Annotated in this window: 49 protein-coding genes (2 of these 49 only partly in view); 26 read left to right on the forward strand and 23 right to left on the reverse strand. The window is 59.6% G+C overall.

The features are described 5' to 3' along the window. The 4 genes from AC3IUA_RS05530 to dacB form a co-directional block, all read left to right on the forward strand. Nucleotides 1-569, forward strand: the 3' portion of a protein-coding gene (locus tag AC3IUA_RS05530; protein WP_489359502.1) for an RNA polymerase sigma factor. It extends 22 nt beyond the left edge of the window; only the last 569 of its 591 coding nucleotides appear in the window; its start codon lies beyond the left edge, outside the window; it ends in the stop codon at nt 567-569. Further along, the gene (locus AC3IUA_RS05535) at nt 566-1,555 is read left to right on the forward strand and encodes a FecR family protein (RefSeq protein WP_489359503.1); all 990 of its coding nucleotides are present in this window, start codon (nt 566-568) and stop codon (nt 1,553-1,555) included. Before AC3IUA_RS05530 ends, AC3IUA_RS05535 begins: the two co-directional genes overlap by 4 nt. A gap of 169 nt (nt 1,556-1,724) precedes the next feature. Beyond that, nucleotides 1,725-4,163: a TonB-dependent siderophore receptor gene (locus AC3IUA_RS05540; RefSeq protein ID WP_489359504.1), complete on the forward strand. Its 2,439-nt coding sequence runs from the start codon at nt 1,725-1,727 to the stop codon at nt 4,161-4,163. A 228-nt stretch (nt 4,164-4,391) separates the two neighbouring features. After that, nucleotides 4,392-5,849 carry a D-alanyl-D-alanine carboxypeptidase/D-alanyl-D-alanine endopeptidase gene (gene dacB, locus AC3IUA_RS05545; RefSeq protein ID WP_489359505.1) on the forward strand — a complete coding sequence of 486 codons (1,458 nt, stop codon included), beginning with the start codon at nt 4,392-4,394 and terminating at the stop codon, nt 5,847-5,849. Nucleotides 5,850-5,887: 38 nt separating this feature from the next. Here the strand turns inward: dacB and AC3IUA_RS05550 are convergent, their stop codons facing one another. Continuing rightward, nucleotides 5,888-6,763 carry a helix-turn-helix domain-containing protein gene (locus tag AC3IUA_RS05550; protein WP_489359506.1) on the reverse strand — a complete coding sequence of 292 codons (876 nt, stop codon included), beginning with the start codon at nt 6,761-6,763 and terminating at the stop codon, nt 5,888-5,890. 139 nt (nt 6,764-6,902) lie between these two features. On the opposite strand from AC3IUA_RS05550, the gene AC3IUA_RS05555 reads away from it, so the two are divergent. Continuing rightward, nucleotides 6,903-7,805 carry a DMT family transporter gene (locus AC3IUA_RS05555; RefSeq protein ID WP_489359507.1) on the forward strand — a complete coding sequence of 301 codons (903 nt, stop codon included), beginning with the start codon at nt 6,903-6,905 and terminating at the stop codon, nt 7,803-7,805. A gap of 53 nt (nt 7,806-7,858) precedes the next feature. On the opposite strand, the gene AC3IUA_RS05560 is transcribed toward AC3IUA_RS05555, so the two are convergent. Both AC3IUA_RS05560 and AC3IUA_RS05565 read right to left on the reverse strand, forming a co-directional pair. Then, a complete protein-coding gene (locus tag AC3IUA_RS05560) occupies nt 7,859-8,836 on the reverse strand; it encodes a 2-hydroxyacid dehydrogenase (protein ID WP_489359508.1) in 978 nt (325 codons plus the stop codon). A gap of 143 nt (nt 8,837-8,979) precedes the next feature. After that, nucleotides 8,980-9,948 (reverse strand): LysR family transcriptional regulator, encoded by a 969-nt coding sequence (locus tag AC3IUA_RS05565; RefSeq protein WP_489359509.1) that lies wholly within the window; start codon nt 9,946-9,948, stop codon nt 8,980-8,982. Nucleotides 9,949-10,211: 263 nt separating this feature from the next. On the opposite strand from AC3IUA_RS05565, the gene AC3IUA_RS05570 reads away from it, so the two are divergent. The 4 genes from AC3IUA_RS05570 to AC3IUA_RS05585 all read left to right on the forward strand — a co-directional run bounded on the left by AC3IUA_RS05570 (nt 10,212) and on the right by AC3IUA_RS05585 (nt 15,164). After that, complete coding sequence (locus AC3IUA_RS05570; RefSeq protein WP_489359510.1) at nt 10,212-11,723, forward strand: efflux transporter outer membrane subunit; 1,512 nt, start codon at nt 10,212-10,214, stop codon at nt 11,721-11,723. Nucleotides 11,724-11,907: 184 nt separating this feature from the next. Further along, nucleotides 11,908-14,103, forward strand: a complete 2,196-nt coding sequence (locus AC3IUA_RS05575) for an FUSC family protein (RefSeq protein WP_489359511.1) — start codon at nt 11,908-11,910, stop codon at nt 14,101-14,103. Continuing rightward, a complete protein-coding gene (locus tag AC3IUA_RS05580) occupies nt 14,093-14,293 on the forward strand; it encodes a DUF1656 domain-containing protein (RefSeq protein WP_489359512.1) in 201 nt (66 codons plus the stop codon). The genes AC3IUA_RS05575 and AC3IUA_RS05580 overlap by 11 nt, the downstream gene beginning before the upstream one ends. Nucleotides 14,294-14,303: 10 nt before the next feature. Then, the gene (locus AC3IUA_RS05585) at nt 14,304-15,164 is read left to right on the forward strand and encodes an efflux RND transporter periplasmic adaptor subunit (protein ID WP_489359513.1); all 861 of its coding nucleotides are present in this window, start codon (nt 14,304-14,306) and stop codon (nt 15,162-15,164) included. A 49-nt stretch (nt 15,165-15,213) separates the two neighbouring features. Here AC3IUA_RS05585 and AC3IUA_RS05590 read toward each other — a convergent pair whose 3' ends face one another. Together AC3IUA_RS05590 and AC3IUA_RS05595 are read right to left on the reverse strand one after the other, a co-directional pair. Then, nucleotides 15,214-16,038, reverse strand: coding sequence for an SDR family oxidoreductase (locus AC3IUA_RS05590; protein WP_489359514.1), 825 nt, complete (start codon nt 16,036-16,038; stop codon nt 15,214-15,216). Between the two features lie 36 nt (nt 16,039-16,074). Then, the gene (locus AC3IUA_RS05595) at nt 16,075-16,539 is read right to left on the reverse strand and encodes a multidrug transporter (protein ID WP_489359515.1); all 465 of its coding nucleotides are present in this window, start codon (nt 16,537-16,539) and stop codon (nt 16,075-16,077) included. Nucleotides 16,540-16,707: 168 nt separating this feature from the next. Here AC3IUA_RS05595 and AC3IUA_RS05600 point away from each other — a divergent pair, with 168 nt between their 5' ends. Beyond that, nucleotides 16,708-19,524 (forward strand): RHS repeat domain-containing protein, encoded by a 2,817-nt coding sequence (locus AC3IUA_RS05600; RefSeq protein ID WP_489359516.1) that lies wholly within the window; start codon nt 16,708-16,710, stop codon nt 19,522-19,524. Between the two features lie 246 nt (nt 19,525-19,770). Here AC3IUA_RS05600 and AC3IUA_RS05605 read toward each other — a convergent pair whose 3' ends face one another. The 13 genes from AC3IUA_RS05605 to yaaA form a co-directional block, all read right to left on the reverse strand. Further along, nucleotides 19,771-21,219, reverse strand: a complete 1,449-nt coding sequence (locus tag AC3IUA_RS05605) for a mannose-1-phosphate guanylyltransferase/mannose-6-phosphate isomerase (RefSeq protein ID WP_489359517.1) — start codon at nt 21,217-21,219, stop codon at nt 19,771-19,773. A gap of 209 nt (nt 21,220-21,428) precedes the next feature. Beyond that, entirely contained in the window at nt 21,429-22,082 is a 654-nt protein-coding gene (locus AC3IUA_RS05610; RefSeq protein ID WP_489359518.1) for an alginate O-acetyltransferase AlgF, read from the reverse strand. 14 nt (nt 22,083-22,096) lie between these two features. Further along, nucleotides 22,097-23,272 carry an alginate O-acetyltransferase gene (locus AC3IUA_RS05615; RefSeq protein ID WP_489359519.1) on the reverse strand — a complete coding sequence of 392 codons (1,176 nt, stop codon included), beginning with the start codon at nt 23,270-23,272 and terminating at the stop codon, nt 22,097-22,099. Nucleotides 23,273-23,283: 11 nt separating this feature from the next. Beyond that, on the reverse strand, nt 23,284-24,843 hold the full coding sequence (locus AC3IUA_RS05620; protein WP_489359520.1) for an MBOAT family O-acyltransferase: 1,560 nt from the start codon (nt 24,841-24,843) through the stop codon (nt 23,284-23,286). A 107-nt stretch (nt 24,844-24,950) separates the two neighbouring features. After that, nucleotides 24,951-26,060, reverse strand: coding sequence for a mannuronate-specific alginate lyase (locus tag AC3IUA_RS05625; RefSeq protein ID WP_489359521.1), 1,110 nt, complete (start codon nt 26,058-26,060; stop codon nt 24,951-24,953). A gap of 35 nt (nt 26,061-26,095) precedes the next feature. Further along, complete coding sequence (locus AC3IUA_RS05630; RefSeq protein ID WP_489359522.1) at nt 26,096-27,544, reverse strand: alginate O-acetyltransferase; 1,449 nt, start codon at nt 27,542-27,544, stop codon at nt 26,096-26,098. Between the two features lie 11 nt (nt 27,545-27,555). Continuing rightward, nucleotides 27,556-29,133, reverse strand: coding sequence for a mannuronan 5-epimerase AlgG (algG, locus tag AC3IUA_RS05635; protein ID WP_489359523.1), 1,578 nt, complete (start codon nt 29,131-29,133; stop codon nt 27,556-27,558). A gap of 26 nt (nt 29,134-29,159) precedes the next feature. Next, nucleotides 29,160-30,635: an alginate export family protein gene (locus tag AC3IUA_RS05640; RefSeq protein WP_489359524.1), complete on the reverse strand. Its 1,476-nt coding sequence runs from the start codon at nt 30,633-30,635 to the stop codon at nt 29,160-29,162. Next, entirely contained in the window at nt 30,632-32,122 is a 1,491-nt protein-coding gene (gene algK / locus AC3IUA_RS05645; protein WP_489359525.1) for an alginate biosynthesis TPR repeat lipoprotein AlgK, read from the reverse strand. The genes AC3IUA_RS05640 and algK overlap by 4 nt, the downstream gene beginning before the upstream one ends. A gap of 18 nt (nt 32,123-32,140) precedes the next feature. Continuing rightward, nucleotides 32,141-33,313 (reverse strand): PilZ domain-containing protein, encoded by a 1,173-nt coding sequence (locus tag AC3IUA_RS05650; protein WP_489359526.1) that lies wholly within the window; start codon nt 33,311-33,313, stop codon nt 32,141-32,143. Nucleotides 33,314-33,360: 47 nt separating this feature from the next. Then, nucleotides 33,361-34,842: a mannuronan synthase gene (gene alg8 / locus AC3IUA_RS05655; RefSeq protein ID WP_489359527.1), complete on the reverse strand. Its 1,482-nt coding sequence runs from the start codon at nt 34,840-34,842 to the stop codon at nt 33,361-33,363. A gap of 206 nt (nt 34,843-35,048) precedes the next feature. Then, nucleotides 35,049-36,365: a nucleotide sugar dehydrogenase gene (locus AC3IUA_RS05660; RefSeq protein ID WP_489359528.1), complete on the reverse strand. Its 1,317-nt coding sequence runs from the start codon at nt 36,363-36,365 to the stop codon at nt 35,049-35,051. Nucleotides 36,366-37,175: 810 nt separating this feature from the next. Next, nucleotides 37,176-37,955 carry a peroxide stress protein YaaA gene (gene yaaA, locus AC3IUA_RS05665; RefSeq protein ID WP_489359529.1) on the reverse strand — a complete coding sequence of 260 codons (780 nt, stop codon included), beginning with the start codon at nt 37,953-37,955 and terminating at the stop codon, nt 37,176-37,178. 268 nt (nt 37,956-38,223) lie between these two features. Here yaaA and AC3IUA_RS05670 point away from each other — a divergent pair, with 268 nt between their 5' ends. From AC3IUA_RS05670 to AC3IUA_RS05695, 6 genes are all read left to right on the forward strand, one after another. Next, nucleotides 38,224-39,348, forward strand: coding sequence for a polysaccharide deacetylase family protein (locus AC3IUA_RS05670; protein ID WP_489359530.1), 1,125 nt, complete (start codon nt 38,224-38,226; stop codon nt 39,346-39,348). Between the two features lie 363 nt (nt 39,349-39,711). Continuing rightward, nucleotides 39,712-41,106 (forward strand): PhoH family protein, encoded by a 1,395-nt coding sequence (locus AC3IUA_RS05675; protein WP_489359531.1) that lies wholly within the window; start codon nt 39,712-39,714, stop codon nt 41,104-41,106. Nucleotides 41,107-41,239: 133 nt separating this feature from the next. Continuing rightward, nucleotides 41,240-41,710: a cyclic pyranopterin monophosphate synthase MoaC gene (gene moaC, locus AC3IUA_RS05680; protein WP_150804055.1), complete on the forward strand. Its 471-nt coding sequence runs from the start codon at nt 41,240-41,242 to the stop codon at nt 41,708-41,710. After that, the gene (locus AC3IUA_RS05685; protein WP_150640544.1) at nt 41,710-41,952 is read left to right on the forward strand and encodes a MoaD/ThiS family protein; all 243 of its coding nucleotides are present in this window, start codon (nt 41,710-41,712) and stop codon (nt 41,950-41,952) included. The genes moaC and AC3IUA_RS05685 overlap by 1 nt, the downstream gene beginning before the upstream one ends. Nucleotides 41,953-41,954: 2 nt before the next feature. Beyond that, nucleotides 41,955-42,407, forward strand: a complete 453-nt coding sequence (gene moaE, locus AC3IUA_RS05690) for a molybdopterin synthase catalytic subunit MoaE (protein WP_489359532.1) — start codon at nt 41,955-41,957, stop codon at nt 42,405-42,407. 256 nt (nt 42,408-42,663) lie between these two features. After that, nucleotides 42,664-43,440: an ABC transporter substrate-binding protein gene (locus AC3IUA_RS05695; RefSeq protein ID WP_489359533.1), complete on the forward strand. Its 777-nt coding sequence runs from the start codon at nt 42,664-42,666 to the stop codon at nt 43,438-43,440. Between the two features lie 78 nt (nt 43,441-43,518). On the opposite strand, the gene AC3IUA_RS05700 is transcribed toward AC3IUA_RS05695, so the two are convergent. The 5 genes from AC3IUA_RS05700 to AC3IUA_RS05720 all read right to left on the reverse strand — a co-directional run bounded on the left by AC3IUA_RS05700 (nt 43,519) and on the right by AC3IUA_RS05720 (nt 48,889). After that, nucleotides 43,519-44,154: a helix-turn-helix transcriptional regulator gene (locus AC3IUA_RS05700; protein ID WP_489359534.1), complete on the reverse strand. Its 636-nt coding sequence runs from the start codon at nt 44,152-44,154 to the stop codon at nt 43,519-43,521. A gap of 90 nt (nt 44,155-44,244) precedes the next feature. Then, complete coding sequence (locus tag AC3IUA_RS05705; protein ID WP_489359535.1) at nt 44,245-45,372, reverse strand: NAD(P)/FAD-dependent oxidoreductase; 1,128 nt, start codon at nt 45,370-45,372, stop codon at nt 44,245-44,247. A gap of 198 nt (nt 45,373-45,570) precedes the next feature. Further along, nucleotides 45,571-46,524 carry an ornithine cyclodeaminase family protein gene (locus AC3IUA_RS05710; RefSeq protein WP_489359536.1) on the reverse strand — a complete coding sequence of 318 codons (954 nt, stop codon included), beginning with the start codon at nt 46,522-46,524 and terminating at the stop codon, nt 45,571-45,573. Between the two features lie 129 nt (nt 46,525-46,653). Next, the gene (gene rhlB, locus AC3IUA_RS05715; protein ID WP_489359537.1) at nt 46,654-48,141 is read right to left on the reverse strand and encodes an ATP-dependent RNA helicase RhlB; all 1,488 of its coding nucleotides are present in this window, start codon (nt 48,139-48,141) and stop codon (nt 46,654-46,656) included. A 91-nt stretch (nt 48,142-48,232) separates the two neighbouring features. Next, on the reverse strand, nt 48,233-48,889 hold the full coding sequence (locus tag AC3IUA_RS05720) for an alpha/beta hydrolase (RefSeq protein ID WP_489359538.1): 657 nt from the start codon (nt 48,887-48,889) through the stop codon (nt 48,233-48,235). A gap of 469 nt (nt 48,890-49,358) precedes the next feature. Here AC3IUA_RS05720 and AC3IUA_RS05725 point away from each other — a divergent pair, with 469 nt between their 5' ends. The 10 genes from AC3IUA_RS05725 to AC3IUA_RS05770 all read left to right on the forward strand — a co-directional run. Next, nucleotides 49,359-50,387, forward strand: a complete 1,029-nt coding sequence (locus tag AC3IUA_RS05725) for an amino acid ABC transporter substrate-binding protein (RefSeq protein WP_489359539.1) — start codon at nt 49,359-49,361, stop codon at nt 50,385-50,387. A 65-nt stretch (nt 50,388-50,452) separates the two neighbouring features. Continuing rightward, nucleotides 50,453-51,634 carry an amino acid ABC transporter permease gene (locus tag AC3IUA_RS05730; protein WP_489359540.1) on the forward strand — a complete coding sequence of 394 codons (1,182 nt, stop codon included), beginning with the start codon at nt 50,453-50,455 and terminating at the stop codon, nt 51,632-51,634. A 10-nt stretch (nt 51,635-51,644) separates the two neighbouring features. Further along, entirely contained in the window at nt 51,645-52,742 is a 1,098-nt protein-coding gene (locus AC3IUA_RS05735; protein WP_489359541.1) for an amino acid ABC transporter permease, read from the forward strand. Between the two features lie 10 nt (nt 52,743-52,752). Further along, nucleotides 52,753-53,517 carry an amino acid ABC transporter ATP-binding protein gene (locus AC3IUA_RS05740; protein WP_489359542.1) on the forward strand — a complete coding sequence of 255 codons (765 nt, stop codon included), beginning with the start codon at nt 52,753-52,755 and terminating at the stop codon, nt 53,515-53,517. Nucleotides 53,518-53,782: 265 nt separating this feature from the next. Next, nucleotides 53,783-54,442, forward strand: a complete 660-nt coding sequence (locus AC3IUA_RS05745) for a FadR/GntR family transcriptional regulator (RefSeq protein ID WP_489359543.1) — start codon at nt 53,783-53,785, stop codon at nt 54,440-54,442. Beyond that, nucleotides 54,432-55,754, forward strand: coding sequence for a CynX/NimT family MFS transporter (locus AC3IUA_RS05750; RefSeq protein ID WP_489359544.1), 1,323 nt, complete (start codon nt 54,432-54,434; stop codon nt 55,752-55,754). Before AC3IUA_RS05745 ends, AC3IUA_RS05750 begins: the two co-directional genes overlap by 11 nt. Nucleotides 55,755-55,855: 101 nt before the next feature. Beyond that, nucleotides 55,856-56,326, forward strand: a complete 471-nt coding sequence (locus AC3IUA_RS05755; protein WP_489359545.1) for a nuclear transport factor 2 family protein — start codon at nt 55,856-55,858, stop codon at nt 56,324-56,326. A 53-nt stretch (nt 56,327-56,379) separates the two neighbouring features. Further along, a complete protein-coding gene (locus AC3IUA_RS05760) occupies nt 56,380-56,700 on the forward strand; it encodes a GIY-YIG nuclease family protein (protein WP_489359546.1) in 321 nt (106 codons plus the stop codon). Nucleotides 56,701-56,812: 112 nt separating this feature from the next. Next, a complete protein-coding gene (locus AC3IUA_RS05765) occupies nt 56,813-57,217 on the forward strand; it encodes an MbcA/ParS/Xre antitoxin family protein (RefSeq protein ID WP_489359547.1) in 405 nt (134 codons plus the stop codon). Beyond that, nucleotides 57,217-57,671, forward strand: partial view of an RES family NAD+ phosphorylase gene (locus AC3IUA_RS05770; protein ID WP_489359548.1) — the 5' portion only. Its footprint extends 223 nt past the window's final position; the window shows 455 of its 678 coding nt (coding positions 1-455); the start codon lies at nt 57,217-57,219; its stop codon lies beyond the right edge, outside the window. The genes AC3IUA_RS05765 and AC3IUA_RS05770 overlap by 1 nt, the downstream gene beginning before the upstream one ends.

Consider the following 57,671-nt stretch of genomic DNA (forward strand, 5'->3'; position numbering starts at 1 on the left):
CTGAGCCCCCCGAATCCGAGAATGCCATTAGCGCTGAAGCCGTGGGTGGGCGTGCACATTTCCTGCAGGTGTTTTTATCCCAGCGTCCGCAGATGGAAGCGCTGGTCAGTCGCCGGGTGGGCTGTCGGGCGACGGCGGCGGATCTGGTGCAGGATTTGTTTCTGCGCTTCTGGCGCCGGCCTCTGGTGCAGGTCGAAGAACTCAGTACCTATTTGCTGCGTTGCGCGGGCAACATCGCCATTGACCATTTGCGCAGCGAAGGCGCGCGGGTGCGGGTCAACGAAGGCTGGCTGCCGGAGCAGCAGGACAACCAGGGCAGCGAACCGCAAGCGGCGCTCGAGGCCGGCAATGACCTGCGCCATGTCGAAGCGGCGTTGCGCAGTTTGCCGGAGCGCACGCGGCAGATCTTCTTGCTCAATCGCATTCATGGCCGCAAGTACGCCGAGATCGCCAAGGCCATGGGGCTGTCCCAAAGCGCCGTGGAAAAACATATGATGCGCGCCCTCGAGGCCTGCAAGGCGAGCTTGCGAGAACCGTCGAAACCACGCACGCCAGGGAAAGCACCGTGATCAATACCTCCCGCGTCACCCCGACGCCCGCCCAGGAACAGGCCGCGCTGGCCTGGCTGAGCTTATTGCATGATCAGCCGAGCAGCGGCGATCAGGCCTCGTTCAGCCATTGGTTGCAGGCCGATCCAGCCCACGTCGAGGCTTATGCCCAGGCCCAGGTGCTCTGGGAGTTGAGCGAAGTCCCGGCGAGCAGACTGGCACAGGAAGAGGCCTTCGCCTTGCAGGGTTATCTCAACGCCATGAACCGTTCCCGGCGCACCTCGCTGCGACGCTGGTCCGGTGCCCTGGCCATGGCCGCCTGTTTGCTGCTGATGATTTCCCTGGGCAGCGGCTGGCAGCCATCGCGCTGGATCGATGATTTGGGCGCGGACTATGTCTCGGCGCCGGGTGAAGTGCGCACCGTCACCCTGGCCGATCAATCGCGGATCACCCTGGATGCCGACAGCGCGATTGCCGTGGATTTCAGCCAGGGAGAACGGCATGTCCAACTGCGTCGCGGTGCCGGATTTTTCAGCGTGACCCACACCGGCGAACCGTTCGTGGTCGCCGCCGAAAGGGGCGAGGCGCGAGTGCTCGGCACTCAGTTCGAGGTACGGCTGCAGCCGGCGGGCGCCCAGGTGACAGTGCTTTCGGGTCGGGTCGGGGTGAGCGCTGACAAGGGCGCAGCGCAACAAATCCTCACGGCCGGCCAGCAAGTGGCCTATGCCGCGGGTTCGGCGCAACCACTGCATGCGGTCGACAGCGAAGCGCAGTTGGCCTGGCGTCAGGGCTGGCTGAATTACTACAAGGCGCCACTGGCCGATGTGGTGAAAGATCTGGGGCGTTACTACCCGGGGCGGATTGTGCTGCTCAATGAGGAACTGGCTGGCCGTCGGGTCAGTGGCAGTTTTCCGAGCAAGGATCCGCAGACGGTGTTGAATTCGTTGCAGGGGGTGTTGGGGTTTGAACAGCATAGTGTGTTGGGGCGTTTGATTATTTTGCGTTGATTGGATGGTGCCAAAGATCAAAAGATCGCAGCCTGCGGCAGCTTCTACGCCGACCGATCCAAAGAAATATTTTCACCTATCTGGTGAGGTAAACCCGCTCGACATCCGTGTAGTGCTTGAAAGTGCGATTCATTCGCATCCGTAGTATTTCTACACACAGGTCATGAGCATGAAGTCCAGGGCAAAGTCGGCGGCAAGCGGTTCGGTTAAACAATGGTTCGGTGCCGGGGCATTGGCCGTTTCGGCTTTGGCCTTGTTACCACTGAGCGTGGCCCTGGCCGCGGATGCAGGCAGCATGCAGCAGCGCGCGCAGTTCAACTTTGCCATCGCGGCCAAGCCGCTGCCCCAGGCATTGAGCGACTTCAGCCGGGTCACAGGCATCAGCGTGGTCTACACCGATGAAGCGCCTTACGGCATCACGGCGCCTGCGGTCAGCGGCCCGATGAGTGCCGAGCAGGCCATGCAGCGTTTACTGAGCAACTCGGGTTTCACCTTTCGCCAGACCGACGCCCACACCCTGGCCCTTGAACCGCAGCCTGGCGAAGGCGCGTTGAACCTGGGGGCGACCACCATCACTTCGTTCGTCCAGCAACCGATGAGCTATCAGCCGCCGCCCACCAGTTCGGTGATGCGCTCGCAGGCGTTGCTGCTGGAAATCCCCCAGACCGTCAACGTGATCCCGGCCCAGGTCATCCGTGACCAGGCGCCGCGCAATCTCGATGACGCGCTGGCGAATGTCAGCGGCATCACCCAGGGCAACACCTTGGGCGGCACTCAGGATTCGGTGATGACCCGGGGTTTTGGCGACAATCGCAACGGTTCGATCATGCGCGACGGCATGCCGGTGGTGCAGGGCCGTGGTCTGAACGCCTCGGTGGATCGGGTCGAAGTGCTCAAGGGGCCGGCTTCCTTGCTCTATGGCATTCAAGACCCGGGCGGGGTGGTGAACATGGTCAGCAAGAAGCCTGAACTGGCGCAATACAACGCCTTGACGGTGCGCGGTTCGACTTATGGCGACGGCAAGAATGGCAGCGGCGGCAGCCTCGACAGCACCGGCGCGCTGGGGGATTCGGGGCTGGCTTATCGAATGGTCCTGGACCATGAAGACGAAGACTACTGGCGCAATTTCGGCACCCACCGCGAGAGCCTGATCGCGCCGTCCCTGGCCTGGTTTGGTGAAAGCACCACGCTGTTGTTTGCTTACGAACATCGCGAATTTCTCTCGCCGTTCGACCGTGGCACGGCGATTGACCCCGATACCAATCATCCGCTGGACATTCCCCGGGAGCGGCGTCTGGATGAGCCGTTCAACAACATGGAAGGGCGTTCGGACCTGTATCACTTCGAAGCCGACCACCAGCTCAATGACAACTGGAACGCCCACTTCGGCTACAGCTGGAACCGTGAAACCTACGACGCCAGTCAGGTCCGGGTCACGGCCATCAATACCCGGGCAGGGACCCTGACCCGCAGCATGGACGGCACCCAGGACGCCATCACTACAGACCGTTTCACCACGGCCAGCCTTGAAGGCAAGGTCGATGTCGCCGGTATGCAACATGACCTGGTATTGGGTATCGATGACGAATACCGCAAGATCTACCGCGCCGACCTGATCCGCCAGAAAAGCCAGACCACCTTCAGCTACACAAACCCGGTCTACGGTCGCGAAGTCGCGGGCAGCAGCGTCAGCCCGGCCGACAGTGCCCAGACCGATTTGCTGCGCAGCGATTCAGTGTTCCTGCAGGACTCGATCCACCTCACCGATCAGTGGATCCTGGTGGGCGGTGCGCGCTTCCAGGAGTACGACCAGTACGCTGGCAAGGGCCGGCCGTTCAAGGCCAACACCGACAGTAACGGGCAGAAATGGGTGCCGCGCGCCGGCCTGGTGTATCGCTACACCGATGAGCTGTCGTTCTACGGCAGCTACACCGAGTCGTTCAAACCCAACTCGACCATCGCCCCGCTGAGCGGCAGCACCGTTGTACTCGACGGCGCCGTCGCACCGGAAGAAGCCAAGTCCTGGGAACTGGGTGCCAAACTCGACATGCCAGGCCGCATCACTGGCAACATCGCGCTGTTCGACATCAAGAAACGCAACGTGCTGGTGGCCAATTCCGAAGGCCCGACGACGATCTACAGCGCCGCCGGCGAGGTGCGCTCCCGGGGGCTGGAAGTGGACTTGAGCGGGCAGTTGAGTGATCGCTGGAGCCTGATCGGCAGCTACGCCTACACCGATGCCGAAGTTACCGAAGACCCGACCTACAAAGGCAAACGCCTGCAAAACGTGGCAAAGAACAGTGGCTCGCTGTCGGCGGTCTACGACTTCGGCCGCATACTCGGCGGCGACCAGCTACGAGTGGGGGCCGGTGCGCGGTATGTTGGCGAACGGGCCGGTAACGCGGTGAATGACTTCGACCTGCCAAGCTATACCGTGGCCGATGCCTTCGCTACCTACGACACTCAGGTCGAAGGGCAAAGGGTCAAGTTCCAGCTCAATGTGAAGAACCTGTTCGACCGTACTTACTACACCTCGGCGGCCAGTCGGTTCTTTGTCTCCATGGGCGATTCGCGGCAGGTGACGTTGTCGAGTACGTTGGAGTTTTGAGGTCAGGAACCTGTTTCAGACAGTTACTTCTTCAGGCCCCCGCGTTGAGCTGTTTGCGTGGAAATGATTTCAAGGAAAGTCCTTCGTTGACACCGGGAATGCGTTGATTGTTATCTGGCCAGGCGCTGGTTCATGAAGAACCACGCCAGTCGCTGCGGTCGTTGGCCGTGGGCGATCGTCAGTCGGTATTTTCTGGTTATCAGGATCAGCAAGGAAAAAGGACTTTTAATGAATACAGGACAACGTATCAGCACCAGGGGGCTTGTGCTTGCGGCGAGTTTATTGCTCAGTGCGTGCGCCCTTGTCCCCAAGGCCGAGTCGACCCGGGTCCTCGAAAACGTGTTGGCTGATCCGGCCCTGGATGGCGCGATCAGCTCTTTGACCGTTCGCGATGCGAACAGCGGTGCGACGCTTTTTCAGCACAATGGCAATACACGCCTGTTGCCGGCCTCGGGCCTTAAATTGTTGACCGCGGCTGCGGCAATGGATGTGCTGGGCGCCGATTACCGATTTACCACGCAGCTGCTGAGCAATGGCCAGCAGCTGGGCGATCAGCTGAACGGCAACCTCTACCTTCGAGGTTCTGGTGACCCGAGCATTCAGGCACAGGACTATCGCGATCTGGCCATGGCGTTGGCGCGCAAGGGCATCAAAAGCGTCAACGGCGATCTGGTGTTCGATGACACTGCATTCGATGCCACCAGACTCGGCGTCGACTGGGCCCATGACGATGAGGAGAAGTACTACGGTGCACAAATTTCGGCGCTCAGCCTTTCGCCTGATGAGGATTTCGATGCGGGTACGGTGATTGTCACGGTCAATGCGCCAGCGATTGATGGTGAGCCGGCGCTGGTCAGCATCAGTCCGCCAAACCGCACACTGACGCTGCTCAATCGGGCGACGGTCGGGCCGAGCAACAGCATTGCCGTGAACCGCCAACATGGGACAAATCGATTAACCGTCAGTGGCACCTTGGCGCCGGGAAAACAAAGTCGTAAATGGGTCAGCGTCTGGGAACCGACCCGGTTGGTCGCGGATGTTTTCCAGCAGGCGCTGACTGAGCAGGAGATCGAGATTCGCGGCCAGACCTTGATCGGAGGGGTCACCGCGCCAGGCGCTATTGCGTTAGTGAGTCATGAATCACCGGCGCTTGCTCAGTTGCTATTGCCCTTGTTCAAACTGTCGAATAACAGCATCGCCGAAGTGTTGCTCAAAGCCATGGGCCGCAAGACCGCCAATGCCGGTACGGCAAGCGCCGGTGTGGCGGCCGTCAACGACTTCCTGCAGCGTCAGGGGCTTTACAATGAGCGGCTGATCCAGGTCGACGGATCAGGTTTGTCGCGGCGTAACCTGATCTCCACGCAAAGCCTGACTGACGTGTTGCTGGTTGTGCGCAAACAGCCCAGGTTCGACAGTTGGTACGCCGCACTGCCGATTGCCGGCAATCCGCAGCGGATGCTCGGTGGCACCTTGCGCAATCGCCTGCGCGACACGCCGGCCGAAAATAACCTGCACGCCAAGACAGGCACGATGGAGTCTGTCTCATCGTTGTCCGGTTATGCCAGTAGCGCCAATGGCCGATCCTTGGTGTTCGCCATGGTCTCGAATAATTACCTGGTCGATGGCGACCGGATCAAAGCGCTGGAAGACAAAGTGGCCGTTGCCCTGGCGCAATGGGGGAATTGAACCTGCGTAGGAGCTGCCGCAGGCTGCGATCTTTTGACTTACCGCAAAAACGCCTGCCGATACTCCCCGGGCGTCCCACCCACCGCCTGCCGGAAGCGATTGGTGAAATGGCTGGCGCTGGCAAAACCGCAGGCCAGGGCAATCTCGCCCAGCGGTTGTGAAGTGCTGCGCAGCAACTGCCGCGCATGGGCCAGGCGCCGCGCCAACAGGTACTGATGGGGTGGCAAACCAAAGCTTTCACGGAACATTCGGGCGAAGTGGTATTCCGACAGCGCGCACAACCCCGCCAGCTGCCCGAGGCTGATCGGCTCGGCCAATTGGCTGTCGATATGTTCCACCAGGTGCCGCCGTTGATGCGCGGCCAGGCCACCTTTGAGACGCAAACCCTGGCGCAGGCCGACCTGGCTGAGCAAGGTATGGCTGAGCAACTCGTGGGCCAGGCTGCTGGTCATAAGGCGCTCGCCGGGTTCGTCCCAGTTGAGCTGGATCAACTGCCGAAACCGCCGGGCCTGGGTCGGGTCTTCGAGGAAAGTACTTTCCTGCAGTTGCAGTTCACGGGGTTCACGGTCCAGCAGGGTGACGCAGCCGAGGGCAAATTGTTCCGGGCTGAAGTACAGGTGAGCCAGGCGGATTTCGCCATTGATCACCCAGGCGGACTGATGTTCGGCCGGCAGAATGCACAGCTTGTCCGGGCCACCCTTGATGTCGGGATGCTCACGGCGAAAGGTCCCGGTGCCCCCGGCGATGTAACAGGACAAGGTGTGATGGCTCGGCGCCTGATAGTCCTGGGCGTCGTGATGGTTGCTCCACAGAGCTGCAGCCATGCCGTCACCGAGCTCGGCGCTGTGCTCCAGGCGAGCATGGGGCGAGCGGTTCAGGGCTTGAAAGACTTGCAGGTTTTCCAGTGTGGGCATGATCGTTTTCTCCAACGCCTTGCATCCTACTCCGTCGCTCTGGCGCTGTGAGCTGGTGCTCCGACAAAAGCGCAAGTTTATGCAAGCGCGCCAGGGCGCCATGGCCTGAGACTGATCGCCATATTCAGGAGCCCTCGTCATGAACATCTCGTTATACCTGCTCACCGTGCTGATCTGGGGCACCACCTGGATCGCCCTCAAGCTGCAACTGGGCGTGGTGGCGATTCCCGTGTCGATCGTCTATCGCTTCGGCCTGGCGGCGCTGGTACTGTTCGTCATGCTGCTGCTCAGCCGTCGCTTGCAGGTGATGAATCGGCGTGGCCACCTGATCTGCCTCGCCCAGGGTGTGTGCCTGTTCTGTGTGAACTTCATGTGTTTCCTCTACGCCAGCCAATGGATTCCCAGCGGCCTGGTCGCCGTGGTGTTTTCCACCGCGACGCTGTGGAATGCCTTGAATGCCCGGGTGTTCTTCAAGCAGAAAATCGCTCGCAACGTGCTGATGGGCGGCGCCCTTGGCTTGTTCGGTCTGGGCTTGCTGTTCTGGCCGGAGTTGGTCGGCCATACCGCTAGCCCGCAAACCTTGCTCGGGTTGGGGTTGGCGCTGCTCGGGACGATGTGCTTCTCTGCCGGCAACATGCTGTCGAGCCTGCAACAGAAGGCGGGTCTTAAACCCCTGACCACCAATGCCTGGGGCATGGCCTACGGGGCAGCGATGCTGTCGGTGTACTGTCTGGTGAAAGGCATTCCCTTCGAGATGGAATGGAACACTCGCTACGTCGGCTCGCTGTTGTATCTGGTCATCCCCGGCTCAGTGATCGGCTTTACCGCCTACCTGACCCTGGTCGGGCGCATGGGGCCGGAACGGGCGGCGTATTGCACCGTGCTGTTTCCGGTGGTGGCGCTGAATGTCTCGGCATTCGTTGAGGGGTATCAGTGGACTGCGCCGGCGTTGGTCGGACTGGTGCTGGTGATGCTCGGGAATGTGCTGGTGTTTCGCAAGCCCCGGTCACGGAGCATGACGGGTAGCGCAAAGCTGGCCTGATCAGCCATGAGGCGTCATTGATAAGGCACGCCCGCAAAGGCGTGCCTTTATCATTACTCAGCTTTCCACACCTGTGGATTGACCAGATCCTGCGGCCGCTCACCGAGCAAGGCGCTGCGCAGGTTGGCCAGGGCGCGATTGGCCATGGCTTCGCGGGTCTCATGGGTGGCCGAGCCGATGTGCGGCAAGGTCACGGCGTTTTTCAGCTGGAACAGCGGCGATTCGGCCAGCGGCTCTTTCTCGTAGACATCCAGCCCGGCGCCGCGAATCCGGTTGTTTTGCAGGGCTTCGATCAGTGCCGGTTCGTCGACCACCGGGCCCCGGGAGATATTCACGAGGATGGCGCCCGGCTTCATCAACGCCAGTTCGCGATGGCTGATCAGGTGTCGGGTTTTTTCGCTGAGGGGCACCACCAGGCAGACGAAATCGGCTTCGGCCAGCAATTGATCGAGGCTGCGCAACTGCGCGCCGAGCTCTTGTTCCAGATCTACCTTGCGGCTATTGCCACTGTAGATCACCGGCATGTTGAAGCCCAGTCGCCCACGGCGGGCGATAGCCGCGCCGATGTTGCCCATGCCAACAATGCCCAGGGTCTTGCCATGCACATCGCAGCCGAACAGCGGCGTGCCGACGGTGGCCTGCCATTGCCCGGCCTTGGTCCAGGCGTCCAGTTCGGCGACGCGTCGGGCGCTGCTCATCAATAGCGCGAAAGCCAGATCGGCGGTGCTTTCGGTGAGCACATCGGGGGTGTTGGTGAGCATGATCCCGCGTTCATTGAAGTACGCCAGATCGTAGTTGTCGTAACCGACCGAGACGCTGGAGACCACTTCCAGTTTCGCAGCCTTCTCCAGTTGAGCCCGGCCCAGTTTGCGGCCGACGCCGATCAGGCCGTGGGCATCAGGCAGGGCTTCGTTGAATTGCGCGCTGATGTCTCCCAGTTTTGGGTTGGGCACGATCACGTTGAAGTCCTGGCGCAGGCGTTCGACCATTTCGGGGGTGACGCGGCTGAAGGCTAGTACAGTCTTTTTCATGGAGAAGGGCTCGTCGGGCGGAGGAGAATGCCAAGCAAGCTATCATTCTTGGTGGGGGTTGCGCGAGGACAGAAAAGGTCTCCAGCGAACCCAAATCCCGTAGGAGCTGCCGCAGGCTGCGATCTTTTGGCGGCGACACAATTCTAATTAGCCAACCGCGCCCCACTCAAACTGCCGCTCAATTCATAGGCCGTCAGCTCCGTCTGATGCGCCGCCAGAATCTCCGGCAGCGAACCGCGCAGGTACTCGACCCAGGTCTTGATCTTCGCATCCAGGTACTGGCGTGAGGGGTAGATGGCGTACAGGTTCAGCTCTTGCGAGCGGTAGTTGGGCATTACCCGCACCAGGGTGCCATTGCGCAGACCCTCGATGGCCGCATAGACCGGCAGCACACCCACGCCCATGCCGCTGGTGATCGCGGTTTTCATGGCATCGGCGGAATTCACCAGGAACGGCGAGCTGTTAATGGTGACCATTTCCTGGCCTTCGGGGCCGTCGAATGTCCATTTTTCCAGCGGAATCACCGGGCTCACCAGACGCAGGCAGGCGTGGTTCAGCAGATCGCTGGGTTTGTGCGCGCAGCCATGGGCGTTGACATAGGCCGGGGAGGCGCAAACGATGCTGTAAGTGATACCCAGGCGCTGGGACACAAAGCCTGAATCCGGCAGTTCGCTGGCCAGCACGATGGAGACGTCATAGCCCTCGTCCAATAGATCCGGTACGCGGTTGGCCATGGTCAGGTCGAAGGTCACGTCCGGGTGGGTCTTGCGATAGCGGGCAATAGCGTCGATCACGAAATGCTGACCGATGCCGGTCATGGTATGCACCTTCAGCTGTCCCGCCGGTCGCGCATGGGCGTCACTGGCCTCGGCTTCGGCTTCCTCGACATAGGCAAGGATCTGCTCGCAGCGCAGCAGATAGCGTTTGCCGGCTTCGGTCAGCGCAATACGCCGGGTGGTGCGGTTGAGCAAGCGGGTTTGCAGATGGGCCTCAAGGGTGGAGACCGCGCGCGAGACGTTGGCGGTGGTGGTGTCCAGCTGCACGGCGGCGGCAGTGAAGCTGCCAGCTTCGGCCACACAACTGAAGGCGCGCATGTTTTGCAAAGTGTCCATGGGGTGCTCTCGAGGCAGATGGCAAATTGTGACACGAAGTAACAGGCGGTTGGCATTCAACCAACGGATTATCGCGTTAACGGTAACAAAGATTCGCAAAATTCCCGGCTTATCGCGATCCCGGCCGCCCCCTAGAATTGCTCCACCGTAGGAGCTGCCGCAGGCTGCGATCTTTTGATCTTCAGCGCCCTCGATGGCGCCAAAAAGATCGCAGCCTGCGGCAGCTCCTACCGGAGTCCCCCCCATTCCAGGAAATTGCAGCAGTGCCGCGTCGTATCAACAGAGAGCTGAAGACTCTCAGTGTTTGGGCTTTATCGTTAGCAATCAGCGGCTGCATCGGAACCGGAGGAATTGCCCCACAGGGCAAGACACTCGCCGCCAATACCCTGGCCACCGACGAGGCGATCCAGAGCGCCGCGCGGGATGCCCACTGGCCGACCGCCCCGTGGTGGCAGGCTTACGGCGATCCGCAACTGAATCGCTGGATCGACCTCGCTGTGCAAGGCAGCCCGAGCATGGCCATGGCCGCTGCCCGGGTGCGTCAGGCCCGGGCCATGGCCGGGATTACCGAATCGGCCGAGTCGTTGCAGATCAATGGCGACTCGACACTCAAGCGCCATAACTGGCCCACCGACCAATTCTATGGCCCCGGTGAACTGGCCAATACCACCACCTGGGACAACAATGCCGCGCTGGGCTTCAGTTATGCCCTCGACCTCTGGGGCCGTGAAAGCAACGCCACCGAACGTGCCGTGGACATGGCCCACATGAGCGTCGCCGAAGCGCGCATGGCCCAGCTGGAGCTGCAGAACAACCTGGTCCGCGCCTATATCCAGCTGTCGCTGCATTACGCCCAGCGCGATATTGTCGACGCCACTCTGAAGCAGCAACATCAGATTCTCGACCTGGCGCAAAAGCGCCTGGACGGCGGCATCGGTACCCACTTCGAAGTCAGTCAGGCGCAAACGCCGTTGCCGGAAACCCATCGGCAATTGGACGCACTGGACGAAGAAATCGCCCTCAGTCGCAACCAGCTCGCCGCGCTCGCCGGTAAAGGTCCGGGGGAGGGCGCGCAGTTGCAACGGCCAACGTTGTCGCTGGGCGCAGCACTGAAGCTGCCTTCAGCCTTGCCCGCCGAACTGCTGGGTCAACGTCCCGATGTGGTCGCCAGTCGCTGGCAGGTCGCGGCTCAGGCGCGGGGCATCGATGTCGCGCACGCCGGTTTTTACCCCAACGTCGATCTGGTCGGCAGCCTTGGTTTCATGGCCACCGGTGGTGGCGCCCTGGAGTTCCTGACCGGCAAGAAGCTCAACTACAGCGTCGGCCCGGCGATCTCTCTGCCGATTTTTGACGGCGGCCGTCTGCGCTCGGAACTGGGTGAAGCCTCGGCCGGTTACGACATAGCCGTCGCCCGTTACAACCAGACCCTGGTCAACGCGCTGAAAAGCATTTCCGACCAGTTGATCCGCCGTGAGTCGATGGACAAGCAACAAGATTTTGCCGCCGAGTCGGTGGCCTCGGCACAGAAGACTTACGACATCGCCATGATCGCTTTCCAGCGCGGGCTCACCGACTACCTCAATGTGCTCAATGCCCAGACCTTGTTGTTCAAGCAGCAGCAAGTCCAGCAGCAAGTTCAGGCTGCGCGCCTCAGTGCCCACGCCGAACTGGTGACGGCGCTCGGCGGTGGACTCGGTGCGGGCAACGATGTGCCGCAAGACAGCCAGACAGTTGTACCGAAAACCCCGGCTCTTCTTAAGAGCATTTCGAATTGAGCGCGATGTTTCAGGTACACCCGCATTTGTGGCGAGGGAGCTGGCTCGCGCTTGAGTGCGCAGCACTCACAACATTGGCGGTGGCTGCCCGCATTTTGGGGCCGCTACGCAGCCCAGCGCGAGCAAGCTCGCTCGCCACAGTTTTCTCGCTTGTCTCAAGTCTTTCCTCACTGAGCAGGATTTCATGACTTCCTTGCCCGCACCACTGCGCTGGCTGTATTCCCTTGAATGGCGCCGTGGCTTTTACGACTGGGCACGCAGCGACGGCGTGACCTGGGTCTATATCTTCAAGGTATTGATCGCCGCATTCCTGACCCTGTGGCTGGCCATGCGCCTGGAACTGCCGCAACCGCGCACGGCGATGATCACGGTGTTTATCGTGATGCAACCGCAGAGCGGTCAGGTATTCGCCAAGAGCTTCTACCGTTTCCTCGGCACTCTGGCCGGGTCGGCGGTCATGGTTGCGCTGATTGCCCTGTTCGCCCAGAACACCGAACTGTTCCTCGGCACGTTGGCGATCTGGGTCGGCATCTGCTCGACTGGCGCGGCGCGTTATCGCAACTTTCGCGCCTATGGTTTTGTGCTGGCCGGTTATACCGCGGCGATGATCGGCTTGCCCGCGCTGGCCCATCCCGAGGGCGCCTTTATGGCCGCCGTGTGGCGGGTGCTGGAAATCTCCCTGGGGATTCTCTGCGCCACCCTGGTCAGCGCCGCGATCCTCCCGCAAACCGCCAGCGCGGCGATGCGCAATGCGCTGTATCAACGCTTCGGGGTGTTCGCGTTGTTCGTCACCGATGGCCTGCGCGGCCGTAGCCAGCGCGAGGCGTTCGAAAGCAGTAACGTGCGCTTTATCGCCGAGGCGGTCGGCCTCGAAGGGCTGCGCAGCGTCATTGTGTTCGAGGACCCGCACATGCGGCGGCGCAATGGCCGGCTCAGTCGGTTGAACAGCGAATTCATGGGCATCACCACCCGCTTCAATGCCTTGCACCAGTTGCTCGAACGTTTGCGCAGCAGTGGCACCGAGCAGGCAGTGGCGGCGATCAAGCCCGGTTTGCAGGACCTGGCCGAAGTGCTCGACGGTTTTTCCGCTCGGGCGCTGACCAGTGCCGATGCGGCACGCCTGGCCACGCAACTGGCGATCTATAAAGACGGTTTGCCCGCTCGGGTGCGCAGCCTGCGCACGCTCTTTCAAGAGAGTGAGCCGAGTGACGCCGAGCAGCTGGATTTTCACACGGCCTATGAGTTGCTCTACCGCTTCGTCGACGATCTGCACAGTTATGCACAGACCCATGCCTCGCTGGCCGAACACAGCCACCACCGCGAGCAATGGGACGAACCCTTTACACCGCAAACCAACTGGTTGGCATCAGCGGCCTCGGGGATTCGTGCGGCCTTCATCCTGGTGGTGCTCGGCAGTTACTGGGTGGCCACTGCCTGGCCGAGCGGCGCGACCATGACCCTGATCGCCGCCGCCACGGTCGGTCTGTCGGCGGCCACCCCGAACCCCAAGCGCATGGCCATTCAGATGGCCTGTGGCACCTTGATCGGTGCGCTGGTGGGTTTTGTCGAAATGTTTTTCGTCTTCCCCTGGATCGACGGTTTCCCCTTGCTCTGCGTGATGCTTGCGCCGGTGATCGTGCTCGGCTCGTTCCTCTCCTCGCGCCCGCAGTACGCCGGGGTCGGCCTGGGCCTGCTGATCTTTTTCAGCACCGGTTCGGTGCCGGACAACCTTACCGTCTACAACCCCTATGCCTTTATCAACGACTACATCGCCATGGTCATGGGCATGCTGGTCTGCGCTGCGGCCGGCGCGATCATTCTGCCGCCCAACAGCCGCTGGTTATGGCGTCGGCTGGAAGAGGATTTGCGCGAACAGGTGGTGTACGCCATCAGCGGCAAGCTCAAGGGGCTGGGGTCGGGTTTCGAAAGCCGCACCCGGGATCTGCTGCACCAGGCCTATGGCCTGGCCGCCGGGCAACCCCAGGTGCAGCGTGACTTGCTGCGCTGGATGTTCGTGGTGCTGGAAGTCGGCCACGCGATCATCGAGTTACGCAAGGAGCAGGCGATCCTCCCGGTGCATCCGGCCTACGCCGAATCCCAACCGTGGCGCCAGGCAATCCGGGTCATGGGTCGTTCGTTGGTGCGGTTGTTTATCCAGCCGAGCCAAAACAACCTCGAACGCGGTTTGATCGCCGTCGACCACGCCATCAGCCAGGTACAGGCCACTGACGAACCCTTCGCGCCGCACTTCGATACTTCCGCGCTGCGTCGAGTGAAGAGCTACCTGCATTTTATCCGCACCTCATTACTCGACCCGCAATCACCGCTGGCGGCGTTCGCTGCGCCCACCCAGCCCCAAGGACTAGAACATGCCTCGTGAAATCGCCTTCCACGGCGTGTACATGCCCACCATGACCCTGATGTTTTTTATCGCAGCGGCACTGTCCTGGGCTCTGGACCGGTTATTGGCAGGCTTCGATCTGTACCGCTTTTTCTGGCACCCGGCGTTGCTGCGCCTGAGCCTGTTCACCTGCATCTTCGGCGCCCTGGCGCTCACTGTTTACCGTTGAGAACGACCTGATGAAAAAGCTTTTCAGCCTGCTCGCCACCTTGCTGGTGCTGGCCCTCGCCCTGTGGATCGGCCGGACCCTCTGGGTGCACTACATGAACACCCCCTGGACCCGCGACGGCCGGGTGCGCGCCGACATCATCAATGTCGCCGCCGACGTCAGCGGTGAAGTGGTCAACGTCCCGGTGCGTGACAACCAGCAGGTTAAAAAGGGCGACCTGTTGATGCAGATCGACCCCGAGCATTACCAGATAGCGGTGAAACAGGCGCAGTCGCTGGTGGCTTCACGCAAGGCCACCTGGGAGATGCGCAAAGTCAACGCCCATCGTCGCGCCGACATGGACAGCCTGGTCATCTCCAGGGAAAACCGCGACGACGCCAGCAACATTGCTGACTCGGCCCTGGCCGATTACCAGCATGCCCAGGCGCAACTGGAAGCGGCGCAGCTGAACCTGAAACGTACCCAAGTGCTGGCCGCGGTGGACGGTTACGTCACCAACCTCAACGTCCATCGTGGTGACTACGCACGCATCGGTGAAGCAAAAATGGCCGTGGTCGACATGAATTCGTTCTGGGTCTATGGCTTCTTCGAAGAAACCAAACTGCCCCACGTACGGGTCGGCGACAAAGCCGATATGCAATTGATGAGCGGCGAAGTGCTCAAGGGCCATGTCGAAAGCATTTCCCGCGGCATCTACGACCGCGACAACCCGCAAAGCCGCGAACTGATCGCCGACGTCAACCCGACCTTCAACTGGGTGCGCCTGGCCCAGCGAGTGCCGGTACGCATCCATATCGATGAAGTGCCGGAGGGTGTACTGCTGGCGGCGGGGATTACTTGTACCGTGGTGGTGAAGCAGGAGGAGCAGTAGCCCCCTCGCCACAGAGAGCGCTGCGGTCCACCAGGGAAACACAACCCTCTTACAAGCGCCCACCCAACCCAAACCGCTTCATCAACCCCGCCTCCAAAACACCCTTGGGCAGCAATGCCGCCATCAACGGCAACGCCCGGCTGCCATTGCCCAAGCGCAACAAACGCGGCGGTTTGTTCTGTTGCACGGCCTTGAGCAATCCGGCTGCAAACTCACTGGCGGGGGTCGGATTGTCCTGAGAGGCCTTGGCGCGGGCGCGGATGCCTTCGCGTAGCGGCCACCAGGGCGATTGTTCGGTGATCAACTGTTCGGCCTCATGCCCTGCATTCCTGGCGAAACTGGAGGCAATGGCACCGGGCTGGACCTCCATCACACCGATGCCGAATGGCGCCAGCTCCATGCGCAGGGCATCGCTCAAGGCATGCACGGCGGCTTTCGAGGCGCAATAAGCGCCGGCAAACGGCGTCACCAGCACCCCGGAGACACTGCCGATATTCACCACCAGACCCCTGGCGCGGCGCAGTACCGGGAACAGTGCACGGGTCACGCCGACCACCGAGAAGACATTGGTTTCGAACTGCCGCTGCATGGCCTCCACACCACCGTCGAGCAATGGCCCCATCGCGCCGTAGCCGGCATTGTTGATCAGCAGATCCAGGCCACCCTGTTCCCGGTTGATGCGCTCGCTCAAGGCTTGCAGTGCCGGCCCATCGTTGACATCCAGTTGCACCGCGGTGAACCCGGCAGCGGCCAGCACCGCTACATCCTCAGCCTTGCGCGCAGTGGCCCAGACTTCATAACCGGCGGTTTTGAACACATCAGCCAACGCGCGGCCGATGCCGCTGGAACAACCGGTGATTAACGCGAGGGGCATGGCGCGGTCCTTGTGCAAGAGGGGAGAAGGAGTGAATCAGTCGGAGAAACTACCTTGCAAACGCTCGGCGCGAAACTCCAGGGATTGCGGACGATAACCGGGACGCAGCGGTGGCAGCGGCAAACAGTCTTCCCACGAGGCGCCGGCCTGCAGTTCGCCAGGGCCGCGGTAGCGTGGGGCGGCGTAAAGATTATCCGCCAGGTTCACTGTATCGCCGGGCGCATAGGCGGCGATCCGCCAGCGCAACTCGGTCAGCGGCACGTCATTGCCGTTGTTCATTTTTACTTGCAATGGACGATCCGCCGGGCAGTGCTCGGGCGCATAGCTGATACGCAACTCCAGCCGCGCCAGTTGCTTGATCTCGCGGTTGTCCAGCCAGATTACCCACACCGCCACCAGACCCAGACCGATCGCCGCCGCCAGCGATACCGGCAAGGCTTTGGCCGGATAACGCAGCAACAGGACCAGCCAGGTAATGACCAGCAGGACGCCGATGAACATGCTTGAAAGTCTCCGAGAGGTAGATAGCACCATCGTACCGAAGGGCGATGGGAATGGACATGAGGGGATTTGAGGGTTGCGCCGCTGGTCGGCCCTGTAATTTCTGACAGTAGCCAGGTATGGCTTATCAGCATTAGCTATCTTCAGGCACAAGGAAGACCACAGGCCATGTTGGCTCAGACACCGACATTACACAGCCGCACCCCGACGCTGACAGCCACTGACCCGCGTGGCCTGACGGTGCGTTCGGTGGATTATTGCCGCATTGCGCAAGGTGGACCTGCCGAATCACGCGTCAATCGCACAGCCCATGACCCGACGGGGCGCGCCATCGCCCAGTGGGATCCGCGACTGTTCAGAGACGCTTCGGCCCCGGCCAACCTCGCCTCGGTGTATTCCCTATCCGGCAAAGTGCTGAGCACGATCAGCGTCGATGCCGGGTGGCGCATCAGTTTGTTGGGCGAAGCAGATCAACTGCTGCATCACTGGGATGGCCGGGGCAGTCAGCGGCGGATGGAGTACGACACGCTGCTGCGGCCGCAGGCGGTGTTCGAGCAGGCCCTTGATGAGGAGTTTTCCTGTACGGAGCGTTATCTGTACGGTACTGCTGATCCCGCAATCGCCGATCACAACCAGTGCGGGCAATTGATTCGACACGATGATCCGGCCGGCACGCAGCAGTATGAAATCTTTGGTTTGACCGGGGCGCTGCTGGAGCAGATTCAGCATTTTTTGCGCCTGCTGGGCTCGCCCGACTGGCCCGTGCCTTTGGAAGAGCGCAATCAGCTGCTGGAACCCGGCGAAGGCGCAACGACCCGCTCGCGCTTCAATCCGCTGGGCGATGTGCTCGAGCAGACCGATGCCAAAGGCAATCGACAGTTCTTCCGCCAGACCGCTGGCGGCCAGTTACGGGAGGCACACCTGCAACTGAGCGCACAGGCTAACCGGCAAACCTTGGTCAGTGCCATCCAGTACAACGCCCACGGTCAGACTGAGCGGGAAGCCGCGGGCAACGGCGTCATCACCACCCTTGAGTATCGTCCCGAAGACGGTCGCCTGATCCGGCTGCAGGCCAAGCGCGACAGTAACTCCCTGCAAGACTTGCGATATGACTATGACCCGGTCGGCAATGTGCTGAGCATCGAAGATGCGGCGCAACCGATCCGCTACTTCGCCAATCAGCGCATCGACCCGATCAGCCGCTATCTCTATGACAGCCTCTACCAGCTGATTCAGGCCACCGGCTGGGAGGCGGGCGGTCCGAATAAAGGCCCGCAATTTTCCGCTTTCGACGATCCCGCGCCGCGCGCCAATTACCGCCAGACCTACCGCTATGACGAGGGTGGCAATCTGTTGGAACTGGCCCACGACGGCCCGCAACAGCATGGCCGGACCCTGACTGCCGCCAGGCACAGCAACCGCTGCCTGCCCGAACACAACGGCCGGCCACCGAGCGAAGCAGAGATCGCCGCAGCCTTTGACGCCAATGGCAATCTGCTGAACCTGCAACCGGGGCAGGCGCTGAGTTGGGACCTGCGAAACCAGTTGAAGGACGTGCGGCCGGTAGCGCGCGACTCTGGTCTCAACGATAGCGAATGGTATGTCTACGGCGCGGACGGAATGCGCCGCCGCAAAATCCGCTTGACCCAGACCAATGCCCGCACGCTGATCACAGAAGTTTGCTACCTCCGGGGCCTGGAAGTCCGCAGCCACAGTGGCACCGGCGAAGAACTGCAGGTGATCGTCATCCAGGCCGGTAGAAGTGCGGTGCGAGTGTTGCACTGGGAGACGGAGCCACCCAAAGGCATTGCCAATGATCAATACCGTTACGTCGTCGCGGATCATCTAGGCTCCTGCACCTTGGAACTCGACAGCGCGGGCGAGGTGATCAGCCAGGAGCGCTATCACCCCTTTGGCAGTACCGCATGGTTTACCGGCAGAGGGGAAGTGGAGGCGAGTTATAAAACCGTGCGCTATTCGGGCAAAGAGCGAGATGCAACGGGACTTTATTACTACGGCTTGCGATATTACATGCCATGGCTACAAAAATGGGTTAACCCGGATCCGGCGGGCAGCATAGATGGATTGAACCTGTTCAGGATGCTTGGGAATTCTCCGCTTAATCATCGAGATGACGAAGGAAGCAATAGTTATGATGTCCTGAGTCGTAGAGAAATGAGTGCTATAGATCGCAATATGAAGTTTGTAGCGCGTGGTCTTGAGAACTTTCCAGCAGACGCTCGGAAATCAGTTGTCGAAGCGATAACATTGGGGGGTGACTGGCTGGATAAGACGATTGCCGGATTGAAGAGTAGCCCCACTGCGCCCTTTACCAATGAGATCATGGAAACAGTATTTGGGCCCGACTATTCTCTGCCTGAGAATAGTCCTGGACGGTTGAGACAGGAAATATTGAGTATTATGGAGGAGGTCAAAATATTTAATTTAACATTAAGTGGTGAAAACAGTTGGAGGCTTGCATTGTTACAAGGGATGGGAAAGTCATTTGGGAAAAGTGCCCCCTCAAATACTCAAGGAAATTTAATCTGGTTGAATGACGAGTACATAAAAACGGCCCATCCCTTTGCGTTGGCAAAAACGGTGCTTCATGAGGCGTTTCACGCGATGAGGTCATCTAAAGATCCAGATCATATAAGTGATTTTTGGTATCTGATGACTAAAGTACTACTAAAAAATGCAACGGCATTAGAGCTTGAAAGTTATGTAAAGGGCGCAATGGAGGCATCGGGCGAACGCAGTGAAGAGTCACCTCGTGAGGACAAAATGTCCAAAACCGGACTTCAACACTATATTAAAATTTTTGATGATCATTCAGTCGCGTCTGGCAAATCTCCTTCGACTACAAAGCGCAAACGCGAAGAAGTGTTTGAGACGGCTATCGCGGTTCGTCATGACCTTGTTAAACACAACGCTGACTCGTTGGCGGTGATTGCCATGTTGCACGGTAACTGGCGGATCCCTTGATGAGGCTCCCTCGTTGACGGGAAGAAGAATCATCAAGGCTGCGTTTTAGTCTTCAACCCTATGCGGGCCCCTCGAATCCTGCGCCCCAACACATCCATCACATCACAGCATCGACACGGTGTTTCAGGTCGCAGCACACAGGCAGGATGAAACTCGGGAACAAAAAAAGCCCCCGCCCAACCCACTGCGGATAGGGGACGCAGTCGGCTGGACGAGGGCTTTTTATTCTGCGGTATTACCGGTCAATCACTGCGCGATGGTTTTCACCGAGACGCCGCGTTCGACCGGGGTGCGGCCGTAGATATCTTCAAAACGCTCGATATCGTCTTCACCCAGGTAGCTGCCCGATTGCACTTCGATGATTTCCAGCGAGATCTTGCCCGGGTTGCGCAAGCGGTGGACCGAGGCGATCGGGATGTAGGTCGACTGGTTTTCAGTCAGCAGGAACACGTTCTCGTCGCAGGTCACTTCGGCGGTGCCGCTGACCACGATCCAGTGTTCGGCGCGGTGGTGGTGCATCTGCAAGGACAGGCACGCGCCCGGCTTGACCGAGATGCGCTTGACCTGGAAGCGCCCGCCCATGTCCACCGAATCGTAGGAGCCCCATGGGCGGTAGACTTCGCAGTGGGTCTGGGTTTCGCTGCGGCCTTGCTCGTTGAGGGTGTTGACCATCTGTTTGACGCCCTGAACCTTGTCCTTGTGGGCGATCATCATGGCATCTTTGGTTTCGACCACGACGATGTTTTCCAGGCCGATCACCGAGACCAGTTTGCCGTTGCCATGGATCATGCAGTTTTTGCTGTCCTGGATGACCACGTCGCCTTTGGTGACGTTGCCATTGGCGTCTTTTTCGTTGACTTCCCACAGCGACGACCAGCAGCCGACATCGCTCCAGCCGGCACTTAGCGGTACCACGCAGGCGCGCTGGGTTTTTTCCATCACGGCGTAGTCGATGGAGTTGTCCGGGCAGCAGGCGAAAGTCGCGGAGTCGATGTCGACGGTGTCGGCATCTTGCACGCTGCGCTCAAGTGTCAGCATGCAAGTGTCGTAGATGTCCGGGTCGTGCTTTTTCAGCTCTTCGAGGAAGCGGCTGGCGCGGAACAGGAACATGCCGCTGTTCCAGAAGTAACCCCCGGCGTTAACGAACTCGGTGGCGCGTTTCACGTCAGGTTTTTCGACGAAGTGCGACACGCGGCTGACGCCTTCGGGCAGCAGCGAATCGTTGGTCGACTTGATGTAGCCGTAGCCGGTTTCCGGTTTGGTCGCAGGTACACCGAACAGCACCATCTCGCCATTCTCCGCAGCCACGGTGGCCAGGGCCAAGGCGCGTTGCAGGGCTTTCTGGTCTTCGATGACGTGGTCGGCCGGCAATACCAGCATCAACTCGTCGCGACCTTCGTTGACCAGCATCATCGCGGTCAGGGCCACGGCCGGCGCAGTGTTGCGGCCGAACGGTTCCATCAGGATGCGCTGGCTGTCGAGGTTACGGTTGCTCAGTTGCTCGTTGACGATGAAGCGGTGTTCCTTGTTGCAGACCACGATCGGCGTATCCATACCGTCGAACACCAGGCGCTCGAGGGTTTGCTGGAACAGCGTGTGTTCGCCGGTCAGGGCGAGGAACTGCTTGGGGAATTGTTTACGCGAAAGCGGCCAAAGACGTGAGCCACTACCACCTGACAAGATCACCGGAATCATGTTGTTACTCCTTGAAAATCAATTGGGTCAGAGCTACTGCGTTCTGTCGCTTCACTCTTGTTTTTGTTCCGTGTCGAAAGGTTGCGCAGGCTGCGATTTTTTGGCGTTTTCAATAACGCCGAAGATCAAAAGATCGCAGCCTGCGGCAGCTCCTACGGGGACCGTGTAACAACGGTCCCAGGGGCGGCGTTAACCCTCCGGAAAATTAATTAACGGGTCGAAACCGGGCGTTTTACCCAGACTGGCGACAGGCTGCTGCCGCTGCCGGTGATGTAGAGCACTGCGGCTTCACCACGTTCCAGCGCGACCGGTTTCACGTCGCCGACTTTCTTGTCGCCTTCATAGAGGGCGAGGCTGACTTTCACCGGGTTGATTTCACGCTCGCCACGGCCTTTGGCGGCGACGGTCGGGATCACTTCGGTTTTGCCGTCGGCGGTTTTCAGGGTCAGCGGTTTGTCGCTGAGGTTCTGCACGCGCACCAGGGATTTCTGCTTGTTTTTGAACGGTGGTTCTTCGACCAGTTGTGGCTTGCCGCCGGCGTTATTGACCAGGGTGTAGTAGTGGTCGCCGGCCAGTTTCACCGGCAGGGTCTGGCTGCCGACCTTGGCGCTGTAGTCGCCGCCAGGCATGAAACTGAAATCACTGCTGGCCAGCGGAGCGACTTCGTTGAGGTTGGTGGTGCCAACGGTGGCGCTGACTTCCTGATTGCTGGCGTTGTAGATACGTACGAAGCTCGAGCCTTTAGGTGCAGTCGGGCCGTAGAGCGCGGCGTCGCCAGCGAAGGCTTGCATCGACAACAGGCTGACGCCGGCAACGAGGGCGAAAGTCTTGGCGAGACGACGAGGAGTAGTCGTGAAAGTCATGTGTAGTACCTCTTTCAGTTTTGCGCCCGATCGGGCGTCTCGGATTTGGTGTTTGTAGCCAGGTTTTGTTGGCGCGTACCGGCTTCTTTGAGTGCAGCGACCCACTGTGGGTCGGCATCGCCGATTTCGTTGTTTACGGGCAGATAACGTTCCGGGAATTCCCAGATCAGCACTTGTGGCGGACTGTCTTTGAAGTCAGCGCTTTTCAGGTAGCTGAGCATGGGCAGAATCGGGCCGTGGCCGTCTTCCGAGTAGTTCACTACGTCGCTTTGCAGGGCCTCTTTCAAGGCACCGACAAAGTTCCAGTTAGGGTTGGCGCTGTAGCTGGTGCCGATCAGGGCCACCGGGACTTCGCTGTCGGCGAACAAGGCGTCGTCACCGGCAGGCTGCTCTTCAGCGACTCGCGTGGTGCGTTTTTCCAGCGGTTCTTGTGGTGGCATCAGGTTGTTGAACAGCGGGTCCAGCGGCAGGAACAGGGTCAGGTCGCCTTTGTGCTGTTCGGTTTTCTCGGCTTCGGTGACGAAGCGCTGCGGCTCGCCATTGAGCGGGGTTTTCTCGGCAATCGCCGCGGCCAATTGCCTGGCTGCGATCTCGGCGCCGGTCGGGGTCCAGTGAGTGTCGGTGCGCAGGAACACTTGATCACCGTTCTGCTTGGCCTGTTGCATCGGGCCGAGCAGGTCGGGAGCGAGGATCTTGTTCGCCGCGACATGGGCGTGGAAGTCCTGGTACAGATCGGCGTGGATGCTGGCAGGGCGCACATCGCTCAGGTGTTCCGGGTACAGGCGCACCTTGGCCGGAACAATTGCCATCACCAGTTTAATGCCACGCTCTTTGAGCACCTGACGCACGCCTTCGACCAGCGCGTAGTTGCCTTGCAGGTTCTGGTCTTCGTTGACGATCGGGTTGAATTCCTCATCGCTGTACAACCATTGATCGCGACCGAGCACTACGCCCGGACGACCTTCGTTGAACAGTTTGAAATCCAGCGCCGCCCAGAGGTTGGTACCCAGGCGCTTGATCGGGAACTCTTCGTCATAGTGAGTCTCGACGGCTTTGGTCCAGCGACCGTTGAGCACCGTGGTCTCGGCTGTGGTGTTGAAGCCGAAGAAACTGCGTGTCGACCACACGCCCAAGGCGAGCAGCATGGCCATAAACAGCGTGACATAGAGGATGCGTAATGAGCGGGTCATGGTCGGCTCCCTCAGAACTGGAAGTAAAGGAACGGCGAGAAGCTTTGCGCCGAGAGTTTCAGAATCGAAGCCACGAACAGCAGCAGCACCAGGGCGCGCATTGCGTAGCGCGGCCAATCGGCAACCCAGTAGGCAGGTTGCACCAGTGCATCGGTGCCGACGGTGTAGCCCGGTTGGTGGATGCTGTCTGCGGCATCACCCGGTACGGCTTTGATCAGGCCTGGTTGCGCGGTGGCCGGGCCATTGGCTTCGGTGTCCACGGCAGGCTTGGCTTTTGGCCGATTGCTGTAGAAGTCCCGCAGGCCAAAGAACGCCAGGGTTGCGTAAGCCACCACCAGGGTCGCGATTTGCAGACCGGTGAGGCTCGCTGCGTTGAGTTCCGACAGCGACCATTCGCTGAAGCTGAACATGGCACCGTACATGCGACCGGCGACGTGCAGGTTTTCCGAGCGGAAGATCACCCAGCCCATCACTACCAGCAGGAAGGTCAGCGCCCAGCGGATCGGGTTGAAGCTGTACGGCGAGGTGTTCAGGCCCAGGGCCTTTTCAATCGCCAGCCACATGCCGTGCCAGGCACCCCAGATGATGTAGGTGATGTTCGCGCCGTGCCACAGACCGCCGAGCAACATGGTCAGGAACAGGTTGCGGTAGGTGGTCAGCGTGCCTTTGCGGTTACCGCCCAGGGTGATGTACAGGTAGTCACGCAGCCAGGTGGACAGGCTGATGTGCCAGCGACGCCAGAACTCGGTGATCGATTGGCTGATGTACGGCTGTTTGAAGTTTTCCATGAAGCGGAAACCCATCATCAAGCCCAGGCCGATGGCCATGTCGCTGTAGCCGGAGAAGTCGAAGTACAGCTGCGCGGTGTAGGCCAGTGCGCCGAGCCAGGCATCCCCGGTAGTCGGGTTCTGCAAGGCGAAGCAATGGTCGGCCACGACCGCCAGGGTGTCAGCGATGAAGACCTTCTTGATGAAGCCCTGCATGAACCGCGTGGCACCTTCGGAGAACTTGTCGAGGGTGTGGGTGCGGTTGTTGAACTGGTCGGCCAGGTCGCGGAAACGCAACACGGGGCCGGCGATCAAGTGCGGGAAAATCGCCACGAACGCCGCAAAGTCAATCAGGTTGCGGGTGGCCGGGGTATCGCCGCGGTAGACGTCGATGATGTAGCTGATGGACTCGAAGATGTAGAACGAGATCCCGATCGGCAGCAACACGTGAGTCAGGATGAACGGCGACAGACCGACCGACGTCATCATCGCGTTGATGCTGTCGACGCCGAAGTTGGCGTACTTGAAGTAGCCGAGAATGCACAGATCCACCACCACGCCGAGCAGTAGCCAGCGTTGTGCAGGTTTGGTGCGAACGCCGGCAGCCCCGACTTTCAGGCCGATCCAGTAGTTCCACAGGGTGACGGCCATGAACAGCGCCAGGAAGTCCACTCGCCACCAGGCGTAGAACATATAGCTGGCAATCAGCAGCAGCAGATTGCGATAGCGTTGCCCGCTCAAATAGTACAAGCCGAGAAAGATCGGCAAGAACAGAAACAGGAACACATTGGATGAGAAAACCATCCTGACTCTCCGTGTTTATCCAACAGTTAAGGGCCAGAGCCCCCCCAAACCCCCCCACCAAAATCGGGGAGGTTGTATTGCATTTGAAACTAACCTGGCCACAAGCCTTACGAACCCTTGTTGCCTTTCTCATGACTCGGGTCATAGACCTTGGTCAAATCCCCACCCAGGCGGAAGCTCTTGAACGGTTGCATCTCGCGTTTGCGTTCAAGCACATGGGCCGGGCAGGCGTAGAGGCTGCAGAAGGGTTCGAGCCAGGCGAATTTCGAATCGACCTTGAGGTCGGTCATGTCCTGTTCTTTACCGTTCTTGTCTTCGAACTCGTCAGGGTCCTTGACCCCGGCCAGCACTCGGTCACCCAGGCGTTTGAGTGCAGCGTTGTTTTCCTGGCGCACATCCACACCGTTGGCCTGAGCAAAACTGGCGATCATCGCCAGCGGTGGCAGGGCGTAGTTGTGATAGGCGAGGGCGCGTTGCTGGCGCTTGAGTTCGTTAGGCAGGAAACCCTGGGCGTCGACCTGGTTGGCGCCGACTTTGAATTCCTTCACTGCCCAGTCGAACAGGTCGCGGCGATCGGTCGCGACCGCAGTGGCCATCACTGACCAGGCTGCCCAGTACGAATGGTTGTTGGTTTTTTCCAACGGCAGGTTGTCCCAGTCACTGACCACCTGATCGGCCATTTTGCTGAACCAGGCTTCGATCTGTTGCGACTCTTGCGGGTGGTTCGCCAACGGATGGCTGTCAGAAAACTTCAAGCGGATATAGGACGAGGCCATGCTGCCCAGTGCCCATTTGCGCATCGACATGCCGGTATGGTTGAAGTCCTTGGACATCAGCGCATCGGCCTTGGCCCAGCCAGTCAACCAGCTCAGGGTGCACTCGAGCTGTTCCGGACGACCGTCGCGCATGAACTGCATCACCTGTTTGCTGGTGCCACGCTCCAGTTTGGTGATGTCGGCGGTGGCGTCGCGGAAGGCTTTTTCCGATGCTGTATTGAGCGTCGAGCGGGCCTTGTCGGAACCTTCGTATTTGCTGCGAAACTGCAGTTCCCGGGTGTAGGGCGTCGGCATGCTTTCGCAGCTTTGGGCCTTGTCACCGGTCTTGAATTTTTCCACTGGCGCGTAATAGCCCTGAGGCGGGCGCAGTGGTGCGGCGGCCTGTGCGGTGCCGGCGAAAATCGCCAGCCCCAGCAGCGTCGGCGCCAGCAGCCTTTTCATCGTCAGTGTTCGAGTTCCAGTGTGCATTGGTAACCTCATTGCCCTGCCTGAGCGGTACGTTGCTCAGCGCTCGGGAACACGTTGCGTTTGCATACTTTCGCTTCGACCTTCTGCGCAGTGGCACCCGCTTCCGGGCCCTGGACCTCTACGGCCAGCAGGGTCTGCGAGGCCCAATCTTCGTCAGTGCGCAGTTCAAAGGCGAAGCGCCCGTCGGTGTCGGATGTTTCCGGTTTTTCGATCTTGATGTCCTCGTGGCGCCCGTTCATGTACCAGAGGGTGGCTTGCATGGTTTTCACCGACGGGTCGGCGAAGCGGATGTCGACCTGGTGCGTGCTGTTACGCAGGTCCATGTTATTGCTGTTGACCATCAGCTCGTTCTTGCCGGGCTTGAGGGTGGTGCTGCTGCTCATCAATGCTTCTTTGCCTTCGCAGCCGTTGTCGAGCAGCGCCATCATTTGCCGGTAAGTGGTTTCCTGGTCCAGGCGATAAAGTGGTGAGAATTCCCAGATGAGAATCTTCGGTGGTTTTTTCTGGAACTCTTCGCTGCCCAGGTACTGCAGCATCGAACCTTCCAGGCCACCGCCGGGGAATGCCACGTTGAGGATGTCGGCGCCGATGGCTTCTTCCAGGAAACCGGCGAAGTTGTAGTTCTTGCCACTGTGGCTGGTGCCGACCAGGGTGATCTCCGGATTTGCGGAATCGCCGAACAGGTCGCCGTCGCCCGCCTCGCCTTTTGGCTCGGTGGTGAATTGATCCATGTACTGGATCGCGTAGCTGGTGCCACAGAGTTGACCAGCCATATTGTGTAACGTTCCGGTCTTACCCATGCGACCTGACTTATGGGACTCGAATTCGCGCTTGGGAATGTCCGCAAAGGCCGGAATTTGCTTGACCTTCTCGCCGACGATTTTCGCTGTACGCTGGGCGCCGTAAGGGGTCCAGTGTTGATCGCCACGGAAGTAGAAATCGTGGGCCGGCGTTTCGTCGGGCAATTGCTCATTGGTCAGCGGCGACAGGTCTGGCACCACATAACCCATGGCAGCGAAACGCCCGAGCATGGTTTTGTAATTGCGCAGCGCCTTGTCAAAATCGAATTTGGCCTTGTCTTCCGGGTTCAGCTTGTTGCGGTTCACCAGGCCACGGGTCGGCTGGTAAACCACCACCAGCTCAACGCCTTTGCTCTTGAACGCATCGCGCAGTTGCTTCATGCGCTTGTAGCCGGCGGGCGTGGTGTCGAACTCGGTACGCAGGTCTTCCTGGGTCCGGAACAACCAGTCGCCCTGGGCCTGTACCAGCGTGGTGAAGTTCTGCTGATAGCGAGTGGTGTAGTTCTTCGCGTCGTGGGCTGCCGGGCACAGGTTGCAGCACGGCTCGGCCGTGAAGTTCGGCGCCTGGGCGTCATCGGCACGTGCGCCTGCGCTGGCGGCGAGAATCGCCGCGGTCAGGCCCGAAAGGCTGAGTAGTTTGATCAAGTGTGGGTGCATAAAGGTCATCCTCAGTCCCGCATATCGGTCTGGTTTTCGACAGGGTCGATCAGCACGGCTTTTTGCTGGCGCACCAGCAGGTCGAGAATTTCATTCTGGCGCTCGCCGAGAATCCCCGAGAAGCTGATCCCGCTGGATTTGGTCGGAGCGAGCATCGATACCCGGTACAACTCGACGCTCAGCGGCGAGTCGATGGACAGCGGGCCGCTGCCGTTGGCGGCGAGTTCACCGCCCACCAGAATCAGCGAGACCTGGGTATCGAACGGATCGAGATGGATATCGCGGTCGGTATCGGTCAAGTCTTTGATGTGCCCGAACACACCGGTCAGGCCGTTGTTCATCGAGATGTTTTCGTACAGGCGAATATTCACGCTGTTACGCACACGGATGCCGTGGCGCTTGTTGCTGATCACCTTGTTGCCCCACAGCAGGTTGTTGCCGCTCTCATAGAGCGTGATGCCGTCGGTCTCGTTGCGGTAAATCTCGTTGTCGGCGATCAGGTTGTTGACGCTGTTACGGTCGATCACCAGGCCTGACAACTTGTTCTCGTAGCTGCGGTTGTTGAAGATGAAGCTGTCGTTGACCTCACGGGAAATAATGATCCCGTGCTTCTTCTTGGTCCCGTACACCGTGTTGTCGGCGATGATCAGGCCATGGGAACGGTCGTGGGGGTCGATGCCGTAGACGATGTTGTCGCGGTAGGTATTACCCTTGACCACGAAACCCGTGGTTTCGTAGCAGTAGAAGCCGTACCACATGTCCGAGAACTCCGAACCGACGATCCAGCCGGTGGGTTCGGCGCGCTTGAGCACCTTGGCCAGGCTCGGCGTGTACTGGGAAATACTCACACCGTAGGACTTACTGTTGGCATAGCCGAAGCTGGCCATTTTACTGTTGACGATGTAGGTCTCGGTGCCGCCCCAGGACAGCAGGAACGGACGGAATTCTTTCGGCGAACGGAAGGTCGCCGGAGTGTTTTCCTTTTCGCGCCAGCCGGTGATTTTGGAATCACGCACGAACAGCTGGCCATCGTTGACCAGGAACGAACCGGCTTCCTGGGACAGGCGCAGCTCTTGCGTCTGTTTATCGATTTCGAGGATGCCTTTGTTGCCGACCACGATCGGCAGTTTCGCCAGGAACACACCTGGCGAGGTTTCGCTGAAGTACTGCTTGGGCAGCTTCTTGCTCAGGTCCTTGAGGTTGATGTAACCGTCGTCGATAAAGATTGCCTGAGGGATGCCGTGCTGACGCACCACCCACTCGGCCATCTTGTTATCGCCGCCGATAAAGTCCTTCAGCGCATTCTCCTGCATCATCCGCCGAACACTGACCTTGCCCGCTTTGCTGCGCACGATCTTCGCCGCCACGGCCTCGGCGGTGTAGCCGGAGAGGTCGGGCAGTTTTGGTTTGGCCAGCTCCAGCGGCGCGGTCGGCGCGCTGGTGACGGTGTAGGTATTGGCTTGTTGGAGCCCCTTGGCCACCGTCGCCGGCTTGCTCACCGGTTCGACGCTGGCAAAGGCTGCCGCACTGGCCAGCAGCAGTGCGCCGGCCAACAGGCTGATCGAGCCCTTGATGGCTTGACTGTTCATCTCACGCACTCCTTTGGCAGCTCGCATCAGAACTTCCAGACGACATCGACAAAGGCCCGATGCATGTACGAGTCGACGTCTTTGCCATAGGCATCGCCGGGCTTGAACACACCGCCACGAAAGCGCACCAGCGCCGCAGGTTCATCGATCGACTGGCTCAAGCCGGCCGGCAACAGGCCTTGCTTGAAGTACTTGGTGACCACCAGATCCACTTCCTGACCGAGGTCTTTTTCGCCGTCTTCCGGAAGGGGTATGAAGGAAGTCACTCCGTCAGTGTTGACTTCCTCGACCGCATTGATTCCGTTGCTGCCGACCTGCTTGTTGCCATCGACGCGCCAGAACTTGTGGTAGACCAGGCTGGCGTCGTATTCGTCGTTGCGCATCCAGGAGCCGAACAGGGTGGCGGACTGCATGTTGCTCATTTCGCCACGGAAGGCCTCACCGAAACGGTGAACCCGCGAGCGAGTGCCGGTGTAGTTCGAGCGGTTGCTTTCCAGACCGTTCTGCTCGTAATCGGCACTGGCGCGGGCATAGGCCCCACCGACTTGCCAGTTCGGATCGAGGCGCAGACGCAGGCCTAAATCAGTGGCCCAGCCGTCGACGTTGCCGCTGGTCTTGGCTTGTGCCGGGGCGCTGCCATCGGCCTTCAGCTGGTTGACGGTGTCGCGATCGCCGGACATACCGGTGACGCTGCCCCAGTAGTTGACGGTGTTGGTGTTGCGGTAGTTGTAGGCGTCGCTGTTGGCTTCCAGGCCCAGCCAGGTCAGGTCGCCGTTCTCTTTCTTGTCCAGCGAGTCGGTGGCTTCACCAGGAGTCGGATAGTCAAGCTTGCCGTCATCATGGGTGTGATGGCCGCGTACGCCGACCCAATTGCCGGGTGTCCATTGAGTCGAGATATCACCGAAGAGGTGCAGGCGATCCTTGTCCTTGGGCGCCAGCTCGGTCAGGTCGGTGCGGTATTCGCTGAAGCGTTCGGCGGCACCGACGTTGGCTTTCAACAAGGTGGTGTCGAAGGTCCAGGCCAGGGCTTCGATGTTGGTGTCGCGCCATTGGCCGTCATCGTTGTGCAGGCGTTGGCGGCCGAGTTTCAGTATCTCGCCGGGGTAAGGCGTCAGGCCGCTGTAGCCGACCCAGAACTCGCGCATTGCCAGGTAGTTCTTTTTGCTTTTGCGATCACCGTTGTCGGTGGTCTGAGTGCCGTCGCTGTCGGACTGCTGCAGGGTGTCGGTCTCGATGATGTCCGTCGCGGTCACGGCCTGGCCCATGGCATAGGCGCTCCAGCTACCGCTTTCGCCGTAGACCCAGGGACGCAGGTCGAGGCCGACGCCGTTGACGTCGCCGCCTTTTTGGGTGCCGAGGTCGCGGTCATCTTCCGATTGGCCGGTGATTTTCACGTCAAGACCGTAGTTCTTCTCGTCGGTCAGGGCGGCCAGCGTCGGGCAGGACCACAACAGGGCGAAGCCCAGGCCAATGCCAGCTTTCACAAAGGGATTCAACTTCATAGGGATTCCTCGCCGTCTTCTTGGATGGCGTGCAGGTCCAGCGTGTCCTTGCTCAAGCCGCCACGCATGGCCTGCTCTTGTTGCAACAGACGTTGGGCTTCGGCACGTTGGGCAGGCGGTAGCTGCGCTTCGAGTGTTTGTGCAAGCTCAGTGGCTTGCGGGGTGTTTTGGGCCTTGGCCAGTTGGCTGAAGACATAGGCATTGACCGGGTTGGGTCGAGTGCCTTTGCCTTGGGAGAACAACTGGGCAATGGCAAAGTCGGCACTGTTCTGGCCATTGCGCGCGGCAGTCAGCAAGTGCGACAGGGCTTTGTCCGGGTAGACCTTGCCGAGGTAGCCACGGCGATAGATCTGGCCCAGGTAGTAATCGGCGGCGACTTCCCGTCCGACCGCTTTCTGGAAATGCGCTTGCGCCTGTTTGGCGTCGGCCGGGACCCATTTACCTTCGTAATAGAGTTTGCCCAGCAGCAGTTCGGCGCGCGGCTGGTCGGCGGCGCGGCCGTTGTCCAGATACTTCATCATCTTGTCGACGTCGCCCAGATCGGGGAAGTCGTAGAGCAGTTGCGCCAGGCTGACCCAGGAAGCGGGGTAGACCGGAGCGATTTGTTCGAGCAGGGTCTGCGCGGTTTTCTCGTCGGGGGTGCCGAGCGTGGCATTACCGAGGACCCGAGCGACGCTGTCCACCCGCTGTGCCGAAACCGTGCCAGCGCTGTACCCGGCTTGCAGCTGTTTGAGCAGCTCGGCCTGTTGTTCTGGCTGGGCGCGTTTCTGGTAGACGGTGGCCAGCTCGACGTAGCAGATGTCGGTGGTGTGCAGCGCCGCCTTGCAGATGGTTTCGACTTCGCCCAGGTTCTGGTCGTAGGTGCCCTGGGTGCGATAGAGCAGCACCTGGGCCAGACCCGCTTCAGGGTAACCGGCAGTGCGCCACTGGCTGATCTGTTGCTGGGCGTTGATGTTCGGGAAGCTGTGCGGGTATTGCAGGTAGAGCATCGCCAGCGGAATCAGCGTATTGCCTTCACCATTGGCGAAGGCCTTTTTCAGCAGGCCTTCGGCTTCGTGACGTTCGGCCTCGCTGGCGCCGGGCTTGGCCATCAGCAAACGACCGAGACGGGCCTGGGCCCGTGGCGAGCTGTCGACGGCCGAGCGATAAGTCGCTTCGGCCTGTTTCATCTGCGCCGGGTCGCGGCTGTCCACCTGGATATCAGCCAGACCCACCTGGGCATCGCTGTAGCCCAGGTCTGCCAGCTGCTGGTAGTTTTGCGTCGCCAGCGCAGTGTCGCCGCGCTTGAGTGCTTCATTGGCCAGGCGCTGGTCCGGCAGACCGGCGCAACCGGCCAGGCTGACTGCCAGTGCCAGTGCGCAGTACGAGCCAATGTGGGAGCGAGCCTGATTCAGGCGACGCGGTCCGTCAGACACACCGCAGTGATCCCATCGCGAGCAAGCCCGCTCCCACAGGACTTGCGGCGTGTTCAAAATTTTCAAGATCATCACAGGCATGTCCTCCGCTTAAAGACCGGCGGCCGTGGCTTTATCGATCAGCCAGCTCAGGGATGGGCCGCGATCGCTGCTCACTTCAACCGGGCTACCGGCCAACGTGCTGTCCAGCGGAGCATCGGGCTTGATTTTCACGCGGATGTCGGACGACAGGTCGTTGCTGTTCAGGCTGGAGCTGCTGACGATCTTGCCGCGGCGAACCTGGTCTTCACCGGCTACCTGGAAGTTCACCGGGGTACCTGGGCGCACGTCGCCGAACTGGCGATAGGAGAAGCGTGCTTCAACGTTGGCCTCGGTGTTACGCGGCACCAGTTCGAAGATCACGTCGCCTTTGCTGGCGTACTGACCGTCGGCAATGACCTGGCGTGCCACGGTGCAATCACAGGGCGAAGTCAGGGTGCCGGTCATTTGCTTGCCGAACAGTTCTTCAACCTTGGCCGGCTGCAACTGGTCTTGGGTCAGATGGCCCTTGAGCACGTCGAGCATGCTGGTGCTGAACGTCGCCAGCGGTGCGCCTTTGGCGGCGACGCCGTCAGCCTGGATCAGGCTTTGCACGGTGCCGTCACGGGGCATAGTGACGTTCATCGCGGGCACGCTCACCAGTCCGGCCTGGGCGTGGCTGACGAAGTACATGCCGTAGACCGACTTGAAGATGAACCCGAAGGCGGTCAGGCCGACGAGGAAAATCGCCAGGCTGAAGGTCACTGCCCGCATGCGGCCGAAGGCGGTCATGCCGCTGCCGCCGTCCTTGACCTTGCGCGCCTTGGTGAAGTTGTCGCGCTGCAGGGTGGCGAGTACTTCGCCCATGGTGACGATGTCACCGGCCAGGTGCGAGGTGATCAGGTGGCGCAGGGTGGAGATGTCTTGCTGGTCCAGTCGCTGGAACTGGCAACCGGTACGGCCGGACTGACGATCGTAAGAGCGAACCTGCAGCTCGACGTCCATGGCCAGGCCCAGGTTGTCGATGACGAATTGCAGGCGAGCCTTGTGTACCGCGCCGATCTTCAGGTCTTTTTGCGGCCCGGCGTTAAAGCTCAGGCCGCCGGCGGACAGGTCTTCGACCCGCGCGATCATGGCAGCACCAGCGCTGTCGACGAAACGCAGCTTGGCCGGGATTCTGACCCGGGCGTGTTGGCGCTGGGCTTCGGATTCATGCACCACGTTGGAGTTTGGGGCGGTATTCATTGGACTGCTCATCGATGTAATTCCTAGTTAATTCAGGCGAGGCTGGGTCAGACCATCATCAGCAGCACGGCGACAAAAATGCTGCCGGCGGAGAAGGTCATGGTCCGAGACGACCAAGTGTTGAACCAACGTTGAAAGCTGGCGAGATCACGGGTCAGTTTGGTGTCCTGGCGGGTCCAGGACTGTTGATCGAGGCGGAAGAACACGTAGATTTTCACCAGCGCGCCGACGATCTGGTTGTAATAGAGAATGATCGGATAGGCCGGTCCGATCTTGTGTCCCGAGCAGGACAGCAGCAGGGTCAGAATCAACCGGGTGATGCCGATCCACAGCAGGTACACGAGGATGAAGGCCATGCCGTATTTGAAGCTGGCGATGATCGCGACCGTCAGCCCGAGCAGGGAAGTCCACATCGACACGCGTTGATCGAACAGCACCACCGAGGTGAACAAGCCAAGACGCTTCATGCCCAGGCCCAGTGCACGGGAGTTCTGCCGCAGGTTGTTGCCGTACCAGCGGAACATCAGCTTGCGGCTGGCCTTGATGAAGCTTTTTTCCGGCGGATGTTCAACGGTATTGATCGCTGCGTCCGGCACGTAGAAGGTGTCGTAACCCAGGCGCATCAGGCTGAACCAGCTGGACTTGTCGTCGCCGGTGAGGAACTTGAAGCGGCCCAGGCGCCAGTGTTGCAGCGAGTCGCTTTCGACGTCGGCGATAAAGTCCGGGTCGGTGACCACGGTGGCGCGAAATACCGACATGCGGCCGGTCATGGTCAGCACGCGCTTGGACAGTGCCATGGAGCACATGTTGATGTGACGCTGGGCGAAGCGCAGTTTGTGCCACTCGCTCATGATGTAGCCGCCGCGCACTTCGCAGAACTCGTTGGTGGTCAGGCCGCCGACATTGCCGAACAGCTGGAACCACGGCACGGTTTTACGCACTACGCCCGGGGCCAGCACGGTGTCGCCATCGATCACTGCAACCACTGCGCGGTCATCCGGCAGGTGGCGGGAGATGGCGCGGAAACCGAAGGCCAGGCCGTCGCGTTTGCCGGTCCCGGCGATGCGCACGAAGTCGAGCTTCACGTGGGCTGGCGGGTTCATTTTTGCCCAGAGGCTTTTGACCAGCAGCTCATCGGACATTTCCACCAGCGAGCAGACCACAGTGGTCGGGAAGCCACATTCCATGGCTTCGCGGATCACCGAGCTGTAGACCTGTGCGGTGGTCAGCGCATCGATTCGAAAGCTGGTGACCATCAGGAACACGTGGGACGGGTCAGCCGCTTTGCCGAGCTTGCGCACTTTGCGCCGCAGGTGCGGATAGACCACGTACAGAAACAGCATGCCGCGCAGAAAGTGCGTGGCCCCCATGGAGTAGCGCCAGATGCCCACGACGCCAATCAGGAAAATGAAGTCCTTCGACTCGGAGTCGAATGTGGACGTAGGCAACGCAGCTGCGATGCCCAACAATAAACTTAGGTAAAACAGCCAACCGGCGGCCTGAAGTAGGCCGTGCTTTAGCCTGTGCATAATCTGCATCCGTCTCGATCTCGGGCGAGCCAGTAGGGTGGCCCGATGGGGTTAAGGCAGGCGACGAAAACTGACGACACCCGTTCCGGATGTCGCCAGTAATCCTGGGTAAGAGCTGCCGCAGGCTGCGATCTTTTGATCTTTGGCGTCTGTGAAGACGCCAAAAGATCGCAGGCTTCGCCAGGTCCTACCGCGCGGATGCAGCGTTACCAGCAGATGCCTTCGGTCCGGCCACTTACGCTAGTGGCTTTGGACATGAAGCCGACCAGGTCGATTACCTGTTTGCCAGCAGGTGCGTTCTCGGCCAGGGCGCGGAACTTCTCGTCGCGGTTGCCGAGGATGATCACGTCGGAGTTGCCGATCACTTCGTCGAAGTCCGAGTTGAGCAAGGACGAGACGTGAGGGATCTTCGACTCGATGTAATCCTTGTTCGCACCGTGGACGCGGGCGTATTCGACGTTCTTGTCGTAGATGCTCAGGTCGTAGCCCTTGCCGATCAGCATTTCCGCCAGCTCTACCAGCGGGCTTTCGCGCAGGTCATCGGTACCGGCCTTGAAGCTCAAGCCCAGCAGGGCGACTTTGCGTTTGTCGTGGCTGGAGACGATGTCGAAGGCGTTCTGCACCTGAGACACGTTGCTGCGCATCAGCGAGTTGAGCAGCGGCGCATCGACGTCCAGGGTGCTGGCGCGATAGGTCAGGGCACGGACGTCCTTTGGCAGGCAAGAGCCGCCGAATGCAAAACCCGGACGCATGTAGTACTGGGACAGGTTGAGGGTCTTGTCCTGGCAGACCACTTCCATCACTTCGCGACCGTCGACACCGACCGCTTTGGCGATGTTGCCGATTTCGTTGGCGAAGGTCACTTTGGTCGCATGCCAGACGTTGCAGGTGTACTTGATCATCTCGGCGACTTCGATGTCCTTGCGGATGATCGGCGCGTCGAGCTCTTCGTACAGCGATTGCAGAACATCACCGGACGCTGTGTCGAACTCGCCGATCACGGTCATCGGTGGCAGGTCGTAGTCGGCGATCGCGGTGCTTTCACGCAGGAACTCAGGGTTGACCGCGACACCGAAGTCGACGCCGGCTTTCTTCCCGGAGCAGTCTTCGAGAATAGGGATCACCACGTTCTTCACGGTGCCCGGCAATACGGTGCTGCGGACCACGATGGTGTGGCGGGTGGTCTTGTCACGCAGGACAAAGCCGATCTCGCGGCATACCGCTTCGATGTAGTTGAGTTCCAGGTCGCCGTTCTTCTTGCTCGGCGTACCGACGCAAATCATCGACAGGTCGGTGTCACGAATCGCTTCGGCGAAGTTGGTGGTGCCACGCAGACGACCGGTCTGAATACCCTGGGTCAGCAGCTCGCCCAGACCCGGCTCGACGATCGGCGATTTACCGGCGTTGATCAGGTCAATCTTGTCTTTGGAGATGTCTACGCCAACGACCTCATGGCCCCGTGCAGACAGGCAACCGGCACATACTGCACCGACGTAACCCAAACCAAATATGCTGATGCGCATCGCATTTACCTCTGTAATTATTACGCCATTAGATGGCCGGAATTAATGATGTTCAGCGGTCATAGTGCACTCGAACGTGTGGGCGACAGACGCCACAGTGCCGTGTGCAGGCATACGTAAGTTCCGAGTGACTAAAGAGTTCACTCAAGGTGTGCGAAACTTGGCCTTATTGTTATGACCTGCCCTGTTATGCAGCCGGTCTTCCTTGGAAGACATTCGTGCAAAGAATTTTTCGCACTTGATAGTTGACTTAAAGCCTTTTAAATCAAGTGGTTATGTACTCAGGTGAGCACAATTGTAGGGGCGCGGCCATGGCCTTATAGGGGATAGTGATGGTGCGTTATCTCCCGTCCTTCACGTGTGTTCCACATCAGGGACCCTGGTGTGGAAGTTCATGTGACAACTTCGTTACCGGATCACCCTCTACGTAAGTTATCTCGTACGTTCCCAAAGATAATCGTTACCGGTGGTATGAACGACTCATCTGGACATAGTTCCTGCCCGTCCATCCTGAAATCTGAAATTTCTTGAAATATCCCCAAAGATGGCACCGCTTTCAAATTGATATCATCGGCCATACAGCCCTTTATTAATGGGGGATTGATCGCGTTGGATGGGTATATGCCACTACTCGCAAAAAAAAGATGTGCCACTACGAAAAAAAATCACATAAGCCGAGTGAATGAAAAGTTAAAAATGCATAAGAAATATTTCTGACGTCAAAAAAATGTCATATTTGGCGAGGGCAATCGGAGGGGAAAGGCGGTCGGCGCACGTTGGCTGATAAATGACATGCGCCGAAAAATTGCGTTACTCAGGGGCGTGGTCGCGCAGAAAAACCAGGGTGTCGGGTTTCGACTGTTCGGCACTGAATCGGTAACCCTGCGCATCAAATTGCTTGAGTGCGGCGGGGTCGTTTATCCGCTCTTGAATAACGAAGCGGCTCATCATGCCGCGGGCCTTTTTCGCGTAGAAGCTGATGATTTTGTACTGACCGTTTTTCAGGTCCTTGAACTCGGTATTGATGATTCGCGCATTCAGCGCCGAGCGCTTGACCGCCGAGAAGTATTCATTGGAAGCCAGGTTGAGCAACACGTCATCGCCTTGTTCGGCGAGGGCTTCGTTCAGCCACTCGCTGATCCGGGTACCCCAGAAGGCATACAGATCCTTGCCACGGGCATTGGCCAGTTTGGTGCCCATCTCCAGCCGATACGGTTGCATCAGGTCCAGTGGGCGCAGCAGGCCATACAGGCCCGACAGCAGGCGCAAGTGTTGCTGGGCGTAATCGAAATCCGCCTCGCTGAACGTTTCGGCATTCATGCCGGTATACACGTCGCCTTTAAACGCCAGCAGCGCCTGCTTGGCGTTGTCTTGGCTGAAGGCCGGGGTCCAGCTGCCGAAACGTGCGGCGTTGAGCCCGCCGATCTTGTCGGAGACGTGCATCAACTCACTGATTTGCGCCGGGCTCAGCTCGCGTAACTGCAGGATCAGTTCCTGTGAATGATCAAGGTATTGCGGCTGGGTAAAGTGCTGGGTTACCGGCGGAGTCTGGTAATCGAGGGTCTTGGCTGGGGAAATCACCATCAGCATGAAGTCGTCTCCTGAAATCGTCGGGGGATTCTAGGGGGTTGTCGGAGTTGACTCCAGCTATGGAGGTCATAGAGGGATCGATGGTGTCATTTGAAAAGATCGCAGCCTGCGGCAGCTCCTACGGGACGGTGTTCACCAGAATGGCCGGATGGATACGGTCGGGGTAGGAGCTGCCGCAGGCTGCGATCTTTTTGGGCCACCACCGAGCCCGAGATCAGACACCAGATCAGCTATAGTGCGCCGCGGGTTTTGTTATGGAGACATCCCTTTGCGTATCGCTTTGCTTTTCTCGGCCTGGCTGCTCAGTTTCAGCGCCATGGCCGCGCCCGCTGACGTCGCCACGCTGGACCGCAGCACCTGGCCGGAGCAGCTGAGCAGTCCGACCTTGTTCGACGTGGCGTCGCGAGCGGAGATCCTCACCTTCGCTCGCGCCTTGCTCGCCAGCGAGGCGCTGGACGAGGCGGGGTTGAAGCAGCGGTTGGGGTTGCGGATGATCAATCTGGAGTCGATCGATCGCGTTCGTCAACGGATGTGGCAGCGCTTGCTCGCCAACTACAACTTTGCCCAGCAAAGCTGCGATCAGGACGCCTCCTTCTGTTATCTGGTCGAAGACCTGGACAGTCTGCGCGATCAGGCCGGCAAGTTTCAGGTCGCGGCCGATTCCTACTACGCGCGCTGGGCCGAGCCGAGCCGGATGTTCCATGAGCGCTATCTGGACGAGCAGCTGCGCAAGGCGGCGTTGTTCCCGCAAACCAGCAGCGAAATCGATCGTTTTGGCGACTACGAGCGCAACGGCGATGAACTCAACGACCGGCTGTTTCTACTGACCTTCGACAGCGCTGCCGCCGCCTCGCCGGATAACACCGCCTGGCTCGCCGACTACCTGCGCGAGTCGAACCTGAGCGGGAGCTTTTTTGTTCTGGGCAGCGATATTCAGGCGCGCTTGGCCCAGCGCCCGGTGGCTGATCTGCAAGCGTTGTACTCACAGCAGTGCGTGGGCGTGCAGGGCTGGGAGTACCGCTCCCATAGCCATTGGCAGGACTGGCAATACTCGATCCAGCGCAGCGTCGAACTGCTCAAGGGCAAGCTGGCGGAGAACTACGTGCCGTTGTTTCGCCCGCCTTATGGCCAGCGTCGCGCCGACGGCGAAGGTTTTTTCAAGGCCCAGGGCTTGCAGGTGGTGTTGTGGGACATCGATCCACAGGATGCAGGCGGCAAGCTCAAGGCTCAACAAAGTGGCGAGCGGGTGTTGAGCCTGATGCTGCTGTGGCGGCGTGGAGTGATCAATTTTAACGTAAAACAGGATGCGGTAAAAACCGCGATTCCTTGGTTGATAACGCAAACCGCACAAAGCGGAATCGGCTGGGAGGATTGCCAGGACGCTTTTCGCTGAAAAAGACAAAAGGCCAGCAAACACTGGGGAGAAAGCTAAAACAAGAAATTTTGCCCGCGATTTCACAGCAGGCAGACTTCTGACTTTAACGGGGTGATGGCAATCCGCCTAGTGCTATTGGTCACTCTGAAAAATAAACTTCAAAAAAACGTCAAAGTACTTTTTTCTGTCACAGGTTTTGGAGTATTACGAAGACAGACCGCCGAAACCTGCACCACAGGTGGCGTCTTCCAAGACCCAGCTATGGATGCAGTTCACTTGAATCCTGCTGTTTGTAGCGGTGCGAGGTGAATTCGGTGGCCACTTCGAGGCGCAGCACTGTCATGGTATTGCGTCGACTGGCTCCCACAAAGGTGACCGAGTATGGATGATCACGGACGTAGTTCTTCCTCCAACCAGCCAATCCTTTATGTACTCGATACCAACGTATTGATTCACGATCCAAACGCTCTCCTGAACTTCGAAGAACACCACGTTGCGATCCCGATGACTGTGCTTGAAGAGCTGGACAAGCTCAAGAGCGGGCATCACAGCGTGGCTGCCGAATGCCGTCAGGCCATTCGCCTGATCGACAAGACCCTGGGCGACGCCAGCCCTGAAGACGTCGAACTCGGTGTGCCGATCCAGCGTGGCAAAAGCGGGCCCAAGGGTTTGCTGTCAATTCTGATGAGCAAGCGTGCCGAACCGAACATCATTCTGCCCGAGCATCTGAACGACAACATCATCATCAACCAGTTGATCGACCTGCATGCGCGCGACCCTGAGCTGCCCGTGGTGCTGGTCACCAAAGACATCAACATGCGCCTCAAGGCCCGGGCCTGCGGGATCGCAGCCGAGGACTACAGCACCGACCAACTGGTCGACGACGTGTCGCTGCTACCCAACGGTTACCACAACATGACGGGGTCGTTCTGGGACCGTGTGAGCAAGGTCGAAACCCGTCAGGACCACGGTCGCACCTGGCACCAGGTGCAACTGATCGACAACCTGCCGGCGGTGCACATCAACGAGTTCATCATCGACGAACAGGGTTTTGTCGGCTGGATCAAGGAGATCGAGGTAGACAAACTGCTGATTCTCGACCTGCATCAGGAACCACTGATGCACCAGGAAGCCTGGGGTCTGAAACCGCGTGACGTTTATCAAAGCCTGGCGCTGTTCGCCTTGCTCGATCCGGACATCCACCTGGTCAACCTGTCGGGTGCCGCCGGTTCCGGGAAAACCATCCTGGCCCTGGCTGCCGCCATCGAGCAGACCATGGTCAGCAAGCGTTACCGGCGCATCATCGCCACCCGCAGCGTACAGGGCCTGGACCAGGAAATCGGCTTCCTGCCAGGCACCGAAGCGGAAAAAATGGAGCCATGGCTGGGCGCCATCACCGACAACCTCGAAGCCTTGCACATGGATGATGAAAGCACCCATGGCAGCGTCGACTACATCCTCAGCAAAGTGCCGTTGCAGTTCAAATCCCTCAACTACATTCGAGGCCGCAGCTTCCAGCAGAGTCTGATCCTGATCGATGAATGCCAGAACCTCACCCCGCACCAGATGAAAACCATCATCACCCGTGCCGGTGCCGGTTCCAAAGTGGTGTGCCTGGGCAACCTGGCGCAGATCGACACCCCTTACCTGTCCGCGACCAGTTCCGGGCTGACCTACCTGACCGAACGCTTCAAAGACTTCCCCAACGGGGTGCACATCACCCTGCAAGGGGTACCTCGTTCGATTCTGGCCGAATACGCCGAATCTCATCTGTAATCTCACCAGAACCGGGCGGCCCAAAGCCGCCCGGTTTCATTCTGACAAACCGTCCGGTCTTTTCTTGATCTGGGTGCGTGCGAATAATTGACCCGCAGGTTTACAATCGACACTCCTGATCAGGAGTAACCCTGTGCTGACTCATCTCGATTCCCAAGGTCGCGCCAACATGGTCGACGTCACCGAAAAAGCCGTGACGTCACGTGAAGCCACGGCCGAAGCGCTTGTGCGCATGCTCCCCGAAACCCTGCAGATGATCGTCAGCGGCGGTCACCCCAAGGGTGATGTGTTCGCCGTGGCGCGGATTGCCGGGATTCAGGCGGCGAAGAAAACCTCGGACTTGATCCCGCTGTGCCATCCATTGCTGCTGACCAGCGTCAAGGTCGAACTCAGTGCCGAAGGTGAAGACGCGGTGCGCATCGTCGCCCGCTGCAAGCTTGCCGGGCAGACCGGTGTCGAAATGGAAGCCCTGACTGCCGCCAGTGTCGCCGCGCTGACCATCTACGACATGTGCAAGGCGGTGGATCGCGGCATGATCATCGAGAACGTGCGCTTGCTGGAGAAACTGGGCGGCAAGAGCGGCCACTATCAGGTATCCGAATAATGAAAGTGACGGTGAAGTTTTTTGCCCGCTACCGCGAGGCACTGGGTGTGGATTCGTTGAAGGTCGAAGGCGATTTCGCCTCGGTCGATGATGTGCGGGTGCTGCTGGCGCAGCGTGATGGTGCCCAGGTGCTGAGCGAACAGAACCTGATGTGCGCGCGCAATGAAGACCTGTGTCAGCTCGACGAGCCACTGGCCGATGGCGATGAAGTGGCGTTTTTCCCCACCGTGACCGGAGGCTGACCATGGCGATTCGTGTGCAGTCCACGGCGTTCGACCCGGGTGCTGAAGTCAATGCGATGCACGCGGCGAATGTCGGAGTCGGTGCGGTGGTGAGTTTTGTCGGCTACGTGCGTGACTTCAACGATGGGCTTGAGGTTGCCGGAATGTTTCTTGAACACTACCCGGGCATGACCGAAAAAGCCCTCGGCAAAATCGCGGTGGAAGCCGAGCAGCGCTGGCCGCTGCTCAAGCTCGAAGTGCTGCACCGGATTGGCGCCCTGGAACCGGGCGAGCCGATTGTTTTTGTCGGTGCCGCCAGCGCTCACCGCCAGGCTGCGTTCGATGCCTGCGCCTTTGTCATGGACTACCTGAAAACCCGCGCCCCGTTCTGGAAGAAAGAAAACACCAGCGACGGCCCTCGTTGGGTGGAAGGCAAGGACAGCGATCATGCGGCGGTGGAGCGCTGGAGCCAGTAAACAGGCTGCCCATTCTCTACCGGCTCTCAGTCAGTCATCGCGAGCCTGCTCGCGATGAGGCCATCCGCAACACCCTCAATCTTCCTGATTCACCCCAATCCATCCTCGCGACCAAAGGAAGAATGAAGTGCGGCCACTCGATTGACGTTCAATACATAAAAGTCCAGTATGGAATTATAAGTACAAAAAAGGCGTCTCACGTTTCACTTTTTCTTCTCTCTTGCCAAACCAACAACAACCCCGCGAGAAAATGAACATGAAGAAACTCACCCTCATCAGTGGCCTGGCCCTCAGTCTGTTGGCATGCAGCAGCTTGTTCGCCGCCGAGAAAACCCTGCGTATCGGTATTGAAGCGGCGTACCCGCCATTTGCATTCAAGACGTCCGAAGGCAAAATCGGCGGCTTCGATTACGACATCGGCAATGCGCTGTGCGCGCAGATGCAGGTCAAGTGCGAGTGGGTCGAGAGCGAGTTCGACGGCCTGATTCCATCGCTGAAAGTGAAGAAAATCGATGCCGCGCTGTCGTCGATGACCATTACCGCTGAGCGCAAGAACTCGGTCGACTTTACCCACAAGTACTATTTCACTTCGTCGCGGCTGGTGATGAAGAAAGGCGCTGTGGTGGATGATCAGTACGCCAGCCTCAAAGGCAAAACGGTTGGCGTGCAACGGGCCACCACCACTGACCGTTACGCCACCGAAGTCTTCGAGCCCAAGGGGATCACGGTCAAGCGTTACGGCAACAATGAAGAGATCTACATGGACCTCGCGTCCGGTCGCCTGGACGCCATTTTTGCCGATACCATTCCTCTGGATGATTTCCTGTCGATGCCACGTGGCGCCGATTACGCCTTTGTCGGCCCGGAACTCAAAGACCCGAAATACGTGGGCGAGGGCGCCGGAATCGCCGTGCGCAAGGGCAATACCGAACTGGTGAGCCAATTGAACAAGGCCATCGACGACATTCGCGCCAATGGCGAGTACCAGAAGATCCAGGCCAAGTACTTCAAGTCTGACATCTACGGCGACTGATAAAAAAGATCGCAGCCTGCGGCAGCGCCCACACGCGCGCGCGCGTAGGAGCTGCCGCAGGCTGCGATCTTTTGATCTTCAACCCTTCACTTCCTTCACTTCCTTCAAATGCTTGTACACCGTCGCCCGACCCATGTTCAGCACGTTGGCCACGTAATTGGAGGCGCTTTTGCCCTTGAACGCGCCTTCGGCGTGCAGGGCCAGCACCAGTTCGCGTTTATGCTCGCGGGTCAGCAGGTTGAGGCTCAACTGACGTTCACGCAGCCATGCGTGCAGGAAGGTGTTGATGCGTTCCTGCCAGTCATCCCGAAACAATGAGTCCGGTTGCGCAATCACTTTGCTCGGTGACAGGAACAGATCCAGCGCGGCCTTGGCGTTTTCGAACAGCGAGATATTCAGGTTGATGCACAACACGGCCAGCGGTTGACCGTTGCCGTCGCGCAGCACACTGCTCAGGCTGCGGATTTTCTGGCCGTCCCAGTTGAGCTTTTCGTAGGGACCAATGTTCCGTTCGCTGACCTCTTCACTGAGCATGTCTTCCAGTGCCGCATCGTCGCCCACTTCACGCTTGGACAGGTTGTTGGCGATGTAGTCGATCTTTTGCGTACGCAGGTCGTGCAGCACCACCTCGGCGTGGGGGTAAAACAGCGTGGCGATAGCATCGGCAATCGCCCGGAAGTTATCCAGGGCGGGGTCTTGTCGAGGTGGTGTCATAGGGTGTTGCTCCAGGCGGCGTTCAGCGCCCTATCGAAAAGGGCGCTGGGAGTTTGCCGCAATCGAGGTGGATCGTCACCTGAGGGCGCGTTAACCGAGGCGAGCGGGATCGAGCATGGCGGCGCTCAGGCCAAAGCGTGTCAGCTGTTCCGGCAAGGCATCGCCACGCGCCAGTGCGGCAGCGGCCTGGCCCATGGCCGGCGATGTCTGGATCCCGTACCCGCCTTGGGCCGCGACCCAGAACAGGCCGGGCACCTGCTGATCGAAGCCGCACAGCAGATCGCCGTCGCTGACGAAGCTGCGCAACCCGGCCCAGGTGCGGGTCGGACGGCGAATGGTCAGGGTAGTGGCTTCCTCGATCTGGTAAATACCCATGGCGATGTCCAGCTCTTCGGGCTGCACGTCGTGGGGCTCGACCGGGTCGGCGTTGGCCGGGGAGCCGAGGAACATCCCGGCATCCGGTTTCATGTAAAACGACTCGTCGAGACTGACCAGCATTGGCCAGTCATGAATATCCACCCCTTCGGGACCGGCGAAGATAAACGCCGCCCGGCGCTTGGGTTGCAGGCCGATCGCCTTGGCCCCGGCCATCTCGCCGATTTTGTCGGCCCAGGCGCCTGCCGCATTGATCACCACTGGAGCGCTGAAGGTTTGTCTGGCGGTTTCAACCTGCCACTGACCTTGAGCATCACGGCTCAGGCTCAGCACTTCGCAATCGGTATGAATGTCACCCTGATTGCGCCGGATGCCCCGCAGGTACCCCTGATGCAGGGCGTCGGTGTCGATATCGCTGGCGCTGGGGTCGTAGATCGCACCGTGGACCTTTTCCCGGCGCAGGATCGGCAACCGCGCACAGGCCTCGTCGGCGCTGAGCAGCTGCATCTCTGGCACGCTGGCCTTGGCGCTCAGGTATTGATTGTTCAGCTCTTCGGGGTCGCCGGTGAAATCCACGGTCATTTCCCCGCGCGGAGTCAGCAGCGGGTGCTCACAGAAACCCGCTGGCGGCGCATCGAAGAAGTCCCGGCTGGCCAGGGTCAATGCGCGGACCTGGGACGTGCCATAGGCGGCGGTGTACAAGGCGGCGGAACGCCCGGTGGAGTGATAGGCCGGATGCGATTCGCGCTCTAGCACAATCACCCGAGCGTGACGCGACAGCCAGTAACCGGTGGACGCACCGGCGATACCACCGCCGATGATGATGAAATCTGCCTGGGTCATGGGGTTCTCCTGGAAATTGTGAGCCTGAGTCTGGCGGGCATTTTGTGATGAGGGGGCTTGCCCCGGCTGGAGCGCGAAGCGGTCCTGAAATCAGGCAACGGGTTCGTTCAGTTAAAACCCATGTGCCGGTTTTACGACTGCTTCGCAGCCGAGCGGGGGCAAGCCCCCTCGCCACAGGGGACCGCGCCCTGCCTGGTGTTAGCTATTGCGCTGCAAATGGTAGAGCGCATTGGCCAGTGCGATGTCTTCCAGGCCCAGGCCGATGGAGCGGAAGAACACGTGACGGTCGTAGGCCGGACGCGGTGTCTGTTCGCTGAGCAGCTCCGGCAGATCGCCGCGAATGGCGCTTTTATCCCAGCCATGCTGCTCGCTGGCGATCAGCATTTCTCCAGCCGAGCCAGGAGTGGTCTGACGATAGTCGCAATAAACCTGCATTTCATTCAGGGCGTGCGGCGGCACTTCGTGAGCTCGCGGGGCATTGGTGCTGATCGAGGTGATCAGTGCCGGCTTGCTCAACGTAAGCGGATCGATCACCGGGCCAGCCGAAGAGGTGCAGAGCATGATTACGTCAGCGTCGCTGAGCGCTTCCTCACGGCTGGCAACGATCTGCAGGCGTGGATCAAGAGCGCGCAGTGAAGCGAGCGCTTGCGGACTTTTGCCCGCCAGGCCCGGCGAATAGAGGCTGATGCTTTGCCAGTCACGCAGGTTTTTCGCGTAGTGCAGGTGTGCCTGGGCTACAGGGCCGCTGCCAATGATGGCCAGGCGCTGGGCGTCAGGCGCGGCGAGCGCATCGACGGCCACCGCAGTGGTCGCGGCGGTGCGGGCGGTGGTCAGTTCTCCAGCGTCGCATAGCAGCAATGGCTGGCCGGTTTCCATCGACATCAACAACGTCCAGGCGGTTACCAGCGGGCCTTCGCTGCGCACGATATAGGGCGAGGTTTTCACCCCGTAGACGCGGTCTTCGGCCAACACCCCGAGGTAGTTGATGAAGTCGCCAGCGCCGTGGGGAAATTCCACCAGCTGCTGGGCAGGTTGCACCGCTTGCCCGGCGGCCAGGTCACGGAACAGCTTGCGCAGGATCTGCGGCACGTCGACGTGCTCGAGTAGCTGGCGGGCCTGGGCCTGGGCGATCACATAAGGCGTGCTGGACATGCGGATGCTCCCGTGGAAATGAATGTAAACTATTTTGTCTATTATGGACTTTTAGTTCTGGCTGACAATATCCAGACGAAAAAAAACGCAGGCCGTTTCCGGACTGCGTCTGTTTTATCGCGCCGGTTGTTACGGGCGCTTGCGCTCAACTGCGCGCAGCAGATGCGTGGGTGGCGTTTCGCAACTGATCTTGCGACCCAGTAGCGCCTCGATGGACGGTAGCTGATAGGAGTCATCTTCACCGGCAAAGCTGATCGACACACCGCTGGCGCCAGCCCGGCCGGTACGGCCGATGCGGTGCACATAATCGTCCGGTACTTCCGGCAGGGTGAAGTTGATCACGTGGCTGATGCCGTCGATGTGAATCCCGCGACCGGCGACATCGGTGGCGACCAGTACGCGAATCTTGCCTTCGCGAAAGCCTTCCAGGGTTTTGATGCGCTTGTGCTGCGGCACGTCGCCGGACAGCTGCGCGGCGTTGACGCCGTCACGCACCAGACGTTCTTCGATGCGCCGCACTTCATCCTTGCGGTTGGCGAAGACCATCACCCGTTCCCAGCCGTTGTCGTTCACCAGGTTGTAGAGCAGCTTGTATTTATCGCTGCCGGCGACGGCATAGATGTGCTGCTCGACCATGTCGCTGGCGACGTTGATCGCTTCGATTTCGACAATGGCCGGGTCGGTGGTCCATTGCTTGGCCAGGTTCATCACGTCTTCAGTGAAGGTCGCGGAGAACAGCAGCGTCTGACGCTCGTTTTTCGGTGGGGTCTGGCGAATGATCTGACGCACTTGTGGGATGAAACCCATGTCGAGCATGCGGTCAGCTTCGTCGAGCACCATCACTTCGACCATGTCGAGGTGGACATCACCGCGCTGGTTGAAGTCCAGCAGGCGGCCGGGGGTGGCCACGAGGATGTCGCAGTGGCGGGCTTCGAGGTGCTTGAGTTGCTTGTCGAAGTCCATGCCGCCGACGAACGTCATGACGTTCAGTCCGGTGTATTTGGTCAGGTCGGCCGCGTCCTTGGCGATCTGGACCACCAGTTCGCGGGTCGGAGCGATGATCAGCGCCCGTGGTTCACCCATGTAACGCTCTTTGGGCGGCGGGGTCTGCAACAGCTGGGTGATGATCGAGATCAGGAACGCGGCGGTTTTACCGGTGCCGGTCTGGGCCCGTCCGATGGCGTCCAGACCCTTGAGGGTAAAGCCCAGCACCTCGGCCTGGATCGGCGTGCAGTACGGGAAACCCAGGTCCTGGATCGCATGCATCAGTTCGGGTGCAAGTTTGAAATCGTGGAAGCGGGTTTTGCCTTCCTGGGGTTCGACGACGAAATCTTCGAGTTTCCAGGGCTTGACTGGCGGTTTCGGCGCGCGTTGGCGGCGAGGTTGCGCAGGTTTGGGTTCTTCGCTGCGCGGTTGCTCGCAGGCAGGAGCCGCTGCAGGTTGGGCGACGGCAGTGCTCGCCGGCTCTTTTTCAGGTACGGCACCAGACACTGCGCGACCCGGCTGTTTAGCGTCGGTGCGGTGGCCGGAGCCGTGGGAAGGTGCAATAGAACCAGGTGCGAGCTGCTCAGCCTCGCGTTTACCGAACATTTTCTTGAGTGCTTTGAGCACGGTCATCTCATCAAATTGGTTAAGTGCCGGGCAGTGTAATGCAAGAATTGGGCGCGGCGTAGTTCATTGGTCATACGGCTACAGGTAGTTTCAGTTTTCAACGCAAACGTTCGGCGAGCCAGACGCCAATGTCGCGAATTTCTTCGGGTAACACTTCGTGGCCCATTGGGTATTCCTGCCATGTCACGGTGACATCAAGTCGTTTCAAATGCTCGTAAGCGGTTCGGCCCATGGCGTTTTGTACGACCTCATCGTAATGACCGTGCAGGCAATAGACCGGAATTCGCTGTTGGCTGGCGGACAATTGCAGGTCGTCACTGAAGCTCGGTGCATAAGTGGAGAGGGCAACTACGCCACCCAATGGTCCTTGCCACTTCAAAAAGGCGGTGTGCAGAACCACCGCGCCACCCTGGGAAAAACCGGCAAGAAAAATCCGCGAGGCGTCTATTCCGCTGGCGCGCTGTTCTTCAATCACATTGACCAGCGTTTGCGCGGACTCATCCAGCTGCTCGCGGTTGATCGCCCGGGCCGGGCTCATGGCCAGAATGTCGTACCAGCTGGGCATCTCGTAACCGCCATTGATGGTCACGGCGCGGGTCGGTGCCTGAGGCAAAACGAAACGGGTGGTCAGCAGCATTTCTTGCAGCGCTTCGGCCACCGGCAGGAAATCGTAGCGGTCGGCGCCCAGGCCGTGGAGCCAGATCACACAGGCGTCGACGGGCTTGCTGGGTTGAAGAATCAAGGTCTGAGTCATGTTTGCTCCAATATTGTGCGTGCGCGCACATTGTGTGCTCGGTCGGCGTGCGCGTCCGGTTGATCAGTTACGAAGATGTCGCAAGGCTGCAAGTTTTGCTATTGACCTGTCACTGAAACGCTTTAGCGGCCGGTATGGTACGGCCTTTGCTATGGAAAAAGCTGTGCAGTAATCCTGCGCCGAGCGGTAACACTATCAGTCTACCTTCGGTTGTGGGATAGCAAAAAAATCCGGTGATGGACGTTCGCCAAAGGCCGCTACGGGCTTCGCGAACATGAAAGGGCTACAGCCCGTTCGGCCGATTGGTGAGAAGTGAGTTTTCCATTCTATGGATTTTCTCCTACTAGACTCATAGCGAAGGTCTTACGCCGCTTGACCCTGATAAAAGCCAACACGGGTCAACAGCGCCTCATAAGGGTGCGGCAAGGCTCAAGCTCCGACACAACAAGAGCAAAAACTGGAGGTTTGAATGAAGATGTTGAAATCCACCCTGGCTATCGTGACTGCGGCCGCAGTGCTCGGTGTCAGTGGGTTCGCTCAGGCGGGTGCAACCCTGGATGCAGTGCAGAAAAAAGGCTTCGTACAGTGTGGCGTGAGTGACGGTCTGCCGGGCTTCTCGGTACCGGACGCAACGGGCAAGATCCTCGGGATCGACGCCGACGTTTGCCGCGCCGTGGCCGCTGCCGTATTCGGTGACGCGACCAAGGTCAAATTCAGCCAGTTGAACGCCAAGGAGCGCTTCACCGCGCTGCAATCCGGCGAAATCGACGTGCTGTCGCGTAACACCACCTGGACCAGTTCCCGCGACTCGGGCATGGGCCTGGTGTTTGCCGGTGTGACTTACTACGATGGCATCGGCTTTCTGGTAAACAACAAGCTGGGCGTCAAGAGCGCTAAAGAACTCGACGGCGCAACCATCTGCATTCAAGCCGGTACCACTACCGAGCTGAACGTTTCCGACTTCTTCCGCGGCAACGGTCTGAAATACACCCCGATCACTTTCGACACCTCCGATGAAAGCGCCAAGTCGCTGGAATCCGGTCGTTGCGACGTACTGACCTCCGACAAATCCCAGCTCTACGCACAGCGCAGCAAGCTGGCGAGCCCGACCGACTATGTCGTGCTGCCAGAAACCATTTCCAAGGAGCCGCTGGGCCCGGTAGTGCGTAAAGGCGACGAAGAGTGGTTCAGCATCGTCAAGTGGACCCTGTTCGCCATGCTCAATGCCGAAGAAATGGGTATCACTCAGAAAAACGTCGAAGCCGAAGCCAAAGCCACCAAGAACCCGGACGTTGCACGTCTGCTGGGTGCTGACGGTGAATACGGCAAGGATCTGAAGCTGCCCAAAGACTGGGTTGTGCAGATCGTCAAGCAAGTGGGCAACTACGGTGAAGTGTTCGAGAAAAACCTCGGCAAAAGCACTCCACTGGCCATCGACCGCGGGCTGAACGCTCTGTGGAACAACGGCGGCATTCAATACGCACCACCAGTGCGCTGATGGTTCTATCACCCGGTGGGCCGACCACCGGGTGATGTTCTGTTCCATTATTTCTGGGGCACTTCATGCAAAATTCAATCGGCGCACCAAAGCAGAGGCTCAGCCTCAGCGATCCACGAGTGCGTGCGTGGGCATTTCAGATCATCACGATTGTCGCGGTGGTCTCGATGGGCTGGTATCTGTTCGATAACACCCAAACCAACCTTCAACACCGGGGCATTACCTCCGGTTTCGACTTTCTCGAGCGCAGCGCCGGATTCGGCATCGCTCAGCACCTGATCGACTACACCGAATCGGACAGCTATGCCCGGGTGTTTGTCATCGGCCTGCTCAATACCCTGCTGGTGACCTTTATCGGCGTCATCCTGGCGACGATCCTCGGCTTCATTGTCGGCGTTTCCCGGCTGTCGCAGAACTGGATCATCAGCAAGCTGGCGACCGTCTACGTCGAGGTCTTCCGCAACATTCCACCGCTGCTGCAGATTCTGTTCTGGTACTTCGCGGTATTCCTGACCATGCCGGGGCCGCGCAACAGTCATAACTTCGGCGATACCTTCTTCGTCAGCAGCCGTGGCCTGAACATGCCGGCAGCCCTGACCGCCGACGGGTTCTGGCCGTTCATTGCGAGTATCGGGGTGGCGATCGTTGCCATCGTGCTGATGTGCCGCTGGGCCAACAAGCGTTTCGAAGCGACCGGTGAACCGTTCCACAAGTTCTGGGTTGGCCTGGCGCTGTTCCTGCTGATCCCTGCACTGTGCGCGCTGATCTTTGGCACTCCGTTGCACTGGGAAATGCCGAAGCTGCAAGGCTTCAATTTTGTCGGTGGCTGGGTGTTGATCCCGGAACTGCTGGCCTTGACCCTGGCCCTGACGGTGTACACCGCGGCGTTCATCGCCGAGATCGTGCGTTCGGGGATCATGTCGGTCAGCCATGGCCAGACCGAAGCGGCCCGTTCCCTCGGCCTGCGCAATGGTCCGACCCTGCGCAAGGTGATCATTCCGCAAGCGCTGCGGGTAATCATTCCGCCGCTGACCAGCCAATACCTGAACCTGGCGAAGAACTCCTCGCTGGCTGCCGGTATCGGCTATCCGGAAATGGTCTCGCTGTTTGCCGGTACGGTGCTGAACCAGACCGGGCAGGCGATCGAGGTCATTGCCATCACCATGAGCGTGTACCTGGCGATCAGCATCAGCATTTCCCTGCTGATGAACTGGTACAACAAGCGCATTGCGCTGATCGAGCGGTGAGGAAGCGTACATGACGACTCATATTTTCAAACCCGACATGCCACCCCCTCACAGCAGCATCGGTATCGTGGCGTGGATGCGGGCGCACATGTTCTCCAGCTGGCTCAACACCCTGCTGACACTGTTCGCGTTCTACCTGATCTGGCTGGTTGTACCGCCGATCCTGAGCTGGGCGATTCTCGATGCCAACTGGGTCGGCACCACGCGCGCCGACTGCACCAAGGAAGGCGCCTGCTGGGTGTTCATCCAGCAGCGCTTCGGCCAGTTCATGTACGGCTACTATCCGACCGACTTGCGCTGGCGGGTCGACCTGACCGTGTGGCTGGCGGTGATTGGCGTGGCGCCGTTGTTCATCTCGCGCTTCCCGCGCAAGGCGATCTACGGCCTGGGCTTTCTGGTGCTCTACCCGATCATTGCCTACACCTTGCTGCACGGTGGCTGGTTCGGTCTGAGCGAAGTACCAACCAGCCAATGGGGTGGCCTGATGCTGACCCTGGTGATCGCCACGGTTGGTATTGCCGGCGCATTGCCGCTGGGGATCATGCTGGCGCTGGGGCGTCGCTCGAACATGCCGGCGATTCGAGTGGTCTGCGTGACCTTCATCGAGTTCTGGCGTGGCGTGCCATTGATCACTGTGCTGTTCATGTCCTCGGTGATGCTGCCGTTGTTCCTGCCCGAAGGCATGAACTTCGACAAGTTGCTGCGGGCGCTGATCGGGGTGATTCTGTTCCAGTCGGCCTACGTGGCCGAAGTGGTGCGCGGTGGTCTGCAGGCGATTCCCAAAGGTCAGTACGAAGCGGCAGCGGCGATGGGCCTCGGTTACTGGCGTAGCATGGGCCTGGTGATTCTGCCGCAAGCCTTGAAGCTGGTGATCCCTGGCATCGTCAACACCTTCATTGCGCTGTTCAAGGACACGAGCCTGGTGATCATCATCGGCCTGTTCGACCTGCTCAACAGCGTCAAACAAGCCGCCGCCGACCCGAAATGGCTGGGCATGGCCACCGAAGGCTATGTGTTCGCAGCCCTGGTGTTCTGGATTTTCTGTTTTGGTATGTCCCGCTATTCCATGCATTTGGAACGCAAGCTGGACACAGGCCACAAGCGTTAGGAGTTGAGTCATGAGCGAAGCGATTAAACAGCCTGTGAGCTCTGAAGGCATTATTCAGATGCAGGGCGTGAACAAGTGGTACGGCCAGTTCCACGTTTTGAAAGATATCAACCTGAACGTCAAGCAGGGCGAGCGTATCGTTCTGTGCGGGCCGTCCGGTTCCGGCAAGTCGACCACCATTCGTTGCCTCAATCGTCTGGAAGAACACCAGCAGGGTCGCATCGTGGTCGATGGCGTGGAACTGACCAACGACCTCAAGCAGATCGAAGCAATCCGTCGTGAAGTCGGCATGGTGTTCCAGCACTTCAACCTGTTCCCGCACCTGACCATCCTGCAGAACTGCACGCTGGCGCCGATGTGGGTGCGCAAGATGCCCAAGCGCAAGGCCGAAGAAATTGCCATGCACTACCTGGAGCGCGTGCGCATTCCAGAGCAGGCGCACAAGTATCCGGGGCAGTTGTCCGGTGGTCAGCAACAGCGCGTGGCGATTGCCCGGGCACTGTGCATGAAGCCGAAAATCATGCTGTTCGATGAGCCGACTTCAGCCCTCGATCCAGAGATGGTGAAAGAGGTTCTGGACACCATGATCGGCCTGGCCGAAGACGGTATGACCATGCTCTGCGTGACCCACGAAATGGGCTTTGCCCGCACCGTGGCCAACCGGGTGATCTTCATGGACAAGGGCGAAATCGTCGAACAGGCTCCACCGAACGACTTCTTCGACAACCCACAGAACGATCGCACCAAGCTGTTCCTGAGCCAGATCCTGCATTGACAGGTTAGTGGCAACATCAATAAACCCGGCCATGTGCCGGGTTTATTTTTGAATTTTTTGACGACCACCATCCCCGGTCGGGCCCACACCAAACCTCGTAGGAGCTGCCGCAGGCTGCGATCTTTTGATTTTTACGTCAGCCTGGAAACTCCTTTAACCGCTGAAAAGATCGCAGCCTGCGGCAGCTCCTACAGTTGTGCCAGTCGATAAAGCTGACTAACATGTCAGAAAATTCATCCTATGATTGGATGAAAGGGCGAACCCTATGTCAGATATTTCTCCATTAATTAAGCGATCTTTGGTCGATCAGGCCCTGGAGCAGTTTCGCTCGCGCATCAACAACGGCACCTGGACCATCGGCCAGCGCTTGCCCACCGAGCCGGAGCTGGCGCTTGAGTTGGGCATCAGCCGCAATACCGTGCGTGAGGCCATGCGCGTGTTGGCGTTTTCCGGGTTAATCGAGATTCGCCAGGGCGACGGCAGCTACCTGCGGGCGGTGGTCGATCCGCTGGATACGATGAAGGCGTTGACCCGTTGTTCCCACGAGCAGGCCCGGGAGACCCGGCACATTCTTGAAGTCGAGGCCATCGGCCTGGCAGCGCTGCGGCGCACCGATGAAGACCTCAAGACGCTGCATGAAGCCCTTGGGGTCAGTGGCAGCCACTACCACGGCGATCTCGACAGCTACATCGCCTGCGATCTGGTGTTTCATCGACGCCTGGTGGATGCCGCGCACAACCCGACCCTGAGCGAGTTGTACCGCTACTTTTCCAGCATTGTCGGCGCGCACTTGCGCCAGACCCTGAGCATCGCGCCGCGGCGCCAGGAAGTGTTCGACCTGCATATCGAACTGCTCAATGCCGTCGAGCAACGCGACCCGGAACGGGCCAAGGCCATTTGCCGGACGCTGATCAATGAACCTTGAAACCGGAAACTCCATGTCCGATAACGCCCCGCAGGCGACCAGTAACAGCATGACCCGAACCAGACGCAAGGCGGAAATCGAAGAGCTGTTGATCGACGCCGAAGCCGATGACGACGTAGTCCAGCAAAGCCATCCGCTGCTGCACCGTCCGTGGCTGTTGCTGTTGGGCTTGATTCTAGTGGCGTTGAACCTGCGCCCGGCGCTGTCGAGCATGGCGCCGTTGCTCAGCGATGTATCAAAAAATCTCGGTCTGTCGGCGGCGCAAGCGGGTTTGCTGACCACCTTGCCGGTGTTGTGCCTCGGCCTGTTCGCCCCGCTGGCGCCGATTCTGGCGCGACGATTCGGTGCCGAGCGGGTGGTCCTGGGCATCCTGCTGACCCTGGCGGGCGGGATCCTGTTGCGCAGTTCGTTCGGTGAAACCGGCTTGTTTGCCGGCAGCATCCTGGCCGGTGCCAGTATCGGTGTTATCGGCGTGTTACTGCCGGGCATCGTCAAACGCGATTTCGCCAGACATGCCGGGACCATGACCGGGGTCTACACCATGGCGCTGTGCCTGGGCGCGGCCATGGCGGCGGGGGCGACGGTGCCGCTGAGCCAGCATTTCGAGGGTGGCTGGACGATGGGCCTGGGCTTCTGGATGCTGCCTGCACTGGTTGCTGCGGCGTTCTGGTTGCCACAAGTCAGGCACAAACACGGTGTCCACCACATGGCTTATCGGGTACGCGGACTGTTGCGTGATCCGTTGGCCTGGCAAGTGACGCTGTATATGGGCCTGCAATCCTCGCTGGCGTACATCGTCTTCGGCTGGTTGCCATCGATCCTGATCGGCCGTGGCCTGACGCCGACGCAGGCGGGGCTAGTGTTGTCCGGTTCGGTCATCGTCCAGTTGGCCAGTTCGCTGGCCGCGCCATGGCTGGCAACCCGTGGCAAAGACCAGCGGCTGGCGATAGTGGTCGTAATGGCGCTGGTGCTGGCGGGTCTGTTTGGCTGTTTATATGCGCCGCTTGAAGGACTCTGGGGTTGGGCGATTGTGCTCGGTCTTGGGCAGGGCGGGGCGTTCAGTCTGGCACTGACCCTGATCGTCTTGCGTTCGCGCGATGCTCATGTCGCGGCAAACCTGTCGGGCATGGCCCAGGGCATCGGCTACACCCTGGCGTCCATGGGCCCGCTCGCTGTCGGTCTAGTGCATGACCTGACTGGCGGCTGGACCGCGCTGGGCTGGATCTTCGCAATAGTCGGTATCGCCGCGATCCTCGCCGGTCTCGGTGCCGGGCGCTCGTTGTACGTCCAGGTCGAAAGCGAAAAGGTCTGACGCAGTCGCACTGTCGGTATTGCTGTCACGAATGCCGATAGTCTTCAGTGCATTTGCCAACTATCGTGCAGGTTATCCTTTCGATCCATCGGAGCCTGCCCATGAGTGAAGCCCACAGCGCATTGATCACTGAGTTCTATAAAGCTTTCCAGCGGCTGGATGCCGAGGCCATGAGCGCCTGCTACACCGAGGACGTGGTGTTCAGTGATCCGGCGTTTGGCGAGTTGCGCGGGCGCGATGTCGGCGACATGTGGCGCATGTTGACCACTCGGGCCAAAGACTTCACCCTGACCTTCGACAACGTGCGCAGTGACGAGCGCACCGGCAGCGCTCATTGGGTGGCAACCTACCTGTTCAGCCAGACCGGGAATATCGTGGTCAACGATATCCAGGCGCGCTTCGTTTTTCGCGACGGCAAGATCTGTGAGCACCGCGACCAGTTCGATTTGTGGCGCTGGTCGAGGCAGGCGCTGGGCATCAAAGGTCTGTTGCTGGGCTGGACGCCATGGGTGGGAAACGCCGTCCGGACGCAAGCGTTGAAAGGTTTGAGGGCGTTCCAGACCAGTCGCTAAAGGTTGGCCTCTGTTAAGATCGCCGCTGGTTTTCATCACACCAAGATCGTCACGTGAACAGTAGCGTCCCCACCTCCATTAACAGCGTCGAAGCCCAGACTCCGGTCAGCAAACCGTGGTTTGTCTATCTGGTGCGCGCGGCCAATGGCTCACTCTATTGCGGGATCAGCGATGATCCGCTGCGGCGGTTCGCCACCCATCAGAGTGGCAAGGGCGCGCGCTTTTTCCTGTCGAGCCCGGCGGTGGCCCTGGTCTACACGGAGATGTGCCGCGACAAGGGTGAAGCCCTGCGTCAGGAGCGCCTGATCAAAAAACTCAAGAAAAGCGCCAAGGAATGCCTGGTGGCCAGTGCCTCGGCAGGCGCATCAAGCTAAGTTCAACGCTCTCATCTCGTTACCGATTGATTCGGATGTGAATAAAAACATTGAATTTATTCATATCCGTACTAGTCTGAAGTCAGTATTCAACGAGTCGGGAGATGAACGCATGAGGACTTCAACCGCTCACCAGGTCGACCAGAGCCTCGATTCGCCGCAAGCGGGCCGGGTAGCCCTGGCATTCTTCTTCAATCTCATGGAGCTTTGGGGTTGCACGACGGATGAACAGCGAACGTTGTTGGGAAAGGTCGGAAACACCACGTTCTACAAGTACAAGCGCCTTCCGGATGTACGCTTGCCCCATGACACGCTTGAGCGGATTTCCTATCTGATGGGGATTCACAAGGCGCTGAGCATCATCTTCAGCAACAACCGCGAACGCGTCTACAAGTGGGTCAGCAGCCCCAATACTGCCGCGCCCTTCAACGGCCGGACGGCGCTCGAGTACATGCTCGGCGGTCGGGTGGTGGATATTGCCGATGTTCGCCGCTATCTCGATGGAGTACGCGGTTGATGCAGCCACCGTTGCAAATGCCTGAGTGGGACCGCGCTTATCGAATCGTCAACAGCGCCTTTCCACCCATCAGCCTGTTTGAAGACGTCCTCGATCCGGCAGATCTGCAAACCGCTTATTTGCTGGAAGCCCTGACCAATGATCGGCTCAGGGAAGAGGCTGGCGAACTCTCCCGCGTCCGGCCAGAAGACCGGATTTGCGGGCCAGGCTCAACCCCGGTGATGGCGGCATTTACCCATATCGGCAAGCCCGGCCGATTCACCGATGGTTCCTACGGTGTGTATTACGCCGCCAGCAGCCGGGCCGCAGCCATTGCCGAGACCCGATTTCATCAGGCGCGATTCCTCGCCGCGACTAACGAGCCCGACATCGAGTTGACCTTGCGTACCTACGTCAACCAGGTGGTAAAACCCATGCATGATCTGCGCAGCGGCTACCCGCAATTACACGATGC

Source organism: Pseudomonas sp. KH_050 (genome assembly GCF_057838875.1).

Bases quoted from the DNA above. Each gene is read 5' to 3' on its own strand.
- AC3IUA_RS05745 (WP_489359543.1), top strand. From the start codon at position 53,783: ATGTCAGATATTTCTCCATTAATTAAGCGATCTTTGGTCGATCAGGCC.
- AC3IUA_RS05755 (WP_489359545.1), top strand. From the start codon at position 55,856: ATGAGTGAAGCCCACAGCGCATTGATCACTGAGTTCTATAAAGCTTTC.
- AC3IUA_RS05585 (WP_489359513.1), top strand. From the start codon at position 14,304: ATGAAAAAGCTTTTCAGCCTGCTCGCCACCTTGCTGGTGCTGGCCCTC.
- AC3IUA_RS05565 (WP_489359509.1), bottom strand. From the start codon at position 9,948: ATGGACACTTTGCAAAACATGCGCGCCTTCAGTTGTGTGGCCGAAGCT.
- AC3IUA_RS05640 (WP_489359524.1), bottom strand. From the start codon at position 30,635: ATGAAGTTGAATCCCTTTGTGAAAGCTGGCATTGGCCTGGGCTTCGCC.
- AC3IUA_RS05615 (WP_489359519.1), bottom strand. From the start codon at position 23,272: ATGACCCGCTCATTACGCATCCTCTATGTCACGCTGTTTATGGCCATG.
- AC3IUA_RS05710 (WP_489359536.1), bottom strand. From the start codon at position 46,524: ATGTCCAGCACGCCTTATGTGATCGCCCAGGCCCAGGCCCGCCAGCTA.
- AC3IUA_RS05630 (WP_489359522.1), bottom strand. From the start codon at position 27,544: ATGCACCCACACTTGATCAAACTACTCAGCCTTTCGGGCCTGACCGCG.
- AC3IUA_RS05705 (WP_489359535.1), bottom strand. From the start codon at position 45,372: ATGACCCAGGCAGATTTCATCATCATCGGCGGTGGTATCGCCGGTGCG.
- moaE (WP_489359532.1), top strand. From the start codon at position 41,955: ATGGCGATTCGTGTGCAGTCCACGGCGTTCGACCCGGGTGCTGAAGTC.
- alg8 (WP_489359527.1), bottom strand. From the start codon at position 34,842: ATGCACAGGCTAAAGCACGGCCTACTTCAGGCCGCCGGTTGGCTGTTT.
- algG (WP_489359523.1), bottom strand. From the start codon at position 29,133: ATGAACAGTCAAGCCATCAAGGGCTCGATCAGCCTGTTGGCCGGCGCA.
- AC3IUA_RS05650 (WP_489359526.1), bottom strand. From the start codon at position 33,313: ATGAATACCGCCCCAAACTCCAACGTGGTGCATGAATCCGAAGCCCAG.
- AC3IUA_RS05675 (WP_489359531.1), top strand. From the start codon at position 39,712: ATGGATGATCACGGACGTAGTTCTTCCTCCAACCAGCCAATCCTTTAT.
- AC3IUA_RS05605 (WP_489359517.1), bottom strand. From the start codon at position 21,219: ATGATTCCGGTGATCTTGTCAGGTGGTAGTGGCTCACGTCTTTGGCCG.
- yaaA (WP_489359529.1), bottom strand. From the start codon at position 37,955: ATGCTGATGGTGATTTCCCCAGCCAAGACCCTCGATTACCAGACTCCG.
- AC3IUA_RS05750 (WP_489359544.1), top strand. From the start codon at position 54,432: ATGAACCTTGAAACCGGAAACTCCATGTCCGATAACGCCCCGCAGGCG.
- AC3IUA_RS05560 (WP_489359508.1), bottom strand. From the start codon at position 8,836: ATGAAAAAGACTGTACTAGCCTTCAGCCGCGTCACCCCCGAAATGGTC.
- AC3IUA_RS05590 (WP_489359514.1), bottom strand. From the start codon at position 16,038: ATGCCCCTCGCGTTAATCACCGGTTGTTCCAGCGGCATCGGCCGCGCG.
- AC3IUA_RS05765 (WP_489359547.1), top strand. From the start codon at position 56,813: ATGAGGACTTCAACCGCTCACCAGGTCGACCAGAGCCTCGATTCGCCG.
- AC3IUA_RS05725 (WP_489359539.1), top strand. From the start codon at position 49,359: ATGAAGATGTTGAAATCCACCCTGGCTATCGTGACTGCGGCCGCAGTG.
- AC3IUA_RS05730 (WP_489359540.1), top strand. From the start codon at position 50,453: ATGCAAAATTCAATCGGCGCACCAAAGCAGAGGCTCAGCCTCAGCGAT.
- AC3IUA_RS05735 (WP_489359541.1), top strand. From the start codon at position 51,645: ATGACGACTCATATTTTCAAACCCGACATGCCACCCCCTCACAGCAGC.
- algK (WP_489359525.1), bottom strand. From the start codon at position 32,122: ATGATCTTGAAAATTTTGAACACGCCGCAAGTCCTGTGGGAGCGGGCT.
- AC3IUA_RS05610 (WP_489359518.1), bottom strand. From the start codon at position 22,082: ATGACTTTCACGACTACTCCTCGTCGTCTCGCCAAGACTTTCGCCCTC.
- AC3IUA_RS05595 (WP_489359515.1), bottom strand. From the start codon at position 16,539: ATGTTCATCGGCGTCCTGCTGGTCATTACCTGGCTGGTCCTGTTGCTG.
- AC3IUA_RS05625 (WP_489359521.1), bottom strand. From the start codon at position 26,060: ATGAAAAGGCTGCTGGCGCCGACGCTGCTGGGGCTGGCGATTTTCGCC.
- AC3IUA_RS05695 (WP_489359533.1), top strand. From the start codon at position 42,664: ATGAAGAAACTCACCCTCATCAGTGGCCTGGCCCTCAGTCTGTTGGCA.
- dacB (WP_489359505.1), top strand. From the start codon at position 4,392: ATGAATACAGGACAACGTATCAGCACCAGGGGGCTTGTGCTTGCGGCG.
- AC3IUA_RS05620 (WP_489359520.1), bottom strand. From the start codon at position 24,843: ATGGTTTTCTCATCCAATGTGTTCCTGTTTCTGTTCTTGCCGATCTTT.
- AC3IUA_RS05575 (WP_489359511.1), top strand. From the start codon at position 11,908: ATGACTTCCTTGCCCGCACCACTGCGCTGGCTGTATTCCCTTGAATGG.
- AC3IUA_RS05685 (WP_150640544.1), top strand. From the start codon at position 41,710: ATGAAAGTGACGGTGAAGTTTTTTGCCCGCTACCGCGAGGCACTGGGT.
- AC3IUA_RS05580 (WP_489359512.1), top strand. From the start codon at position 14,093: ATGCCTCGTGAAATCGCCTTCCACGGCGTGTACATGCCCACCATGACC.
- AC3IUA_RS05550 (WP_489359506.1), bottom strand. From the start codon at position 6,763: ATGCCCACACTGGAAAACCTGCAAGTCTTTCAAGCCCTGAACCGCTCG.
- AC3IUA_RS05600 (WP_489359516.1), top strand. From the start codon at position 16,708: ATGTTGGCTCAGACACCGACATTACACAGCCGCACCCCGACGCTGACA.
- AC3IUA_RS05740 (WP_489359542.1), top strand. From the start codon at position 52,753: ATGAGCGAAGCGATTAAACAGCCTGTGAGCTCTGAAGGCATTATTCAG.
- AC3IUA_RS05555 (WP_489359507.1), top strand. From the start codon at position 6,903: ATGAACATCTCGTTATACCTGCTCACCGTGCTGATCTGGGGCACCACC.
- rhlB (WP_489359537.1), bottom strand. From the start codon at position 48,141: ATGACCGTGCTCAAAGCACTCAAGAAAATGTTCGGTAAACGCGAGGCT.
- AC3IUA_RS05540 (WP_489359504.1), top strand. From the start codon at position 1,725: ATGAAGTCCAGGGCAAAGTCGGCGGCAAGCGGTTCGGTTAAACAATGG.
- AC3IUA_RS05700 (WP_489359534.1), bottom strand. From the start codon at position 44,154: ATGACACCACCTCGACAAGACCCCGCCCTGGATAACTTCCGGGCGATT.
- AC3IUA_RS05660 (WP_489359528.1), bottom strand. From the start codon at position 36,365: ATGCGCATCAGCATATTTGGTTTGGGTTACGTCGGTGCAGTATGTGCC.
- AC3IUA_RS05720 (WP_489359538.1), bottom strand. From the start codon at position 48,889: ATGACTCAGACCTTGATTCTTCAACCCAGCAAGCCCGTCGACGCCTGT.